General features: G+C 48.4%; 45 protein-coding genes and 2 riboswitches (2 of these 47 running past the window's edge). Of the genes, 7 read left to right on the plus strand and 38 right to left on the minus strand.

Annotation, left to right across the window (positions count from 1 at the left end):
- Positions 1-899: the 3' portion of an MFS transporter gene (locus tag E0496_RS33130; protein ID WP_141506184.1), read on the plus strand. 505 nt of this gene lie to the left of the window's left edge; 899 of the gene's 1,404 nt are visible here — the last part of the coding sequence; the start codon falls outside the window, past its left edge; the stop codon is at positions 897-899.
- Here E0496_RS33130 and E0496_RS33135 read toward each other — a convergent pair.
- From E0496_RS33135 to E0496_RS33175, 9 genes are all read right to left on the minus strand, one after another.
- The gene (locus E0496_RS33135) at positions 893-1,558 is read right to left on the minus strand and encodes a DNA alkylation repair protein (RefSeq protein ID WP_141506185.1); all 666 of its coding nucleotides are present in this window, start codon (positions 1,556-1,558) and stop codon (positions 893-895) included. The genes E0496_RS33130 and E0496_RS33135 overlap by 7 nt on opposite strands.
- Positions 1,559-1,658: 100 nt before the next feature.
- Positions 1,659-3,032, minus strand: coding sequence for a hypothetical protein (locus tag E0496_RS33140; RefSeq protein WP_141506186.1), 1,374 nt, complete (start codon positions 3,030-3,032; stop codon positions 1,659-1,661).
- 127 nt (positions 3,033-3,159) lie between these two features.
- The gene (locus E0496_RS33145; protein ID WP_141506187.1) at positions 3,160-3,765 is read right to left on the minus strand and encodes a DUF2087 domain-containing protein; all 606 of its coding nucleotides are present in this window, start codon (positions 3,763-3,765) and stop codon (positions 3,160-3,162) included.
- Positions 3,766-3,939: 174 nt separating this feature from the next.
- Positions 3,940-4,422 carry a DMT family transporter gene (locus E0496_RS33150; protein WP_141506188.1) on the minus strand — a complete coding sequence of 161 codons (483 nt, stop codon included), beginning with the start codon at positions 4,420-4,422 and terminating at the stop codon, positions 3,940-3,942.
- Between the two features lie 20 nt (positions 4,423-4,442).
- Entirely contained in the window at positions 4,443-5,141 is a 699-nt protein-coding gene (locus E0496_RS33155) for a Crp/Fnr family transcriptional regulator (RefSeq protein WP_141506189.1), read from the minus strand.
- 54 nt (positions 5,142-5,195) lie between these two features.
- Positions 5,196-5,621: a DMT family transporter gene (locus tag E0496_RS33160; protein ID WP_141506190.1), complete on the minus strand. Its 426-nt coding sequence runs from the start codon at positions 5,619-5,621 to the stop codon at positions 5,196-5,198.
- A gap of 155 nt (positions 5,622-5,776) precedes the next feature.
- Positions 5,777-6,178 (minus strand): NUDIX hydrolase, encoded by a 402-nt coding sequence (locus E0496_RS33165; RefSeq protein ID WP_141506191.1) that lies wholly within the window; start codon positions 6,176-6,178, stop codon positions 5,777-5,779.
- A 115-nt stretch (positions 6,179-6,293) separates the two neighbouring features.
- A complete protein-coding gene (locus E0496_RS33170; RefSeq protein ID WP_241675075.1) occupies positions 6,294-6,848 on the minus strand; it encodes a hypothetical protein in 555 nt (184 codons plus the stop codon).
- Positions 6,849-6,985: 137 nt separating this feature from the next.
- Positions 6,986-7,543, minus strand: a complete 558-nt coding sequence (locus tag E0496_RS33175; protein ID WP_139992462.1) for an SLOG family protein — start codon at positions 7,541-7,543, stop codon at positions 6,986-6,988.
- A gap of 79 nt (positions 7,544-7,622) precedes the next feature.
- Positions 7,623-7,725: riboswitch (TPP riboswitch) on the plus strand.
- Positions 7,726-7,846: 121 nt separating this feature from the next.
- Between E0496_RS33175 and thiD the strand changes: the two genes are divergently transcribed.
- Positions 7,847-8,695, plus strand: coding sequence for a bifunctional hydroxymethylpyrimidine kinase/phosphomethylpyrimidine kinase (gene thiD / locus E0496_RS33180; RefSeq protein WP_141506192.1), 849 nt, complete (start codon positions 7,847-7,849; stop codon positions 8,693-8,695).
- Between the two features lie 90 nt (positions 8,696-8,785).
- Here thiD and E0496_RS33185 read toward each other — a convergent pair whose 3' ends face one another.
- The 8 genes from E0496_RS33185 to E0496_RS33220 form a co-directional block, all read right to left on the minus strand.
- On the minus strand, positions 8,786-10,279 hold the full coding sequence (locus E0496_RS33185) for a serine hydrolase domain-containing protein (protein ID WP_141506193.1): 1,494 nt from the start codon (positions 10,277-10,279) through the stop codon (positions 8,786-8,788).
- Positions 10,280-10,496: 217 nt separating this feature from the next.
- Positions 10,497-10,994 carry a preQ(1) synthase gene (queF, locus tag E0496_RS33190; RefSeq protein ID WP_141506239.1) on the minus strand — a complete coding sequence of 166 codons (498 nt, stop codon included), beginning with the start codon at positions 10,992-10,994 and terminating at the stop codon, positions 10,497-10,499.
- 30 nt (positions 10,995-11,024) lie between these two features.
- Positions 11,025-11,747, minus strand: a complete 723-nt coding sequence (gene queE / locus E0496_RS33195; protein ID WP_175598158.1) for a 7-carboxy-7-deazaguanine synthase QueE — start codon at positions 11,745-11,747, stop codon at positions 11,025-11,027.
- A 10-nt stretch (positions 11,748-11,757) separates the two neighbouring features.
- On the minus strand, positions 11,758-12,195 hold the full coding sequence (queD, locus tag E0496_RS33200) for a 6-carboxytetrahydropterin synthase QueD (protein ID WP_141506240.1): 438 nt from the start codon (positions 12,193-12,195) through the stop codon (positions 11,758-11,760).
- Complete coding sequence (queC, locus tag E0496_RS33205) at positions 12,195-12,860, minus strand: 7-cyano-7-deazaguanine synthase QueC (protein WP_141506195.1); 666 nt, start codon at positions 12,858-12,860, stop codon at positions 12,195-12,197. Before queC ends, queD begins: the two co-directional genes overlap by 1 nt.
- Positions 12,861-13,008: 148 nt before the next feature.
- Positions 13,009-13,052: riboswitch (PreQ1 riboswitch) on the minus strand.
- A 143-nt stretch (positions 13,053-13,195) separates the two neighbouring features.
- Complete coding sequence (locus E0496_RS33210) at positions 13,196-13,717, minus strand: hypothetical protein (protein ID WP_141506196.1); 522 nt, start codon at positions 13,715-13,717, stop codon at positions 13,196-13,198.
- Positions 13,718-14,000: 283 nt separating this feature from the next.
- The gene (locus E0496_RS33215; protein ID WP_141506197.1) at positions 14,001-15,107 is read right to left on the minus strand and encodes a rhamnogalacturonan acetylesterase; all 1,107 of its coding nucleotides are present in this window, start codon (positions 15,105-15,107) and stop codon (positions 14,001-14,003) included.
- Between the two features lie 121 nt (positions 15,108-15,228).
- Positions 15,229-16,731 (minus strand): L-fucose/L-arabinose isomerase family protein, encoded by a 1,503-nt coding sequence (locus E0496_RS33220; protein WP_141506198.1) that lies wholly within the window; start codon positions 16,729-16,731, stop codon positions 15,229-15,231.
- Positions 16,732-16,854: 123 nt separating this feature from the next.
- Here E0496_RS33220 and E0496_RS33225 point away from each other — a divergent pair, with 123 nt between their 5' ends.
- Together E0496_RS33225 and E0496_RS33230 are read left to right on the plus strand one after the other, a co-directional pair.
- Positions 16,855-17,742 carry an AraC family transcriptional regulator gene (locus tag E0496_RS33225; protein ID WP_141506199.1) on the plus strand — a complete coding sequence of 296 codons (888 nt, stop codon included), beginning with the start codon at positions 16,855-16,857 and terminating at the stop codon, positions 17,740-17,742.
- Between the two features lie 96 nt (positions 17,743-17,838).
- Positions 17,839-18,741 (plus strand): J domain-containing protein, encoded by a 903-nt coding sequence (locus E0496_RS33230; RefSeq protein ID WP_141506200.1) that lies wholly within the window; start codon positions 17,839-17,841, stop codon positions 18,739-18,741.
- 61 nt (positions 18,742-18,802) lie between these two features.
- On the opposite strand, the gene E0496_RS33235 is transcribed toward E0496_RS33230, so the two are convergent.
- The 10 genes from E0496_RS33235 to E0496_RS33280 form a co-directional block, all read right to left on the minus strand.
- Positions 18,803-19,528: a FadR/GntR family transcriptional regulator gene (locus E0496_RS33235; protein WP_139992479.1), complete on the minus strand. Its 726-nt coding sequence runs from the start codon at positions 19,526-19,528 to the stop codon at positions 18,803-18,805.
- A gap of 97 nt (positions 19,529-19,625) precedes the next feature.
- Entirely contained in the window at positions 19,626-20,351 is a 726-nt protein-coding gene (locus E0496_RS33240) for a LutC/YkgG family protein (protein ID WP_141506201.1), read from the minus strand.
- A complete protein-coding gene (locus E0496_RS33245) occupies positions 20,344-21,873 on the minus strand; it encodes a LutB/LldF family L-lactate oxidation iron-sulfur protein (RefSeq protein ID WP_139992483.1) in 1,530 nt (509 codons plus the stop codon). The genes E0496_RS33240 and E0496_RS33245 overlap by 8 nt, the downstream gene beginning before the upstream one ends.
- A 2-nt stretch (positions 21,874-21,875) precedes the next feature.
- On the minus strand, positions 21,876-22,598 hold the full coding sequence (locus tag E0496_RS33250; RefSeq protein WP_139992485.1) for a (Fe-S)-binding protein: 723 nt from the start codon (positions 22,596-22,598) through the stop codon (positions 21,876-21,878).
- Between the two features lie 229 nt (positions 22,599-22,827).
- Positions 22,828-23,586, minus strand: a complete 759-nt coding sequence (locus E0496_RS33255; protein ID WP_141506202.1) for a DeoR/GlpR family DNA-binding transcription regulator — start codon at positions 23,584-23,586, stop codon at positions 22,828-22,830.
- A 36-nt stretch (positions 23,587-23,622) separates the two neighbouring features.
- Positions 23,623-25,092, minus strand: coding sequence for a rhamnulokinase (locus tag E0496_RS33260; protein WP_141506203.1), 1,470 nt, complete (start codon positions 25,090-25,092; stop codon positions 23,623-23,625).
- Positions 25,089-26,309 (minus strand): L-rhamnose isomerase, encoded by a 1,221-nt coding sequence (gene rhaI / locus E0496_RS33265; RefSeq protein WP_141506204.1) that lies wholly within the window; start codon positions 26,307-26,309, stop codon positions 25,089-25,091. The genes E0496_RS33260 and rhaI overlap by 4 nt, the downstream gene beginning before the upstream one ends.
- Before the next feature lie 25 nt (positions 26,310-26,334).
- Positions 26,335-26,709: a sensory rhodopsin transducer gene (locus tag E0496_RS33270; protein WP_141506205.1), complete on the minus strand. Its 375-nt coding sequence runs from the start codon at positions 26,707-26,709 to the stop codon at positions 26,335-26,337.
- 15 nt (positions 26,710-26,724) lie between these two features.
- Positions 26,725-28,794: a bifunctional aldolase/short-chain dehydrogenase gene (locus E0496_RS33275; RefSeq protein ID WP_141506206.1), complete on the minus strand. Its 2,070-nt coding sequence runs from the start codon at positions 28,792-28,794 to the stop codon at positions 26,725-26,727.
- Positions 28,795-29,841: 1,047 nt separating this feature from the next.
- Positions 29,842-30,780, minus strand: coding sequence for an ArsR/SmtB family transcription factor (locus E0496_RS33280; protein WP_241675076.1), 939 nt, complete (start codon positions 30,778-30,780; stop codon positions 29,842-29,844).
- Between the two features lie 152 nt (positions 30,781-30,932).
- On the opposite strand from E0496_RS33280, the gene E0496_RS33285 reads away from it, so the two are divergent.
- Positions 30,933-32,099 (plus strand): iron-containing alcohol dehydrogenase, encoded by a 1,167-nt coding sequence (locus E0496_RS33285; protein WP_141506208.1) that lies wholly within the window; start codon positions 30,933-30,935, stop codon positions 32,097-32,099.
- A 25-nt stretch (positions 32,100-32,124) separates the two neighbouring features.
- Complete coding sequence (locus tag E0496_RS33290; protein ID WP_141506209.1) at positions 32,125-32,952, plus strand: aldo/keto reductase; 828 nt, start codon at positions 32,125-32,127, stop codon at positions 32,950-32,952.
- Between the two features lie 614 nt (positions 32,953-33,566).
- Here the strand turns inward: E0496_RS33290 and E0496_RS33295 are convergent.
- The 9 genes from E0496_RS33295 to E0496_RS36060 form a co-directional block, all read right to left on the minus strand.
- Positions 33,567-34,727: a sn-glycerol-1-phosphate dehydrogenase gene (locus tag E0496_RS33295; RefSeq protein WP_141506210.1), complete on the minus strand. Its 1,161-nt coding sequence runs from the start codon at positions 34,725-34,727 to the stop codon at positions 33,567-33,569.
- A gap of 99 nt (positions 34,728-34,826) precedes the next feature.
- A complete protein-coding gene (locus E0496_RS33300) occupies positions 34,827-36,710 on the minus strand; it encodes a substrate-binding domain-containing protein (RefSeq protein WP_141506211.1) in 1,884 nt (627 codons plus the stop codon).
- A complete protein-coding gene (locus tag E0496_RS33305; protein WP_141506212.1) occupies positions 36,707-37,912 on the minus strand; it encodes a response regulator transcription factor in 1,206 nt (401 codons plus the stop codon). Before E0496_RS33305 ends, E0496_RS33300 begins: the two co-directional genes overlap by 4 nt.
- A gap of 40 nt (positions 37,913-37,952) precedes the next feature.
- Positions 37,953-39,668, minus strand: a complete 1,716-nt coding sequence (locus E0496_RS33310; RefSeq protein ID WP_206669929.1) for a cache domain-containing sensor histidine kinase — start codon at positions 39,666-39,668, stop codon at positions 37,953-37,955.
- Between the two features lie 187 nt (positions 39,669-39,855).
- Complete coding sequence (locus E0496_RS33315; RefSeq protein ID WP_139992511.1) at positions 39,856-40,902, minus strand: ABC transporter substrate-binding protein; 1,047 nt, start codon at positions 40,900-40,902, stop codon at positions 39,856-39,858.
- 142 nt (positions 40,903-41,044) lie between these two features.
- A complete protein-coding gene (gene yjfF / locus E0496_RS33320; RefSeq protein WP_139992513.1) occupies positions 41,045-42,085 on the minus strand; it encodes a galactofuranose ABC transporter, permease protein YjfF in 1,041 nt (346 codons plus the stop codon).
- A complete protein-coding gene (locus E0496_RS33325; RefSeq protein WP_139992515.1) occupies positions 42,082-43,092 on the minus strand; it encodes an ABC transporter permease in 1,011 nt (336 codons plus the stop codon). Before E0496_RS33325 ends, yjfF begins: the two co-directional genes overlap by 4 nt.
- A complete protein-coding gene (locus E0496_RS33330; protein ID WP_141506214.1) occupies positions 43,064-44,596 on the minus strand; it encodes a sugar ABC transporter ATP-binding protein in 1,533 nt (510 codons plus the stop codon). Before E0496_RS33330 ends, E0496_RS33325 begins: the two co-directional genes overlap by 29 nt.
- 198 nt (positions 44,597-44,794) lie before the next feature.
- Positions 44,795-53,956, minus strand: coding sequence for a family 43 glycosylhydrolase (locus E0496_RS36060; protein WP_141506215.1), 9,162 nt, complete (start codon positions 53,954-53,956; stop codon positions 44,795-44,797).
- Positions 53,957-54,260: 304 nt separating this feature from the next.
- On the opposite strand from E0496_RS36060, the gene E0496_RS33340 reads away from it, so the two are divergent.
- On the plus strand, positions 54,261-55,964 hold the full coding sequence (locus tag E0496_RS33340; protein ID WP_141506216.1) for a methyl-accepting chemotaxis protein: 1,704 nt from the start codon (positions 54,261-54,263) through the stop codon (positions 55,962-55,964).
- A 91-nt stretch (positions 55,965-56,055) separates the two neighbouring features.
- Here E0496_RS33340 and E0496_RS33345 read toward each other — a convergent pair whose 3' ends face one another.
- Positions 56,056-57,099 (minus strand): Gfo/Idh/MocA family protein, encoded by a 1,044-nt coding sequence (locus E0496_RS33345; protein WP_141506217.1) that lies wholly within the window; start codon positions 57,097-57,099, stop codon positions 56,056-56,058.
- Positions 57,100-57,130: 31 nt separating this feature from the next.
- A protein-coding gene (locus tag E0496_RS33350) for a sugar phosphate isomerase/epimerase family protein (RefSeq protein ID WP_141506218.1) crosses the window boundary here: on the minus strand, positions 57,131-57,671 show its 3' portion. Its footprint extends 347 nt past the window's final position; 541 of the gene's 888 nt are visible here — the last part of the coding sequence; the start codon falls outside the window, past its right edge — the gene reads right to left on this strand; the stop codon is at positions 57,131-57,133.

Here is a 57,671-nt window from a genome sequence, read left to right on the forward strand (position 1 = left end):
GCGGCGCCATTACCCAATATCTCGGCTGGAATGAACTGTTTATCGTTACCGGCATATCGCTGCTTCTTATTCCTGTGTTTTATCGCCTGCTGCCTGACGAAGCTTCGAATAAAGGGTCCTTCGACGTCTTGGGTGCCGCACTAGTCGGAATCGGCTCGACAGGTGTACTGCTCTATATTACCAATCATTTTTGGATCGCTTTACTTGGGGGGATTACCGCGCTGGTGCTCTTCTGGATTCGCATCAACCGCGCTTCTAATCCGTTTGTTCAGCCTTCCTTGTTCCGCAACAAACGATATATACGCCTCATTACGCTTGGCATCGTTTCATATATCAACAATTTTGCAACGCTGTTCCTGCTGCCTCAGGTGCTCATTCATTTATTCGAGCTAACCCCTGGCCAAGCTGGCCTAATCATTTTTCCTGGGGCACTCGTGGCCATGCTGGCTTCCAATCGTATCGGCAAAATCATAGACCGTCGCGGGAACAGCTTGCTGCTTCGCATAACGCCGTGGCCTTTACTCATCGCAGCCATTTCGTTCGCTTTATTCGCGGATCGCTCCATTTATATGATCATGGCGATCTACATTCTCATGAGCGTAGGATTCTCTGCTCTGAATTCGAGCGTTTCCAACGAGCTATCGAGGATTTTGCCCGGCGAGCATGTCGGTGCAGGCATGGGCTTGTTCCAATTGTCTCAGTTCATCAGCGGAGCTTTCAGCGTAGCCATTAGCGGCATCGTACTCACCGCCCAGAGCTCGCTTCCCCTCGGACGCGCATTCTCTAATATTTTCTGGGGCATGGCCGTTATTGCCGGATTTGCCATTATCGCGTCCTGGCTTTATTATGCGTCCTCCAGACAGCCCGTTCCAGATCAAAGCCAGCCAAACAATCATTGATGCTTAAGCGCCTCCTTCTTGCTTAGCGCTGAGAGAGGCGTTTCCATAACAAACCGATGCACGCTGGATGCATCGGTTTTTGCATATTCCCGCAGCGCCCACCCAATCGCCTTCCGTATAAAAAATTCATTCTCCTCTTTGGTGAGCTCTATGTAATGGAACAAACGCTCCTTGTCGGTCGCATGCTTATATTTGAGCTGAAACAACAGCGCAGTGCGCCGCAGCCATAAGTGTTCAGATACGATCCAGCGCTCCGTATACTCTGTTATTAGTTCCGGGTATTTGGACAGGTGGTAACCCATTAGATTCGCCGCTATAAAATCAACGGAATCCCACCATGAATGGGTCGTAATCCAGCGTTCCAGCCTGTCGATATGAGGCTCCGAGGCTTCTTTGCTGTATTTCTCCATTAGTCCCATCGCTACATAATGGAATTCACGCTCATGCAGCTGCCACAGCTGCTCTGCCGTACGAAGCAGCACGTCTCCCTTCGGCTTATCGTTTTCCTTCCAAAAATCACGAAGCAGCTGCGTACGTTCCGGCGTCTTAATCCCCAGAAATATAAAATGGCCGCGCATATAAGCTTCCATTGGCAAAGCGGTTTCGGGATTGGCATTCTTCCGAAAAAGAGCTTCGAGCTTATTTGCAGTTGTTGTCATATCAGCGACCTCCTTTCCTTGAACGATAACATAAAGAAGCTCCAGCCATCAATGACGGCCAGAGCTTCTTCTTATCCTGCATTCAGGTATTTTGTTCTAATTAAAGCGATTCACCGTGCAAATAACGGAAGAACGGTTTATCCACCCAGAATTGAGTCGGAGTTACAATAGCATTAGGATCGATCGCTTTCAGGCCTGCAACTACCTTTTCGGAATTTTCATTCAGCGAGAATGGATTTACGGTATAAGGGCTGTCTGGATCGGTAATGAAGTTGTTTGTAATGATTTCATAATCCGCAAGCTTGGTTTGTGAATAATAAAGCGGCTGCCACCACGAGGAAGCAATCAGGCCAGTTTGACCATCTTCATTTTTCTTTGCATATTTGTTAATGATATCGTTAAATGCTGCTTTATCAGCCGCATTGGCGAATTCAAATTCCAAATCGTATTCTTTATCGTAATTAATGTAGTTGCCATTTTCAATTTTAACTACATTTGGTCCTGGCGTGCCCCACTCTGCCAAAAAGATAAATGCAGACGTTTTTGGCTCGAACTGTACTTTAGCGTTAATGCCTTCACTGCGAAGCAAGCCAATAAGCTGGATCGCATGCTTGAAATTGGAATGTCCGTAAATCAGCGACAGCTCATCAATAAAGTTCGCGTTGAAGCGGGAATCCTTAATGTTGTAGCCCGTAATCAGATCTTGCTTCAAAGCCGTATTCACAAGCTCTTGAAGCTTCGGTGCATTGATAATATCCGAAGTGTCATATGCCGTGCTAAGCTTTGCAAAGATATCGGCATCGTTGATGTAACCAAGGTATTGCTTATACAAGCCCTTCGTGATCAACACTTTACCAAGCAACGTGTGGATCAATTGGTCGCTTGCAGCTGCCTTTGGTTTAAAGCTTGCATACAGGTCAGAGGTCAGCAAACCATTGTCAACCGCAACGGCCACCTCTTGTGCCCCTTTAGTACCAAGCACGCTGCTTGATACATTCAGCTTGGCAAGCGCCTTATTGACTTTAGCCGCAGGGTACGTGTAAGCCAGCTCCTTCAGATCCGCTGCTCTTACCGCAATTGCAACCGCTACGGATGTAGTCAGCACTTGCTCGCCTTGAATGGCTGGCCCGGACAAAATTCCTTTTTCATACAACGCTGCCGCCGAAGCAAACAGCTCATCGCCTGACTTCAAGTCGGAGAAGATAACTTCTTTGCCCGAAGCTTTATAACCAAGCACATCTGCTACTGCTTTAATGAAATCGCCTTTCGTTACCGTGCCAGAGAGGCTAACCTCAAATTTTTCTTTCAAAAATTGCTTGTACTGCGGAACGCCATCCTCCTGTGATGTCGTTGCCGTAACTGCTGCTGTTGTTACAGCCGTTGCAGCAAAAGCTGTCGATTGCGTGAAAAGAACTGAAAACGACAAGAGGAGTGCTGCTAGCAATTTGGTGTAAGATGCCTGTGTTTTTCTCATGAACATTACCTCCACTGTTTTTATAATTCCGACGTGTTTAATCGGGAATATGTAATGGTTCATAGTATACCAACAGAAAAACACAGGTGTCAACGAATATATTTTTTCGAAACCTATTACCTATCAATTAAGCTAAAGTCTCCCATTTCGCCCATAATTCCCGTGGATTTAGCTCATAAATATCAGCTTCCCTGAACATAAATTGATGCATAATAAACTCCCGTCTAATCGTGGCAAAGTCATCATGAAAGCCTTTAATGAACGTATTGATTTCTTTTTCCGAATATTTCTGTCCAAGCGCCAGCTTGGATACTATATGCTCTAGCACGATCAGTTTTTTCTTAAGCTGGGCAGGCATATGCTTCAGCCTACCATCTGCTGTGAAAAAATTTCTTACGACGGTTTCCTTTAAACGAATAACGCCCTCTTCCACCTTCTCCACCCTCTCTTCGGCACCTACATTGCGGTAAATTAGCTGTTCCGCAGCACTTGCATTGCTTTTTATAAAATAATGATTCAGCGAAAAATAAATCGTGTTTTTCTCCCTACGCTCGTTAATTAAGCTCGCTTCCCGAAGCTTAGTCGCATGATGAGTAATAGTAGCGGGCGTCACCCCGAGCTTCTCAGCAAGTACCTGACCATTCTGCTCGCCCTCTGCCAATAAAATCAGCAGCTTGATTCTCGTTGCGTCTGCCAGCGCTTTGTGATATGCCACAACTTTGTCTAATTGCATGAAAGTCCTCCTCTTATTAATTTAACATTTGTCTAATTAGATGATTGTTAAATAAGATGATAATGGATCACCTATCTTTTGTCAATTGGAACAACGCCTGCTCAGCACAAAAAAAAAACCGGCCTGATGGCCGATTTTCAAATGTTAGAGAAAATCACGATTATTCGAATTTCTTTAAGCGTTATAGTCTAACTTCATCTGCATTTTTTTCTGTTTCTTCGTTTCCCCACTTAATTTAAAGACGAAAATGCCGCCAACGATAACCAGCACACCAATCAGCTTGTTTAACGTAAACGGAATTTGTTCCAGACCAAGCCAGCCAAGCGAATCCCACAATAAAGCAAAGAAAAGTTCTGAAGTCAGAACGATGGAAACCGCATAAGTCGGGTCAAGCCTTCGGTAGCTCTGCACTAAGCAAACGACCACGCCAACGCCGAGGCAGCCACTGCCCCAATACCAAGGCTGCATATTTTGCAGAACGAACATTTGCTTTCCTTCAAAGATAAGTCCCATCGCCATTGATGCCGCAAATCCCATGCCTAGAACTAATGTCGTCGTAGTCCAAGAGCCTGCTCGTTCATTGACTTTGTTGTTAAAAATGTTTTGCATGCCGACCAAAGCGCCCGCGCTTAGAGCCAGTATTAACGATAAAATCATCGATTGTGGCCTCCAATCCTCTATTCGTACATATTTTCCCCAGCCAACGCGCTCAGCCTGCTCCTGTCCTTCACAACAATAAACTCCCGATTTCTCTCGATCAGACCTTCCGTGCCAAACTTTTGCAAAATGCGATTGACATGCCTATAGCTCGTTCCAATGAAGTTGGCAACGTCCTTTAAGCCCGAAACGCGGAGATGTCCACGGAATAAGGAATCTGTCTCATCGAAGGAAACCGACAATAAATAGCTCGCCAGACGCACTTCGACTGGATGCATCAAATTAAAGCTCATCGAGTGGGATTTTATAAAAAACTTTTGAGTAATGATTTCCAGCAAAAATTGCAAAAGCGGGGCATGATCACTACCGTGCTTCTTCAGCTCACGATAGGGAATGCCAATCATAGTGACAGCAGATACCGCTTCAACTGTATTTATAATGTCGATGCTGCGAATATATTCAATGTCACCGATCACTTCAAGCGGAGTCTTAAAGGAAATGACGAGCGTTCTTCCCTCAGCCGAGGTAGTGTAAATTTTAATTTTCCCTTTTACCAGCACGTACAAATATTGCGAAGGCTCCCCTTGGGTGCAAACAGGCTCGCCTTGTTCAAAGCTGTATAGCGACAGAGAAGGTTTAATCGCATCGCTAAATACCGATTTCAGCTGGAAGGCTTGAAGATAATGGGCGATTTTGTCGCTGTCCTGCTTTTCTTTCATATACTCGCCTCGTTTCTTTCCGATTGCTTATCCGATTTGTTCTGACCTCCAGCGTCAAAACTTCAGGATGATCACACCAGCCACCATCATGCCGATCCCGATAAATTGCGGAAGCTTCATTTTCTTCTTCACGACCCCAAACCAGCCGTTGCTGTCCACCAGGAAAGTGATGCAAAGCTGGGCAATCAGCACGGCAGAAATCGTAAAGGTAGCTCCCATTTGGTGAATCGCCGTCACATTGTTGAAGATGACGACCGCCGCAAGCGCGCCCCCCATAAGATAGATCGGCTTGACCTTCTTAAGCCCCTGCCAGCTGCCGTCACGAACGAAGAACAACACCACTAAGGCAATAAGAAATCCGGTCAATTGCGTAAGCGCCGCCGCTTGCCACGTACCGATATCTTGGCTAATCCGAGAATTGGCTACCCCTTGTAGAGTAATAAAAGCTCCGCCAAAAAGAGCAAACACGATCCCTCGCATACGTTTCTTCCCCTCCATGAAGTCTTATCCATTATTAAACAATAGATGCAGGCTGCAAGGAAAGGACCGATGTCCCAAGATCGAAATATTGTCGACGAGATAAAATAAAAAGCCTGTCGCAAGCGCCAATACCGGCTTGAAACAGGCTTTTTCCACTATAAAAGCAAATCCAACTTATGTAATCGATCCCATATGAGCTGGCTTACTTGCGAGACGCGTTCACGGTCACGATAGGATAGCCAAGCCAATTCCTCGATTTCCGAGGAAGCGTTTATCTCTCCTTCAAAATCCGCAAAGTAGCAAGCCATTTTGACCGTAACGCCTTCTGCTTTGCCATGGGCCTTCGCTTCAAAGTCTCCAAAATGAGTGATCGTATCCGGCTTGATCCGAACGGTTAGCTCCTCCTCAACCTCACGAATAAGGGTATCGTGGTCCGATTCCCCCGGGTCCCTTTTGCCGCCTGGAATATAATATAACTCCTTTCCTTTGGAGCGTGCGGCTAATACTCGTCCATCCACAATATGTATCCATGCGATTTTATCAATGATTGTTGTCATTTTACTCTCCTTCTTCTGCCTTGACCATAGCTTTGCCTGTGTAACGTAACAAATGGCTTTTTTCACTCTTTAATGCCCACAAATCCTGCTCCAAGCTTCAGAACATTACCCTGCTCTAACTAGATTGCAAAGTCCCAACCCAGACATTTCCCACTTCCACACAATAAATGATATCTGGAGTTCCATCGGTTTGAGTAATGGTTTCTGTTCGATATGCCCTTTTTCTAATCCGCTCCGCTTGAGTGGCTGTAGACCATCCATGTTGAATATGATCGATCAGATCACTTTCTAAGTGTACTTCCGTTTCCAGATGAAGCTTCCAATCGAATGCCAACAGCTTTTCTCTTAAATACGTGAATGGATGATAGGGAAAGGTTTTGTTGACTTCCTTCGGTGCATCGAACGTATTTTCATAAAAATGCAGATTTTCTCTATAGGCGACCACAATCTGCGATTGAATAAAATCCGGATCATACAGCCAAATTTTCAAATAAAACGGTTCATTGCTTTTCAGCATCGTTTCATGCCAGCTCCGATAAACATCAATCATCGCCTCTAATATGATTCGATTGTACCAAATCGGCGGAGTTCGCTTAAATAAATGATAAAAAGGGGAAATCCAAAGCTTGGCGTAATCCCGTTGATATTTTTCGAGAGCCTCTTTATCCAAGTTGATTTCTCTTTGCTTCCATTTTTCAATCTGATGAACTTTTCTTTTCCAACCTCTAATTTTGCTTCGGCTATGGTTATAAATTCGACATTCTCCTCTCAACTGAGATGACGCAGCATACTGCCAAGCATGACAACCTAATAATCCGAATACAAATGGTCATCATCCGCAATGCTCTGGATATCCTCCGAGCTTATGCTGATGTATTCATAGTCACCTGCCTGCTGCTTCTTTAAAGCCTTTTGCTTAAAAAACTTGGGGCTTCCCTCTCCCGCATCCTCGTCGTAGACGAGCAATATGCCATCCGTCTTGCGGAACAGCAGCTCGTCCCGTGCCGTAAGCTGCCAAATGCCGTCATATGGCTGGTTACTGACAGAGGCGTAATAATCGACCCCTTTTAATACCTGATGGTAAAAATCTTTTTTATCATCCTTCCATTTCTCTTCCTGATTGCTGTATGCCGTAATGATTGAAAGCTTCAGCTGCGGATATCGTTCCTTTAGTTCAATAACCACCTCGCATGCCCAAAGATCAACGCCGTATTGCCCCGGTGTGATCACCCATTCCAGTCCATTATCAATAAGGGGGATAAGCTTGGCAGTTAACGCTTTTTTTATGTAAACGATACCTTTGTGCTTCTGGCTGAAAATATTGAGCTCATGCGCACGGTAGCCGCTAACGAGTAAGTTTTTCATCGATTCCACGCCTTTTCCGATAATTATGGTTTACATCTCTCCAGTGTATGCTATAGTAGAAAAAATACAAACTGAATATTGATTTCACTAGGGGAGCTTAACGGCTGAGATGGGGCAATTGCTCCGGACCCTTGGAACCTGATCTGGATCATTCCAGCGGAGGGAAGTGGAGCAGGACCCTACACACGCGCAAGCTTGACTGGACATACGACCCGCTCATTTCCCACCGGAAATGAGCGGGTTTTTATTACTGCAAAGAGGTTACAGCCTTCGGGCGCATTCACATGATTGGGGGATACGAAATTGACGAAAACGTTCAAAGCATTAACGATAGCAGGGTCGGACAGCGGCGGCGGCGCAGGGATTCAAGCAGACTTAAAAACATTTCAGGAACTCGGCGCTTATGGCATGTCGGTAATAACGGCAGTGACCGCGCAAAATACGCATGGCGTACATGGCGTCTATTCGATGGAAGCCGCTGCGATTCAAGGACAGCTGGATGCGATTGGAGAAGATTTGGAACCGGATGCGCTGAAGACGGGGATGCTCTTTAGTGCGGAAATTATTGAAATTGTCGCTGCCAAAATCAAGCAATACCAATGGCGGAACCTGATCATTGACCCGGTCATGGTCGCCAAGGGCGGCTCCCCTCTCCTGCAGCAGGAAGCGATTCAATCGCTTGTGAAGCACTTGCTGCCGCTTGCACTTGTTACGACTCCAAATATCCCGGAGGCCGAGCTGCTTGCCCGCATGCCGATTCGCAACCTCCAAGACCGCGAAGAAGCGGCAAAGCGGTTGTTTCAAATGGGCTCGCGCTATATTGTAATCAAAGGCGGCCACACCAAGGAAAACGAGCAGCTTGTCGACCTAATTTATGATGGACAAACCTTTGAATACTTGGAGAGCAAACGAATCATCACTCCCCATACCCATGGCACAGGCTGCACCTTCTCCGCGGCAGCAACCGCTGAAATCGCGCAGGGAAAACCCGTTCGCGCAGCGATCCAGACAGCCAAAGCCTTCATACAAGCAGCGATTGAAGACCAGCTTGGCATCGGCGGAGGACATGGGCCCACGAATCATTTTGCCTATCAGCACCGACAACGGGAAGAGCTCAAAGCCAATCAGAGTGGATACTATTCTCGTAAATAACAGAAAGCTGTCTCAAAAGCAGTTATTTCACCTGCTTTGAGACAGCTTCATCGTATCTTCAGGTCCGTTTGAATGTACAGTAGAACTAGATCAATGCCTGCTCATGCTGATGCTCTTGAATAGCAGAATCAATCTCACCATTCCATACGCAAGAAGCACGATTGAGGCCATGTATAACAAATGAGTCATACCCGGCATAAACGCAAGCAGCAGCTTCCAAGGCGTATCCATCCACAGCGGCAAAGCGAACAAAACCGCAAGCGGAATAAGAAGGTGAAAGAGCATGATCGAGATGGCATGCCGTGCGATGAACGGCCGATTCGGGCGATAAATCTTATTCCATGCCGCCGAGACATAGATGGAACGGATGATAAACAACACGATGGCTACCGCTGCGGCTCGTATAACCCAATGTACGAGCCCCATCGAAGGCAAATCAGCCGGCGAAGGCTTCTCTCCCGCCAGGATCTGCCGGATCCCCTCAGTCATGATTTCTGCAGCAGACACAAAAGGATCATTCGCGTTCAGCAGAAGCACGATGCCCGTTTCACCCTGTATGAACAAATTCGATTGAAAATTTTCAACGCTGCCATGATGATACACGGCCCCGTCCTGCCTCATCCAGCCCATTCCGTACAGGCCACCCTCTTCCATTCGAGCGCCTTGCTCGCCATGCATAAGCGCCACACTTTCCCCAGATACCAGTTGTTTGCCCTCATACACCCCATCATTCAACTGGGCTACTAAATAATGGCTCATATCCTCTATGCTTGATTGAATATACCCTGATGGAATATTAGCCGGTCTCTCCTTCGGGCTTGTCGCAAATAACCAGCCGAATATAGGTTGGTGCCCTTCTGATAATCCCAGCTTTACCGATTCAGAATAGGAAGTCGTCGTCTGCCCCATGCTAAGCGGTTCGAAAATCCGTCTTTTCACATATTCCCCATACGGTTGACCGGATACCTTCTGAACTAAGGCACCAAGAATGTCATAGTTCATGTTGGAGTATTCAAATTGGCTTCCTGCCGGCCCGCTCAGCTTCGCCTCCTGCTTCGCAGCCGGATACTGCGCAAGCGTCAGCTCATGCGAAGGCAGATCCTTTCCCGCAAAAGCCGATATGCCGCTGGTTTGGTTCAACAATTGTCGCACCGTGATCTCCGAAGACGCCTGCTCATCTGCTACTCTGAAACTCGGCAAATACTGCTGAACGGGCGCGTCCAGCTTAATCTTTCCCGCTTCTACCAGCTGCATGACTGCCATCGCCGTAAATGACTTGCTCGTTGATCCGAGTATGAATGGCGTTTGCGGCGTGATGGCCGTTTTCTTGGAATCGGATGTTCCATATCCTTTTATGTATAATGGCGCATCCTTCTGAACGATGCCTAGCGCAGCACCCGGAATATCAAGCGCCTCCATAGCGGTCTCCATATAGCTATCCAGTTCGGCATATGCCGGTTCTCCGACTTCTTGCGCAGCATAAGCTCTCTCCGGCGTTACCCCGTAGCTTGTTAGCGCCGCCGCTATGGTGTAGAGCAATACCGACATACACAACGCATTTCGAAAAATAGATTGTCCACTCATCTGTACACCTACTCTTTATCTTTGATAAAAATAAGTATAGGTGATTTGTTTGCCGTTGAAATGGACTCCGGGCATGACGGCTTACTGGACTTTAGGCTGGCTTGAACGTAGTCCTCCTAAAGCAGAGTCAGCACATTCGCCTGCAAGCTAACGCGTTGACCCCCTAGATTTCTATAATAAAAGGAACATCCGCGAGAGATGTTCCTTTTGCATAAACCTATCGATTATCTACTTTTTCCGGATACAGATCATGATTCATCAAGCGATGCTCCGCCATTTGCTCGTATTTTGTTCCCGGTTGTCCCCAGTTGCAGTAAGGGTCGATCGAAATTCCGCCACGCGGAGTGAACTTGCCCCATACCTCGATATATCGAGGGTTCATCAAGGCAATTAAATCATTCATGATTATGTTCATGCAGTCCTCATGAAAATCGCCGTGATTGCGAAAGCTGAACAAATACAGCTTGAGCGACTTGCTTTCTACCATTTTTTGATCCGGTATATACGAAATATAGATCGTTGCAAAATCAGGCTGTCCCGTCATCGGGCATAGGCTCGTAAATTCGGGGCAATTGAATTTGACAAAATAGTCCCGCTTCGGATGCTTGTTATCGAAGGCCTCCAAAATTTCCGGTGAATAGTTGAATAAATATTGTGTCCCCTGATTGCCGAGCAGCGTTACGCCGCTTAGCTCCTCCTTGCTTCTTCCTTCCATGTCCAGCGCCATCCCTTCCATTTCCTTCTTTTAAACGCCTTTTTTGTTGCCCCATACCCATGTATGCAGCTGCGGGAGCACATGCACCCGATTCAGCTCAGGGTTAGGCATCACTCTATCGATCAGCCATTCATAGCGCTCTACCAAATAAGGCAGCATGCGCTGCGGCTCCGTTTCCTGCAGCTGTCCGTTGCCTGCCTGCACGTAGAAAGGAACCTTCGGATACCGCAAATGGACATAAGTTGCATATTCAAGATCCTCGTCGTCAAAAACGACCGTCTTTAGGCAAAAGCTCACAGCCCGTTTTTCCAACTTGGCTACAATATCATCGAGTACCGCCCAATCCGTCTTCATGCCAGAGCTCGGCGGCTTGGGCGAGAGGGTCAGGTCGTCAATGAGCCAAAACCAATCCTGCCAGCGGCTGCCTTGCGTCTCCAGAGCAACGCTGATATCCCGCTCATGAAGCTCCTCGATCAAGGTTCCAAGCTGAGGCAGCAATGCCGGATTCCCGCCGGAAATCGTAACATGGTCAAAGGTATTTCCGCCGATCTGCATGAGCTGCTCCATAACCTCATAAGCCGTCAGCATGCGAATGTCGCCTTTGGCGCTGCCGTCCCACGTAAATGCCGAGTCGCACCAGGAGCAGCTGTAATCACAGCCCGCCGTACGGACAAACATCGTTTTCCGGCCAATGACCATGCCTTCCCCTTGAACGGTTGGCCCGAACACTTCCAATACCGGAATCCGTTTAATGGCCTGCATCTTACCCCGCCTTTCTGCGCGGACGATAGATACAATAGCTCGTAGGCGTCTCCCGCAAATACACTTGTATGCACTGCGGGCGGTTTGGCATGCCGTTCAAATGGGCTTGAACGAGCTCATGAATCGTACGCGCCACAACCTCCGTCGTCGGAAAACGTTCCGGATCATCATCACGGAAGCTCCCTTTGTCGTCATTTAGAAGCGTATGGTCAAAGCGATCATGAATTAACTTTTTTATAATCGCAAAATTAACAAGAAACCCCGCCGTATCCAGCTCATCTCCAGCCACCGTTACGTTCGCATAATAGGTGTGCCCATGAAGCTGGCGGCATTTGCCGGCTTCCTCTGCAGGTATAAAGTGCGCCGCCGCAAAGTGAAAATCCTTGTTCAGCTCATAACAATAATTATGGATGGGCGCAGGATATACCTGCTGAAGCATCATCGCTTCAACTCCAATATACGTTTGGCCAAATAATCATCCAGCCCCTTCTTTCGAAGCTGGCATGCCGGGCAATGCCCGCAGCCATCCGAGATGATGCCGTTATAACAGGTTAACGTTTTCTCACGCACGAATTCGAATGCGTCCAGCGTTTCTGCGAGTTCCCATGTCTCTGCTTTGTTCAGCCACATGAGCGGAGTTTCGATGACAAACGGGTAATCCATTGATAAATTCAAGGTTACGTTAAGTGATTTAACAAAAATATCTCGGCAATCTGGATAACCGCTAAAATCCGTCTCGCACACGCCCGTCACGATATGCATCGCGCCAAGCTGCTTGGCGAGTATAGCCGCAAAGGTGAGAAATAATAGATTGCGTCCGTCCACAAAGGTCGTCGGAAGCTCGCCTTCTTTTTGCTCAATGGCGATATCATCCCTCGTAAGCGCGTTAGGCGCCAGTTGGTTGAGAAGCGACATATCGAGCACATGATGCTTGATGCCAAGCTCCTTGGCAATATCGGCCGCGCAATCCAGCTCCAGCTTATGCCGTTGTCCATAGTTGAACGTGATGGCCTCTACCTCCGAGAAACGCTCCATTGCCCAAAATAGGCAAGTAGTGCTGTCCTGGCCGCCGCTGAACACGACAACCGCCTTTTCTTTTTTCATGCTGCATCTCCCTCTCTGGTTTGAGAAGACAGAGATCGCCTGACATCCTTCTGTATGTAGCTAAAAAACCAAAGAAACGGCGCGAAGCAGTAAAACGCCCGCTTCGCGCCGAACGCAAAAACGACGCTGTCACCTGACGGGACAATCGTTTTGCATAGTTTTTTATAGAGGGAGTTCGCGAACCTCTCCCGGCTGCCCGTTCCGCCTTACGGCAGGGCTCCGGAATTTCTTCTTTAGTTGTTTATTCTCCTGTACTATAGCATAGCTCCGGCTGAATGGGAACAGACAGAATTTGACGGCTAGAGTGCCTATCGAACGTATTCTTCAGCGAGAACTTAGGTTGTAAGCTCTCCCAGTTTCTTCAGCGTCTGGAGCATATGCTTGACCAAATCTGGAATGTCATCCATTTGCTCCTCGCTTATTTTGCGGTTGAAGTTCAGCTCTATGACATTAGAGAAGATCAGCTCGTCTGCGCCAAACAGATAACTGATCGTTTGCGTCGGTGCGAGCTCCGGCTCCCATATCCGCTTCATTATTTGCTCCACCTCTCGGCACTGCTCGTCAATATTCCGAACCTGCATATGGAACCGGAGCCGGAGAGCGCAAGCAGGCGTTTCTCCCTTTAGCTCCAATATTTCTGCTGCCAGCTCCTTAAGGGATGCCGTCAACTGAATCTCAGCGGAAACCTCAGGGCGTTCCGTCAGCTTGAACTGCAGCGCAAACTCGCGTGACATGACGGCCATATCCAAGCGGTCAATCCGGTTCGTTATATCAATCTTTCGATCCAGCGTGTCCAGATCGTAAAGACGATTTTCAAAAGCTACCTTTAAATTTTCAAAAACGGTGGGATCAAACATGATTGGTTCCTCTCTTTTACTGCCTGGTTATGTTAGCTATTGTAGTCCATATGGACGATAGAATCGAGAGTTCTTTTGCAAAAGGGGTGGACGCCCCTACAAATGCAGCTGCTTATCGTCACCCTTGGCTACATATGCACGCATTTGGCAGGCATCCTATCACATAGCGGTAAAAAATATTTACAAAGGAAAAAAAGGCTGAAAAGGCCAGCCCTGCTTTCAGGCTGGCCTTCCTCTCTCGAGCGCGTCATATTCTTCCATATCCAACTGATGCTAGCATTTATTATGCTTTCAAGTAAAGAGATAGCGGAGATAACCCTAGCTCGCGCACACCATCCGCTACTAAACCTGCGATAACGATGCCGCCATGCTCTTGAAAATGGGTATCGTCCTTAGCACCTTCAGGAAAATGAATAAACTCGCCGGGATACGCCCACATAAACAAAGCCTTCGAGGGCTCGTCGCCCAGCTCCTCATAAAGCGTCTTGCTCTTCGCAGCCAAGTCAATGAGGGGCACATCCAGCTCTGATGCCAGTTCCTTCATTCCTAGCAGGTAATCGCCATGCGTATCGATGATCCGGCCATGCTCGTCAAATTTGCGCCGATGCATTGGCGTAATAAGCACCGGCCTTGCCCCGCGTGCGCGGGCTTCCTCTACATAGACAGCCAGCATTTCCTTGTAGCTGCCGAAGGGCTCCGTCGCTCGTTCCGCGTCCGGCTTCTCATCATTGTGTCCGAACTGGATCCACAAATAATCGCCTGACTTGATTTGCTCCAGAATGGCAGCTAGCCTGCCCTCGTCGATGAAGCTCTTCGAGCTTCTGCCCGACATGGCGTGGTTGTCGATCGCCACATCGGTTTTAAAATAGAGCGGCAGCATTTGTCCCCATCCGGCATAGGGGAACGTGTCCTGATCCGTTACGGTGGAATCGCCCGCCAGATAAATCGTCGTCGCCTGCTTCGCCTCATCGATGCAAAGTGCGTTTATGCGTGGCGCAATGCCCGAGAAGGCAAGCCGCAGTCGTCCGTCTGTCACCTTGACCGTGAAGCTGTGCACTGCATATTGTCCTGCGGAAGTCATTGCCTTATGAAGTACGATCCGACCTACACCATACTTTAATGAAGTGCAGGTCGGTGCAATTGCATCTCCAATCGTTGCGGTTATTGTGTATAAGCCATTCGGCAGATCAACCGCAAACACCGCTTCTAGAGGAATGCAGAATGCGCTGCGCAGGCGATCCGACTCGTCTCGGTTGCGGGAGCTGGCGCGCTCAGCAGACTCGAATCCGTATCCCAGCACCTCGCTGTACAGCGTCGTGGGGAGCACTTGGATATATGAGGAAGCCGGCGCGCTGCCGATTCCAAAATCGAATTTAAATGAAGTAGCCATACCAGCACCATCCTACACCATGATTGTCATAGGAATAGCATATCAAATCACGTCGCGTTAAGAAATCAATAATTCGATTACTTTGTTTAAAAATCAGACCAGTTGCAGCTTTCTTCACCCGTTAGAGCGTGACGTGCTTCACCTGCAGCAGTTCGCCAACCTTTTCGAACAGCGCGGCGTTATGGCCGATTGACATCGCGCAATGATGGGTAGGCGCCTCTGCGAACCATGCGGTCATATAATCATCAGGGTGACTGCGGAATTTTACAGGCGTTTGCGTATTGCCAATTCGCATGATCGGTCCGTTTGTAGATTCCCCTTCGCTGGAAATCAGCTTCAGCCGGCCATCTCCGGTTTGTGTTATATTAAGCGTCGTGACTGCTCCTGTGCGAACCTTGGCTTCAACGGATACGCCTGTTCCTTGCTTGCCGTGGTAGAGCCCCATTCCGCGCAAAATCGGCTGTCCTTCCGATATCGCTATGTGGAAAGGCCCGTCATGTCCGAGCAATATCGTCTCGTCTACATAATCGACCACGACAATTTCGGAGAAGCTGCCGCCCGTACCGAGAATATCGCATATTTTCATCGCAATTGCTGTTTTCAAATCACCTTCGCCCGAGCAAGGGATGCCGCGTGAGGTGAGCAGCGAATGCCCTACAATAAAGCCTGCCTGCAGCTTCTCGTATTGTCCCCCCGGCGCCCCGTGATAATAATACGTCAGCGCGTCCAGATCATACTCCCTTACGAGCTTTTCTTGCGCCGCTGCCACCTTGCAGGACCATTCTAGCTGCTCATCTGTTGGCCTACGGGCAATTGGATCGGAAGGCGAATCCCCACTGATCTGGAACATCCGATTCACTTCCTCCAGCTTGGCCTTCACCTCCTGCTCAGTCACATCCCGCAGCAAACGGTCCAGATCGCACATCTCCAGCACCTCAATATGAACGCCCGTTTGTGCCTGAATCATCGTAAAGTCGCTGTACATGTCGAGCATGCCGCTGTAAGTGTTGCCAAGAAAGCCGAAGCGGCTGTGCTGGAGCGTACGTGGAACACCTGCCGCTCTTACCCACTGTTCAATCTCACGCCAGGCGCGAAGCGCTTCCTTGCGCTCATTGGTCTTCTCATTCGTCAGTGAAATCTCAGGCGTATAATCAAGACCAAGCAGGCCATTCACAACTCGGAACGAGATCCCCGCCCGGTTGAACGAGTTAGCAAATTCTGGAACCGGACAAGCCCCGCAATGTGCCAGCCATTCCCCTGTTGTCGTTTGCTCATAGTTGATCCGTTCGGTCGGCTGCAGGTTGAGGAACACCACTGGCGCCTTGTTGATTTGATGAACGGGCAGTACCGTAGAGCTTGTGGAATAGGTTGCCGTGTGGCAAAATACGAGATCGACATTTTGCTCATTCAGCCATTCTCCTGCCTTGCGCCCTTCACCCTCCGTATCGACTAGCCCGTAGTTAAATACGTCTCCCCACTGCGACATGCGGTTTTCAATGAATTGCCCGTATGCCATCAGACGTTCACGAAGTCCAGGAAATTGATCCCAGTATGCGCGTAGACCTACCGAATAAAGACCGATTCGTGGTCGCTTGCTTGGTTTAATCGCTTGTAATCCAGCCATCTTTACCACCTCATCAAAGTATGAAATAATATATTTATGATTTCATTGTAATGGCTTTCATTCCAAAGAACATCCAATAATCTTGGTCAAAAATAACACAATCTTGCGAGGTGTTTGCCTTCTATGAGCGCATACCATGAACGCGCCTCCCATGCCTGGACGGAAAACTCGATTCGGCTCGTCGCTACTCCGTCCGCCTTTGCGAAGACCTCCCTGTTCTATGTTCAGGAAATCGGTCATTTCGAGACGCTGAATCATTATTTTACGGAGCGGGAGCAGCTCGATTCCTTCCTTGCTGTCTACACCGTCGCTGGGACTGGCAAGCTGATCTACGGAAACGAGACCTATGCGCTTCAGCCGCAGCAGCTGTTTTTCATCGACTGCATGAACTATCAATATTACCAACCTGAGCCGAGCAAGCCGTGGGAAATGTTATGGGTGCACTTCAACGGCGCTGCTGTACGCGCCTATTACGAGCTATTCGCAGGCCAAGTGGATGTTGTGCTCACCCTGCAGCAAGATACACCCATCCCTGGCACGCTGCGCCAGCTGCTGGAGCTTCACAAGCGCAAGAGCTACCGCACGGAGCTAGTCGGCTCCAAGCTGCTTGTGGAGCTGCTTACGGAGCTATCGCTGGCCGCGCATGAGCTGGAGCTGCCCGCTTCCGAGATTCCGAGCTATATTGGCGAGATCGCACTGCTTATGGATGAGCAGTACCCGCAGAAGCTGACGCTTGAGCAGCTCGCACGGCAGCATGCCGTCAGCAAGTACCATTTGGCGAAGCAGTTTAAGCGATATACGGGTTTCTCCCCGAACGAGTATCTCATTAATACCCGAATCACCCAGGCGAAGGAGTTGCTCAAATATTCCGACATGCCCGTTGCTGAAATTGCCTTATCCGTCGGAATCGAAAATGTAAGCCATTTTATTTCCTTATTCAAGGATCGCGTCGAGCATACCCCGCTTGTCTACCGGAAGAAGTGGCAGCGTGTTCCAGGATATGACAAATAGGTGTAGATTGGCGGCAAAGTTTGCGTTACCTGCGGAATTCCGTATACTTATAGATAGGAATCATTCAGGAGCTATTTACTAATTGAGGTGACACAGGTGGAAGAATTGAAACAAGCCTATCAAACGATGGGTCTGCCGGAGCTTGCGGCCAAAGAGGAAGTAGAGAAACGCTATACAACACTGATGCGCCAAGCCCGCTCAAGAACGCAGCAGCAAAAGGAAGGCACAGCGGATGCGGAGGATTCTTTCGCGAAAATTACGCAAGCGTACCGGCTGATTCTCGAGTATGAGGATCGCAAGCTGACGGACGCCTTCAATGAACAGGAATATGGAAAATACAAGAAAATGGCTGGACAAGCCCAGAAGATGGATCATTTCTGGCGTTATTACAAATTTCATACGCTTGGCGCTATTGCAGCAGTCGCACTTATCATCTACGGGGTCATCAGCTTCATGAATTACCGCGAAGAGCAGGAAAGGCTGGCTAACCTGCCGCCTGTCGATTTGAACGTCTCCTTTATGGGCAATTACATGCTAAAGGATGATGCTCCAAAAGAAGAACCTCTTGAAAATGCGCTTTTGACAGCGTTTCCGGAATGGCAGAGATTCGTTACTACGCTGACCTTCGTTCCTGCTGATCAGCAGTCTCAGTACGCTTACATGCAGAAGGCGGTTCTGATTCTTGCTACCGAGCATCCCGATGTTTACGTCATGGATAAAAATATTTTCGAGTGGGTCGGCGCACAGGGCGTTTTGATCAACCTCGATGACGATGTAAACGGAGACTTGAAGCCACTGTTGAAAAGCGGACTTGCCAAAACGCTTAAAACCGACGAGGATACGGCAGAGCATGTTTACGGCATTGACTTGACAAACAGTGCGCTTGCCGACCAATTGCCGCTTTACAAAGAGAGCATGATTGTCGGCATTCGGCCGGACAGCAAAAACCCGGAAAAAGCGAAGGCATTCATTAAAAAATACCTTGCTACAATTGACTAATGAATAAACAATAAACCAAACGGCCGCCTGCATCATGATGATGCAGGCGGCCGTTTGGTTTTTAGCTCTCACCCAAATGCTTGCGCACAATGCTCTCAATATGCTGCAAATGCTGCTTCATCCGCTCGGCTGCGAGCTCCGCATTCTGCTGCAAAATCGCTTCGAAGATGGCCGAGTGCTCAGTATACAGCTGTTCTGCCACCGCTGTGCTTGCATATAGCTCGACCCGCCTAATATCGTGAATCGCCGTTTCAATATGATTCATAATCGATTCAAATAAATGAACCATAATTGAGTTATGGGTCGCTTTAGCAAGCGTCAGATGAAATTGGAGGTCTAATCTCTCACCCTCCGACTCATCTCCAACCGTTCGCTTCATCTCCGCAATCAGATTGGCCAGCTGCCTGATATCCTGCTCCGTCCGCTTGGCGGCTGCAATCGCTGCATTAGACACCTCTAACGACTCGCGTGCTTCCAGCAGCTCGAGAACCGTATTCCGGTTCATCCTTAGGGAGGCCAGCTCTGGAATCTCCACGTCGACAGGAGCGCTGCGGATGACGCGACAGCCGCCTCCCTGCCGAATATCGATGAGTCCCATCGCTTTCAGCGCGCTGAGCGCCTCTCGCGTCGTAGAGCGGCCTACGCCAAACTGCTCGGACATCTCCTTTGTCGAAGGCAGCTTGTCGCCTACCTTGAGCTTGCCATCGACGATAAGCCGTTTGACCTGCTCCGTAATTTCTTCATAATGATTGCGTTTCGATAGCTTTTCTACTTCTAATGACGGCATAGCAGCCTGTCACCTCCCAAGCGTAATGACTGACGCATCCCTGCGGCGGCAGCAACTTTTAACATCACGCTTCACATCTCCATCTGATATATGGATTTTACCCCACAAGCAGAGCATACACAATGCCGGGACCATGCACCCCGATCGTCAAGTCATTTTCAATATCGGACGAGCGGCTCGGGCCAGATATAAAATGAATGCCCGCAGGCAGCTTCTCGCGACCCGCCTCGTCAAACGTCACGAGCACCTCGCCGAGCCTCGTTTTCAAACGCTCCAGCGGAATAATGATAATGAGCACCGTAGGCAGCAAGCTCACGGAACGCCCTTTTTCAGGGGAAGACAAAACCGTTACAGAACCCGTATATGCAACCGCATGATCGGCCATGACGATCCCAAAATCCGCTTCGGCCGCGCGCGCGCGCCAATACTGATCTGCATCCGTATTCCAAACGGATACTTGTGATTCCGCCAGCGAGCCTTCGAGATCAAGCGCAGCCAGCTCGGGCTCATTTTGCCGAACCACATATTTGGCGCTCATTTCCTCTGCTTTATTCACGATATAGGCTTTCACATCCTCCATCGTTTGAAGCCTTGCCACATGACCGCCAACGGATAGGAAGTTTTCCGTAAATCCTTTAATCCGCTCCTCCTCCGTCCACTCGAACGTATTCCAGAAATCCGGCGCGCCGCGGAACGGGTGCTGCGGCTTCTCGTACATCCGGGGATGCCTGAGCTTGGCTGCTATATCATTCATGAACTGCTCCTGCTTCGTCCGAGAATTCGCTTCTAGCTTCTCTAGCCACTGCTTATGCGTATCAGCCATGTCCATGTCCTCCTTTGCCCTGCTTTTCATCCTGCTCGCGTTTGCGCACAAGCTCTTCCATGCGATTTTGCATGGACGGCTCCATCTGCTTCAGCCCTTGCTTCAGCTCTTGGTCGAGCGTATCCCAACGATCGCGGAACGATTCCTTAGGCAAGCTAGGCGTCACGCGGTACGTGTTCCAACCTTTGAGCGGCCCAAGCTTTGTCTTTATGACGCCGCTGCGCACGACCAGCTTCTGACCCAGCTTACCGAGCCGCAGCACGCCTCCAAGACGGGAAGAATTGCCCATAACGGTGGCAAAGCCCTGCATGCCGATCGCTTCGATTTTGCTGCCGTTGCCGCTCTCCACCTTGCGCCTGCGCAAATATACGAGCATGTCATGGAGCGGTATTTTGACAGGACAAGCCTCATAACATGCTCCGCATAAGCTGGAGGCGTTAGCGATATCATCCCACTCGGCGATGTTTTTGTTCAGGGACGGCGTAAGTACCGCTCCGATCGGACCGCTGTACGTACTGCCGTAAGCATGGCCGCCAATATGGCGATAAACCGGGCAGGCGTTCAAGCAAGCCCCGCAGCGGATGCAGTTCAGCAGCTCTTGGAATTCAGGATCGCCAAGCTGCAGTGAGCGCCCATTGTCGATGATGATGATATGCATTTCATCGGGACCATCCGCATCCTTGTCACGCCTTGGACCGGTAATGCCGGACATATACATCGTCAGCTTCTGGCCGGTTGCCGAGCGCGGCAGCAGCGTCGCCATGACCTCCAGATCGGACCAAGACGGAATAATCCGTTCCATCCCCATTAGCGTAATTTGCGTCTTCGGCACCGTGCTGACCATACGAGCATTGCCTTCATTTTCGAAAAGCACCATTGAACCCGTCTCTGCGATCGCAAAGTTACAGCCGGTCATGCCGATCTCGGCCTCCAGGAACTTCTCGCGGAGCTTCTTGCGGACGAAACCTGCAAGCGCTGTCGTATCGGGTGGCAGCGTGTAGCCCGCTTCCTTGGAGAGCAGGTCAGCGATTTGATAACGGTTTTTGTGAATGGCAGGAATGACGATATGGGAAGGCATCTCGCCAGCGAGCTGAATGATATATTCCCCCAGATCCGTTTCAACCGCTTCTACGTTAATGGATTCGAGCGCATGGTTAAGATGCAGCTCCTCTGACACCATCGATTTGGATTTGACGACGGACTTTGCATTGGCATGCTCAGCGATATCAAGCGTCAGTCCTACAGCTTCTTCTGCATTATTTGCAAAATGTACATGGACGCCGTTTGCCCGGGCATTATTGACGAACAGGTTCAAATAGTAGTCCAAATGCGCGATGGTATGAAGTCGAATTTGCTTGCCGCGCTCCCGCCATTCTTCCCAATTGCCGTGCTCATCCGTCGCTTTTTTCTTGCCGTTGCGCAGCCGCTCCGTCGTAAAGCGAACCGCTTTGCGCAAAAATTCATCGTTGAGGGCAAGGTCTGCCCTTGCTTTTACGGTAGCTTCCGTCTTTGATCCAGCCATGCTTATTTCACCCCTTCATATAGAAGCTCTGCCAAGTGCATGACGCGAACAGGCTCATTGCGGTAGCGCAGATTGCCGGCGATGTTAAGCAGGCAAGCCATATCGAGACCGACCAGTACCTCGGCTTCCGTCTCAAGCACATGATCTACCTTCTCCGTTACCATCGCACCCGAGATATCCGCCATTTTCACTGCAAATGTCCCGCCAAATCCGCAACAATCCTCCGCAAACGGCAGCGGTACAAGCTCAAGTCCCTTTACGTTCTGAATAAGCGCAAGCGGCTCTGCCTTCACACCAAGAATCCGGCTGCCATGGCAGGATGGATGGTAAGTTACCTTATGGGGGAACGAAGCGCCGACATCCGTTACGCCAAGTACCTGCACCATAAACTGGGTAAACTCGAATGATTTGCTTTGCAATCGGTTCGCGCGTTTCAGCATAACCGGATCATCCTCGAACAGCTTCGGATAATGATGAATCATGCCTGTGCAGGAGCCCGATGGGGAAATCACGAAATCGCTATCCTCAAAAGCATCCAAAATCGTTTTCGCTGAATCTCTCGCTTCCTTCCAATAACCGCTGTTGAAAGCAGGCTGTCCGCAGCAGGTTTGCACCGTCGGAAATTCCAATGTGACGCCATACTTTGCCAGCAAGCGTACCATCGCCTCGCCGACTCTCGGATACAGCGCATCGCTCAAGCAAGTAATAAATAATGAGACCTTCATACCCGCACCCCTTCCGTCTTGTATAACTCTATTTTATCAGGTTGTCAGACAACTTTGGTGAAAAAGATAAATTAAATTTGTAAGCACGCATAAGTGCTTACAGCTTCAAAACAACGTTACTTTTCACGCGGTAAGAACACATATACGCTTAACGCACGCTTTCGAGATTGACCCGCCAATGAACATAAAGAACGGCGCTGCGCTTCTGCTGAAGCCAGCGCCATGCTTTCTAAACCGTTGTAACCCCGATTTGCCGCTCCTGCAGCTGCGTCCGCAGCTCTGCCGATAATTGGCCGTCGGTAATAATCGTATCGACTGCGCTCAAATCCGCAACATGCGTAAACGCCTGAACGCCGAATTTACTCGAATCGGCGAGCAGGATAACCTGATCGGCCATGCCTACCATTTTATGCTTAATGCGTGCCTGCAGCTCATTCGACTCGCTGATGCCGCGTTCCAAATGAACGCCCTTGCAGGAGAAAAATGCTTTGTCTACATGGTATGCATCAAGCGATCGCTCTGCCAGCGGTCCAACATAGGACAAGGAACGTGAGGCTAAAATGCCGCCGGTCGAGATAACCTCGATCTTCTCCTTACTGCTCAGCTCCATAGCCACTTTAATGGAGTTCGTCAGCACCGTCAACGGAATATCTGGCATGCTTGCCGCCATATACCATGCCGTCGAGCTTGCATCGAGCAAAATGCGATCCTTCGGCTGAATAAGCTTGACCGCTGCTTCCGCAATCCTCCGCTTCTCCTCCGCATGCGTAATCTCCCGCTCGAAATAAGGAATTTCCGGCTGCTGATCCTTTACGCTAACTGCACCGCCATGGGAGCGGCGCAAACGTCCGGCTTGCTCCAAGCGGTCAAGGTCGCGGCGAATGGTTTCCTCAGTCACCAGACACAGATCGCTCAGCTCCGTTACCCTTATGCTGCCTCTCTCATTGACTAGCTGTACAATTTTATCGTATCGTTCGTGGACCAGCATGGCGTACCTCTTTCTTACTTATATTTGAATCCGCGCTTACGCGATTCCTGTCTTTTGTTTAAACGAACCGTATGCATTCTCCCACTGTTCAGGCTGCTGGGGCTCATAGACGTCCACTGGAAAAGAATCCCGAATGACCTTGCGCGCCTCCCAAATGTCCGCAAGCTGGCCGCTTGCAATCCATTGAACGATCATATTGCCAATCGCGCTGCCTTCCACAGGACCCGCCCATACCGGTTTACCAATTGCGTTCGCCGTCCATTGGCACAGCAGCGTATTTTGAATGCCGCCGCCAACCATATGAAGACCGCCAAATGCTTGCCCGGACAATTGCTCGGTAAGCTCTAGTACGAAACGGTATTTCAATGCCAGGCTTTCCAAAATGCAGCGGACAATCGCGCCAGTTTCCGTTGGAGCCGTTTGGCCTGTTCGTAAACAATATTCCGTTATACGCGCAGGCATATCGCCTGGATGCAAAAACAACGGATCATCCGGATCAATAAATGCTGCGAACGGCTTTGCTTCACTAGCCAGCTTAACTAATTCGGGAAAGGTGTACGTAATTCCTGCACGCTCCCAAGAACGTCTGCATTCCTGCAAAACCCACAGGCCCATAATGTTTTTCAGCAACCGGTAGGTACCGTAAGCTCCGCCTTCGTTCGTAAAGTTCAACTGCTGCGCAAGTTCGTTAATCACCGGTTCCTGCACTTCAGTACCCATTAACGACCAAGTGCCACAGCTTAAATACGCAAAGGAACGATCAAGCGCCGGGACTGCCGCTACGGCAGAGCCTGTATCATGCTCGGCCACTGCATAAACAGGCACCGATTCAATATTCAGCTCTTCGCAAACCGAAGCACGCAGGCTGCCTACCTTTGTACCTGGCTGAACTACCTTGCCGAACAGCTCAGGCGAAATACCGATGGCGCGAATAAGCTCATCATCCCAGCTTCCGGTCACCGGATTGTACAGCTGCGTCGTCGTTGCGTTGGAAAATTCATTAAACATTTCGCCAGTTAGGTAATAGCGCAGCAAATCCGGAATCATCAGAAAATGCTTGGCTTCGCGCAGCAAAGGTGAATCCGCTTTTTTCATGGCAGCTAGCTGGTAAATCGTATTAAAAGACAAAAATTGAATGCCCGTCTTCGCAAAGATTTCCGTTGCAGACAATGCTTCAACAACCTGCTCCATTACGCCATTCGTATGATGATCGCGATAATGATAGGGATTGCCAAGCAGTTCGCCATTGCTGCCGATCAAGCCAAAGTCAACCGCCCAAGAGTCAATTGCAATGCTTTCGAGCTCGATGCCGCGGTGCTTCACCTGGAGCAGCGCTTGCTTAAGCTCATGGAGCAGCCGCAAAATATCCCAATGCAGCCGATCGCCGACCTGCACCGGATCGTTCGGGAACCGGTGCAGCTCTTCAACCTCGATCTTGCCGTTATTCAGTCGGCCGAGCAGCGCTCTTCCGCTGCTCGCCCCAAGATCATAAGCGAGGATGGTCACCAGCTGGCACCGCCCTTGCCTCTCACCAATATGTCTTTGCCGTAGCTGCTGCTCAGGTATGCTTTCATCGGATCATGCGGCAAGCCTTGCTCTTCGCGAATCGCATGCAGCAAAGGAGTAACGTCGAATTCAAAAGCACGGCGAACCGCGTCTTCCGCTCCTAGTACATCATGGCGCTCAGCAGCCTCGTTTACTTCGTCATGGTTGATCAACAGCGCTTTCGCCAGTTGGGTCTGTACGTTCAAGACGGAACGCAGCATAGCCGGAATTTTTTGCTCAATATTATGCGATTGGTCAATCATATACGTGATGCTTTCAGCATTTTTACGGACGCCTGCATCCGAATCTCCAGCCGCACTCAAAATTTGATAGAAAATCAAGAACAGCTCGTAAGGGTTTACCGTGCCGACAATAAGATCATCATCTGCGTATTTACGGCTGTTAAAATGGAATCCGCCAAGACGCTTCTCGTCTAGCAAGTAAGCAACGATATGCTCAATGTTCGCGCCAGGAAGATGGTGACCCGTATCGACAAGCACTTCCGCTTGCGGTCCGAGCTTTTGCGCGAGGTTGTAGGCCATTCCCCAATCAGCAAGATCGGTATGATAGAATGCCGGCTCAAAACATTTGTATTCAATTAGCAAGCGCATATCAGGCGTCAAAGCGCTGTACATTTCGGCTAGTGCTTCCTGCATCCAAGCTTTACGCTTGCGGATATGGCCTTGGCCCGGATAGTTCGTACCGTCTGCAAACCACAAGCTGAATTCGTTCGAGCCCGTTTCCTTCGCAATATCAACGCACTCGAGCAAATGGTTCGTCGCTTTACGGCGGATCGCCGCATCGGAATTGGTTACGCTGCCCAGCATGTAATCTTCGTCCTGGAACAGGTTCGGGTTCACTGCGCCGATGGTAAGTCCAAGACTTTCCGCATGGCTTCTCAGCTTGCCGTAATCTTCAACCTTATCCCATGGGATATGAATAGCTACCGAAGGAGCAATCCCCGTCAGCTTATGCACTTGCGCCGCATCTTCAACCTTCTCGAACGGGTTGCGAGGCACGCCTTCCTTCTGGAACACTTTAAAGCGCGTACCTGAATCCCCGTAGCCCCATGATGGCGTCTCAATTTTGAGCGCTTTCAATCTAGCTTTCACTTCATCTATATTAATGCCTCTTGCTTTCTGTTGTTCTTCAAAAAACGCGTATGCGCGGTCGGACATATTGAACACCCTTTCACATTTGTGATTATTTTTTCATTGGAAAAGCCATCGTAGACATCAGCGTGTTCTCTGCCTGTGTCGAATCGAGGCGGCTATATTGGACGATAATCGGGATATCGCTATGCACTTCGATGGCGTAAGGAACGCCAATTGGAATTGGCGTCCCCTCCTTCATCAAAGAGCTGGTGCGAATATGCTTCGTGCGTCTGCCTTTGACGACCACCAAAATATCTTCTAGCGGTTCGCGATCCTCAAAATAAATCGTAAAACGGATAAGTGCATCTTCCGAGGAACAGTTCAGAACGCATACCGATTCATGGCTGGTGAGAGCTCCCGTGCTATCCGGCGGAATAAAGCCATCCGGAATGAACCAATGCTTTTCTCCTCGCGCTTGAAACATATCGCTATCAGCCTCCTAACGCGTGAACGCAGCAGGTACGCCGCCGTCAATAGTCAGCATGCAGCCTGTTGTTTTGTCCGCTTTCGAAGATGCGAAGAATGCAATGCCTTCTGCGATGTCACGTGGATAAATGTTAACGAGCAGCGTTGTACGTTTGCGGTAGTATTCTTCCAGTTGATCCGGCTCAATGCCGTAAGCCGCCGCACGTTCATTGCGCCAGCTGCCGTTCCAGATCGCCGAGCCCTGCAAGATCGCATCCGGCAAAATCGTATTCACACGAATACCGAATTCGCCGCCTTCTGCTGCAATACAACGTGCCAAGTGTGCTTCAAGCGCTTTTGCCGCGCTGTATGCGGAAGCATTTTTGCCTGCATATACCGAGTTTTTCGAACCGATGAATACCATGTTGCCGCCAATGCTTTGCTGTTTCATCAATTTGAACGCTTCACGCGCAACTAGGAAGTAGCCTGTGCCAAGCACGTTCATGTTCAGGTTCCACTCTTTAAGGGAAGTTTCGTCAAACGGGCTCGAAGTCGCAAGACCCGCGTTGTTGACGATAATGTCCACGCCGCCGTAAGCAAGCGCCGTTTCGGCGTAAGCCGCCGTAACTTGCTCTTCGCTAGTTACATCCATTTTCACTGCTGTCGCGCGGTGATCGCCGTATTTCTCGTTGATTTCGGCAGCAACCTTTTGCGCGCCTTCGAGATTCAGGTCAGCAAGCACGACATGCGCGCCTTCGGATACGAGGCGGCGAGCCGTTTCGCTTCCGATTCCGCCTGCGCCGCCCGTAATAAAGGCAACCTTGCGGGAGAATTCCGTTTCAGCCGGAGCAAGCGACAATTTGTAAAGCTCAAGAGGCCAGTATTCAACGTTATACGATTCGTTCTCGCTCAGCGATACGAAATCACCTAGCGCCGTTGCGCCGCGCATAACCGCGATCGCACGGTGGTAAAGCGCACCGCTAACCTGCGCCATTGCCCAGCTTTTTCCTGTATTGATCATGCCAATACCCGGGATCAAAATCACGCGCGGCGCTGCTTCAAACATGACGTCGCCTTCGTTTTTGTTCCGCTCAAAATAGGCTTTATATTGCTCTTTATAAGCTGCGATGCCCTCAGACAATTTCGCTTTCAAGCCATCGATATCCTCTGCATTCGGCGTCCAGTCGATAAATAATGGAACAACCTTCGTGTGAACCAGGTGATCCGGGCAAGCTGCGCCAACCTGTGACAATTGCGGGGAATCTTGGCCGCTAACGAATGCAAGAACATCAGCCTCGTCATCAAACGTCAAAATCATTTTCTTCGCATCGCTAACTGAGCCGCGAATCGTTGGCATGACTTGTGCCGCAACGCTTCTGCGAGCATCGGCATCAAGCACTTCGTATTTTACGCCGCCAAATAGCGACGCCTCGTCAAAGCGGGATTCGATGAAGGCTTCCGCTTCGGAAATGATTTTGATCGTTTGAGCGTAGCACTCTTCGCTTGTTTCGCCCCAAGTGACAAGGCCATGCTTTTCCATAAGCACAAGCTCGGCATTCGGGTTTGCAAGAACGCCTTCCGCGATCATTTTGGATAGGTTAAAGCCAGGACGAACATAAGGAACCCATACGAAGCGGTCGCCGAAAATTTCTTTCGCAAGCGCTTTGCCGTTATCTGCGCAACATAGGCTGATGATGGAATCCGGGTGAGTATGATCCACGTGTTTAAATGGAAGGAAAGCATGCAGCAGCGTTTCAATGGACGCGCGCGGGTGCTTCGAATCGATCATGCAATTGACGAGGTAAGCAACCATTTCCTCATCTGGCATTTCAGAGCGTTCGAACAACGGACGGATATCATCCATACGAAGACCTGTGAAGTTGCCTGCTTTCATCGATGCAAGATCGGAGCCGCTGCCTTTCACATACATAACTTCAACGTCACGGCCGCGGAAGTCCTTTACCGTTGTTTTGCTGGATGTATTGCCGCCGCCGTAATTGCAAACCCGGCGATCTGCGCCGATGATGTTGGAACGGTAGACAAGCTCGGCTAGTCCGCTTTCAAGCTGTGATGCTTTTTCGTTTTCCCATAAACTCTGTACCATGGATATACCTCCGAATGATGTTTTGGATTTGTTTGAATTGATCATATCATATTTGTTTTTGTTTGAATATAAAAATTTCAAAGAAAAACGGAAATGAACATTAAGGTCTACGGGCTATTCCAATCCATTCAAACAGACCAAAACTTAAATCCGACAATAACCACATTTATCTACATATAATGAATAAGCCTTTCAGCTTTATCTCAACATCCTACTGAATCTACCTTTCAACTGCATTTAAGTGATCCAATGAATAAACCTAACCGTTTTACCCCTGCATTCATTGAATTTACCTTCAGCTTTATCCCTGCAAATACTGAAACTACTTATCAGTTTTATCTCAGAATTCAGTGAACCAGACTATCAGTTTTAACACTGCATTCATTAAATCTGCCTATTAGCATTAACACTGCATTCATTAAATCTGTCTATCCTGCACAAACGCAGCAGCTTTGCTTTCCCCGCCTCTTTTTTTTCACCTATCCTGTACGTATGCAGGAGAATCCCCGATTCTTATGGCCAATGAGTCAAAACATCGGTTCTATGTTGTATGACCTACAGGATAGGCACTTCTCCTCATCATAATAGGGGCTGCATAGTGCAAAACTACATTTTAGTGAAGCCGCCTACGTTAGTCTTAGCTTAACGTACCATTTAGGCACCAAAATCAAAACAAACAAAAACAAAGAAAGAAAGAAAGAAGACGCTCAACATTTAAAATGTGTTAACAAGATTGAAAAACACGCACGCCAGAACGCCAAATAGTCCTCCAATCTCTGCTAAAAGCAGAAACAAGAGGACGATAGAGGTTCGTTCATTTTTTAAAATATAAGATGTATATGTTTGTTAGCTTATAAAGGGCTTATATTTCACCGTCAAAGCTACTTCAGCATCTAAAGGACGCCGTAGGCGTTTTTGCTTGAAATATAAGAATTTATATGTTTCACACATAGAACTCGCTTCTATTTCTCCGGAATGAAACGCGCTGCGCCACCAGAGGACGGTAACAGCTGTTTCACCTTGTATCGCTGAATTACTCTTTCCTAATTATAAGCAACGCAGCGTCACTTCAATATCCTGATTATAGTTGCCGAAGCCTTTGCCAAACAAGGTAACGCCGCCGCAATTTTTGGCCGTAGCGCTGCTCGAAATGCGAAACAAAATCTCCTTGTCATAGGCCAGCATGAGCTGATCAATCGTTACACCCGACACTTGAATGCCATCAATAAATGACCCTTGCCGATTGACTCTGATGGTCTTAATGAGGCCGTGCTGAATATTTTTGTGCCACCATTCGGGTGTGTACAATCCACGCGTGCTGCCAAAGTCGCCTGGATACGTCCAAGTCCCGATCCCGACGCCATTTAGCGTAAAAGTAATATCCGATGGCAAATGGTTGACAGTGCAAGGCGTTTCCGAGCAAATCTCCATCGAAATTTCCAAAGATTCCGGGCGCTCGTTATTTACCATATAGTTTGGAATACGGTATTCTACGAAACCCGAGCCAAACCATAATACTTTGGCATTCACATGCTCGGGATCGGCAAAATAGCGCGGATCATCGCACATGCCAATCATCTGCGAATCGGAGGCCAGGCCGCAGGTCGGTTTGATCTGATAGGAAGAATAATGCCCGACTGGCAGCGATACGCCATAACGTTTCGTTTCATCCGCGACTGCTGCAGTTTTAAATAGAAGCATCGCCTGCGTAATTTGCAGATGGCATAACTTTTGCATGCCGCGTTTGCCTGGCACGCTTTCGCAGCGCACAATGCCTGCGCCCTCCATCATATGAATATGCCTTGTGACAATAGGAGACTTTATAGCTAGCGCCTCGGACAAGCTTTTTATATTCATCGGCTGCACGCTGAGCAGCTCGATCATTTTCACTCTTGTTTCAGATGAAAAGCACTCCAAAAACTTCATATTGCGACTGCTTACTTCGACTTCCATTACCGTTTCCCCTTTGCTCAAGCTGACTGCCATTCATTATATAACTAAAAAGTTATCCTTTCAATCCTCATTTGAGGTAAACTTGACTTTTCCAACCGTTTTAACTAAAATAAACCGCGTATACATAACTAAATATGTATTTAGTTTCTTTAAAAGTTATCTAAACATCAAACAGGAGGTTCACTATGAACTCATTTCAATTCGTAAACCCGACTCATATCGTTTTTGGTGAAGGAACGGCCAGCCAAGTAGGCAATTTAACTTCAAAATATGGAAAAACCGTATTGCTGGTTTATGGCTCAGGCAGCGTAAAGAAAACAGGTTTGTACGATAAAACCGTTAGCCTTCTTCAAGAATCTGGAGTTACGGTACATGAGCTTCCCAATATTGAACCAAACCCGCGTCTATCGACGGTAAATAAAGGCATTGCCATTTGCCGGGAACAAGGAGTAGATTTCATACTTGCCGTTGGCGGAGGCAGCGTCATTGATGCTTCCAAAGCGATTGCAGCTGGCGTTCCCTATGAAGGCGATGTTTGGGATTTCTTTACTGGCAAAGCGGCCATTCAAGAGGCGCTTCCGATTGGAACGATTTTGACGCTTGCGGCTACAGGCTCCGAAATGAACGGCTCCTCCGTTGTGACGAATTGGGAAGAGAATCTCAAGCGTGCTTTCGGCAGCTCGCACACGTATCCCAAGTTTTCTATACTCGATCCAACGCTCACATACACGGTGCCCCGCAATCATACCGTCAATGGTGCCGTAGACATTATGTCTCATGTGTTTGAACAGTATTTCAGCTTAACAGAAAACACGCCGCTCCAGGAGCGTTTCTGTGAATCGATTTTGCAAACGGTTATTGAAAATGTTGAAATCGCGCTTGAAAATCCTGAGGACGCAGCCGCTCGCGCCAACCTTATGTGGTCCGGAACGATGGCTTTGAATGGCGGCATGATCAGCGTAGGCATGGCTAACGATTGGGCATCGCATGGCATTGAGCATGAAGTGAGCGCCATCTATGATATCCCGCATGGCGCAGGCCTTGCTGTTATTTTTCCAAACTGGATGAAATACGTACATGAGGAACGGATCGACCGTTTCGTACAATACGCTACCCGTGTTTGGGGCGTAAATCCGGAGGGTAAATCCGACAAAGAAGTAGCTCTTGAAGGCATTCAAGCAACACGCGATTTCTTCACGCGGATTGGCGCCGAGTCCCGTCTCGCTGACTTTGAGATTGGCAACGACAAGTTGGACCGTATGGCTGAGGAAGCGGTACGTTACGGAGCGATCGGCTCGTTTAAGCGTTTAGAGAAAGAGGATGTCAAAGCGATTTTGGAATTGTCCCTTTAATTATTTTAAATGGAGGTATAAATCAATGACAATTGCTCGTACAGAATCTACGACGTTAAGCAATGGGGTAAAGATGCCATGGCTCGGCCTTGGCGTATGGAAAGTCAAGGATGACGGCGAAGCGGAAAGAACAGTAACATCTGCAATTGAGGCTGGCTACAGAAGCATCGATACGGCAGCCGCATACAATAATGAAACGGGCGTAGGTGCCGGCATTCGCAACAGCGGCATCGCCCGTGAAGAGATTTTTGTCACAACGAAAATTTGGAACGCGCATCAAGGATATGAATCGACACTGACTGCCTTCGAGGACAGCCGCCGCAAGCTTGGTATTGATGTTGTTGATCTTTTACTTATTCACTGGCCAGTGAAAGACAAATATACCGAAACATGGCGTGCGTTGGAGAAACTATACCGTGACGGCTACGTCCGTGCCATCGGGGTAAGCAACTTCCAAATTCATCATCTTCGGGATGTGATAGAAACTGGGGAGTTCGTTCCAATGGTCAACCAAGTAGAATACCATCCCCTACTCACGCAAAACGAGCTTCATTCCTTCGCCAAAAGCAGAAATATTCAGCTTATGGCCTGGAGCCCGCTTATGCAGGGCAATCTCGATCATGCTATTTTAGCCGACATTGGCGCCAAATATGGCAAAACGCCTGCACAGGTCGTACTGCGCTGGGATCTTCAAAACGAAGTCATTACGATTCCAAAATCAGTTACTCCTGCACGCCAGCAGGAAAATGCTGATATTTTCGACTTCGCGCTCACGCCAGAAGAAGTGGCTCAAATCAATGCGCTTAATCGCGATCAACGCTTTGGCCCGGACCCAGACAACTTTAATTTCTAGTTAAAAAAATAGATTAGCATCAATAGCGGCAGGCTAACGCATAAAATTCATGTTTTAGTCAGCCGCTTTTTTTGAAGGATGACAAATTTCCACGTTGGATCGCTGCGTTTCTTCAGAACCATGGACTCGTTTCGCCTCCCATGATTAGGTTTCGATAATCAATAGATCTACTTTATAGATCTATCTTCCACTTTCCCCCTGATTTCAGCGTAATAAGTCTATTTTTTAGATCTATTCCTCTTCAAAACCGTATTTCGAGGTCCATTTCCATTAAAAAAGCTTAAATAGATCTACTTTTTAGACCTATATATACCATTTGTTTGTTTTTTAATAATTTAAGTCTATTTTTCAGATCTATTTTTCTCCAATAAACGATGCAGCATGAAATCAAAGGACAACGTCCCCCATCATCCTTCGCGTCAAATCAAAAAACTGTCTCCGAGGCATATCGCCTTGAAGCCAGTTTTTTTGTCTCTCACTTGAATCGCTGTTGTTACCCAGCATTGTTACTGTTACGCAACATCGTTGTTGTTAAGCAGCAGCTCTACTGTTACCCAGCGCAGTATATCGCTCTAGAGTGTATACAAAGGCTGCGCAACCTTACGCTGATTCCTTTATAGCGAATTATATGCTCGCAGCAGCGTGTATCGGTTCGGGCGCACTTGATGTGCTTCTTGCAAGCTGCGCATCAGCAGCTCTGCATCAACACCAAGCTCCTCGGTGGTCGAAGGTCCGCCGACTTCCCTGAGCCAGTTCCTGATTGTTGTCTCATCCGGGAGCGCGGCAATCGCCATGCGGAGCTGCTCCGGTTTTTCCGTAAAAGCAAGACCCGCCTCCTCTGCGGCGAGGCGATGATACAGCTTCGATATTTCCGCACAGGCTACGCCAACCTTGGCGCCGTGCAGCAGCTGCCTCTTGCCAAGACGGATATATTCCATTTCCCAGAAATGGGAGAGGTGATGCTCCGCACCCGATGCGGAATGCGACTGTCCGAACAGCAGCATCGCTAGCCCCGATTCAATCAGCGCCTCTATTAAAATGCGAATGCCTTCCTGGTCGCGTCTAGCAATCCGTTCAATATTGTCGACACATTTATTCAATGCTACTTGTGTAATCTCAGCAACCTCAGCCGAATATGGCTCTCCGCCCTCTGTCGCTCCAAAGCTCCAGTCCAATAGAGACGTGAATTTGCCAAGCATATCGCCAAAGCCTGCGGCTACCATCGCAGGAGGGGCTTGAGCCAAAATTTCCAAATCGGCGAATATGGCATCAGGACCAATCGCCGCAATCGTTTTCTTCTCGCCCCGAAGGATGATGGGTGCGCCTTTCGAGTTAAATCCGTCAACGGAAGGCGCGGTCGGTACCGATACGAACGGAATACCTGCGGTATACGCGGCATAACGGGAAATATCATGGATCGTTCCCGAGCCTGCCGCAACGACCACCTGTGCCTGCTTCAGCTGAATATCGAGCAATAGCTGTACGATCGACGCTTCGTCGGCAATGACATCTCCTTGTGGGTTCGGCTTGATGAGCGTTACCTGAACCGCAATGCCTAGCGCAGTAATCGCTTCCTCCAGTGTTCTCCCTACAATTTCATACGTGATGGAATCTGCGGCAATGACAACCTGGGCATATTGTTTTTCCTTTAAATAGGGAGCAACCTCGTTAATCGCGCCTGCTTCAATCCGTAATGGATCTATTTCAATGGATCGCAGTGTTTCTGCATCGAATCCTGCAGCAATTTGTTTGACTCTCTGGATCAAGGATGACATCTGCTTCGCCTCTTCTCATTGGGATATTCTTTATTGTCCCTCTGCGAAGAGCGGCTTGTCAACTCGGCCATGCCACATTTCCCCAAATAATACCGTTTATTAATATTCCCTTCTTGCCAACGCTCGCTTCGCTGTATCCTGCGTAAATACCCCTTCCGATGTAATGATTTTCATAGGAAGCTCCTTTCCCGCCATATAATCCTTCACGGCTTTCATGAGCTGCGGCCCGAGCAGCGGATTGCACTCGACGACAAAGTTTAATTTACCGGTTCCTAGCGCCTTTAGTGCAGCCCTAGTCGCATCGATCGAAATGATTTTGATATCCTTGCCCGGCTTCAGTCCATATTGCTCAATGGCCTGAATGGCTCCAAGAGCCATGTCATCATTATGCGAATATACGACATCGATGTCTTCACCGTGTTGATCAAGCGCTTCCAACATAAGTTGCTTACCGTTTTCCAGTGTAAAATCACCTTGCAAAGATTGCACGATCTGATAGCCGCGCTCATCCTTAATAATTTCTTCAAAGCCTACCTTTCGTCCCACTGCGGGATCGGAATCCTTCGTCCCTTGAAGCTCCACAATGTTCACCTGCCCTGCGCCGGCTGCCATTTCTTGCGTGAGCCAGCGAGCCGCCCGCCTGCCTTCCTCTACGAAATCCGAGCCGATGTAGGCGGTCCATAAAGAGTCGTCGCTTACTTTCACTTCACGGTCCGAGAGAATAACGGGGATTCCGGCCTGCTTCGCTTCTTGCAGCACAACGTCCCAGCCCGTCTTCACCAATGGTGAAAACACAATAAAATCCACTTTCAAAGCGATGAATTTTCGAATCAATTCGATTTGCTTATCCTGCTGCTGAAGCGCATTCTCGTATAGCAGCTCGATTCCCTCTTCTTTAGCCGCGTGGATAACGGAATTGGTATGCGCCAGCCGCCACCCGCTTTCCAAGCCGACCTGTGCGAAACCGATTTTTATAGGCGCTGCTTCGGTTATCTGTCTTATCGGCTTCACCTTAGAGACCGACTCCAGCTCACCAAATTCATTTATGTTGTCCTTTGTAATCGGATGGCTTCTCAAAATAATTTTTTTAGGAATCCCCTTCTCTTTATTTAAAATATCGACCGCATAACGAATAGCCTCACCGCCACCTGTCGGGCTGGTAAAAGTGCCCGTAAGCGTGCCTTCCTTTACAAGGTTCAATCCGCCATTGTCACCTTTAACGCCGTCAACGCCGATAATCTTTACATCCGTTATCCCTTTTTTCTTCAAAGCAATCGAAGCGCCTAATGCCATGGCGTCATTATGGGCAAAGATGAGATCGATATCCGTATCTTTCTCCAACGATTCCAAAAGTAAATCTTCCGACTTATCGCGCTGCCAATCCGCATATAATGACTCCGCAATCACAATATCTTTACGGTCTGTCAGCGCTTCGCGGAAGCCCTCGCTGCGTTCATCTACTGTCGGCGAGCCTTTGAGCCCTAGAATCTCGACGATCCGATTATCCCCTGCTTCAAGCAGCTGCTTGGCGTATCCCGCCGCCTTGCTCCCGATGAGTCGATTATCCGTCCCGATATACAACGTATAATCATAACCCGTTACGCCGCGACCGAGTACGATAACCGGAATCTTCTCATAGATTTCAGTTATCGTAGGCGTGAGCAGAATTGGATCATCCAAAGAAATAATAAGCAAGTCAATGCCGTATCCTACCAGCTTGTGAAGATCCTCCTCCTGCTGCTTGCTGTCATTTCCTCCGTCGGTAAATATAACGCGCAGGTCTGGGTAAGCGCCCGCGTCGCGTTTAATCTCATCATTCAGCACGACGCGCCATGGCTCGTTCAGATTAGGCTGCGACACCCCGATCAAATACTTTACGCCCTCTTCGGGTATCGTTGATGTGTGGTTGCTGCAGGAATATAGACTTAAAAGCGCCATGAAGGCAACGAAAAAAAATACTATTTTGTACCTTGCTTCCTTCATGTCCAGCTTCCTTTGCGGTAGGAGTTTGGAGAAACGCCTGTTTTTTTCTTGAACGCGTTGCTGAAGTAATGCTGGCTGTTATAGCCGACCTTTTCTGCGATTTCATATACCTTATAGCTGGTATCATTCATAAGCAGCACTGCATGCTTAATCCGCACGTCCGTCAAATAATCAATGAACGAAGCGCCAATCTCTTTCTTCAGAAGCTTGCTTAGATAGGTCGGGCTTACTCTCACTTGGTCAGCCACCTCCTGCAAAGAAAGGTTCGGCATCGCATAAGCCTGCTCAACGAACTTCTTCGCTAATAGCACAACAGGCGACAAGCTGCCCTTCGCATTGATTCCCTTCACAAGCTCGTTATAAATACGGTCGGCGTGCAAGAAGCCGTCCTGCATAACTCTATCCATGTGAATGACCATTCGCGCTAATATTTCTTCAAACTTCGTCTGAATGGCCATACACTGCTTCATCCATTCACTTTCATCTGCAATTGGCGAGAAAATGACAATATACCCCTTCTCATCCTCGAACACGATATGTGTTCCGCTATCCGCTAACAGATCCTCTATGATGTTTCTGGAAGCAAATTCGAGCAAATCCTTGCCCCATTCCTTTTTCACCGTACCAACGTTAGTGCCTTGCACGACCTTGAATACGGCCATCCGGGTTGATGCATGAATCGGGAGCTGCAAATATTCAATATTTTTCACAACCTCTTCAGACTCCAACAATCCATTCATCCATCTCCGCAAAAAATGGTCACGAATCAGCAGCGAATTGCTTTGCAGCTGCTTGCTCGTAAATGCATGGAACTCTTCTTTTATTTTATTTTTCTCGAGCTCAATGACAGCGCGTTCAATTAATTCCTTAAGCTGGGACTTGACCACCGGTTTTAAAACATAATCAAATACGTTCAGCTTTACGGCTTTCTGTGCATATGTAAATTCATCATAACCGGTGATTACGACGACCAGGCATTTATGCTCAAGCTGCAGCTGCTCGACGAATGCCAATCCGTCCAGAAACGGCATGTTAATATCAACAAATATAAGATCCGGCTTCGTTGCCTTGGCAACCTCTAGCGCCTCGATCCCATCCTCTGCTTCGCCAACGACCTCAATGCCCAGCTCTTCCCATGGCAGCACCTGCAGCAGGCCTCTTCTTATTCTTGGCTCATCATCAGCGATGACTAATTTCCACATGCTGTTCTCCTCCTTCTGTGAGTAACAAGCTCTTTCAGCCTCAATCGTTGTTTACCGGCAGATAAACATTTATTCTTGTGCCTACGCCATATTCGCTCTTCACTTCAATCCCGTAGGACGGACCGTATGTAAGGCGGATTCGCTCATTGACATTGAATAAACCAAACCCGTTTTTATGTTCTGGATTGCTTGAATCCTTCAAGCCCTGCTCAAGAAGCTCCAGCTGCTCCGGCTTCATGCCCTGCCCGTTGTCGATAACCGACAAGACAAGGTGATTGTCGATATGTACCGTTTCAATCCGAATATGGCCTTTTCCCTTTTTCATTTTGATGCCATGATAGATCGCATTCTCGACGAGCGGTTGAAGAATAAGCTTCAATAAGCGGTTATATTTCAAGCTCTCGGGTATTTCTTGAATCTCGTAGCTAATCTTGCTCTCATACCGCATCATTTGAATAATAAGATAGCTATCCACATGCTTGATCTCATCTTCGAGAAAGATCATTTCGTTTCCTTTGCTTAAACCAATTCGGAACAGATTGGTCAGCGCGATTATAATCTCAACAATATCGTCGGCCCCTCTGTCCTGTGCCATCCACTGAATCGTATCAAGCGTGTTATACAGAAAATGCGGCTTTATCTGTTCTTGCAGCACCTTGAGCTCTGCTTCCCTCTTCTCTTTCTGCTCGGTATAGACCATATGGATCAGCTGCTCGATCTCCTGTACCATTTTGTTGAAGCTGTCGCCCAATTGGCCGATTTCATCCTTCGAGCCGCCTTTGAACCGCAGATGGAGCTCACCCTCCTCCACACGGTGCATAATGCGCCGCAGCTTGCGTACCGGATTAATGATCGAATTCGTAAAGAACCAAGAGACGATAATTGCTAAAATGATCGTGAGCAGCACGACGATAACGGTATACAGTTGCCATTTGATGACCACCGATTTGGATTCATCCAATGGAAAGACGCTGACGATCTTCCAATTCGTGCGCTCGAACCGATCCTGCATGATTTGAAAGGCTCGATTGTTGATCTTTTTCTCCATGCTCGTGTAACCGCTTTCCAACCACTCGTTGTCAATCCTGTAAACAATCAAGTTAACCGGTGAATATACAATGCCCCCGTGCGAATCGGTAATATAGACGAACCCACTTTTTCCTAATGACACGGACTCAATCGTTTTTTGAAAAATGCTTAGCTCCATATCCAGCAATATAACGCCTAGCACCTCATTCGTGTGCGGATCCTTAATCGCCTTTACAAAAGACAGCACTTGATCGGCACTGTAATTGTATTCCGATTTAATGTTCCTTCCAATAGGCTTGCTGATCAGCAGCAGCTCATCGGGCTTAGCAACCGCTTCCTTGTACCAGCTCTCCGAGGTTAACGGGTCCCGAATGATTCTCTCCAGTCTATTGCTGACATACTGATCCTTTTTATTCACGATTAGCAGGCCTGCGATTTCGCGATGCCTTCGTTCGTACATGGCGATAACCTTTTCAATGTCGGCTTCTCGAGCGCCTGTGACATCCGCCCCCGTTACAAGCCCTTCACTGAAAAAAGACATCACGTTGTTGTCGTCCGCGACATAAGCCAGAATATTTTCCATTTCATCGAAATAATACACAATGTTATTTTTAACTTGCTTCATCATCTGAATCGTATGTTCATTCGTCGTATCTTCAATGGAACGTTTATAAACCCCCGTGCCAACTGCGCTTAACGTAACGATCGACAATAATATAATAATCACAAAATAAATGAGAAGCTTGAACCTAATACTGCGATTTTGAAATCGTTGGATAATCTCCAAGCGTTTGATTCCTGCAAACACGTTCTCACCTATTTCTTTTTAATCTCAGTATATATCGACTTTTTTTGATGGGAAACAACAAATTGCAAAGGGGCATGGGCCCCTTTGCAATTTGTTGCATTCGAGATTAATAGAGGCGGTTCGGCAATGCATCGATCGCTTTTTGGCCGAAGTAAACATCCTCGTCTGATTTGATCCATTTTTCCAACGTTTTGCCTTCTTTGAAGTCAAGAATGGCTTGTTTCAATTGAGGCCCTAGCAACGGATTGCACTCAACGGTAACATTCAACTTCCCGTCGCGGATGGCTTCAAACGCCGGTTTGATTCCGTCCACCGATACAACGAAAATGTCTGTTCCCGGCTTCAAGCCGTACTCTTCAATCGCTTGAATCGCCCCAAGCGCCATGTCATCGTTATGTGCGTAAACCGCTTGAATATTTTTGCCATCGGATTTCAAGAAGGCTTCCATAACTTCTTTGCCCTTCGCACGGGTAAAGTCACCGGATTGGGATTTAATGATTTTGTAGTTAGGGTTGCCGTCAACAATTTCTTTGAATCCCTTTTGGCGGTCATTCGCAGCGCTCGCGCCAACCGTTCCTTGAAGCTCAACGATGTTTACTTGCTTGTCAGCGCCAAGCAGCTCCATCATCGTTTTTGCTGCATTTTGTCCTTCAAGCACGAAATCGGAACCGATAAATGAAGTGTAAAGCGACTCATCGCTTACTTTTACTGTACGGTCAAGCAGAAATACGGGAATGTTTGCAGCTTTTGCTTCTTCCAGCACCGTTTCCCAGCCTGATTCAACGACTGGCGCAAGCGCGATGGCGTCTACTTTCTGGGAGATGAAGGTGCGGATCGCTTTAATTTGATTCTCTTGTTTTTGCTGGGCATCGGAGAACTTCAGCTCGAACTGCGCGTCGCTGCCGAAGGTGTCCTTGATCGATTGCGTTTCAGCATCCCGCCAACCGCTCTCCGCACCGATCTGCGAGAAGCCCAGGACGATCTTTTTGTCCGATCCTTTGTCTTCTGGCGCAGGAGCCGTCGTCTCCGTCCCTGCATTCGTTGCCGCAGTCCCTCCATTATTGTTAGCTGCATTGCCGCTGCATGCCGATAGCAGAAGCCCCACCGCTAACACCGTTGTCATGACAAAAGAACTCTTTTTAAACTTAAACATTTTTTGTTCCTCCCTTTATATGCTGTGTGTTGATTACATTATTAATATAATTCGTTTCAATTTTATTGTATTTAGATAATAACGTTATATTTTGCTAAATTCGGCACTATCTGTAATTCGTGATTATGATTTATTCATAACTTTAAACCGAAGCCGGCGCTCGACGATCCCCGCCGTTTGGGGCTGGTTTCCCCGCAGCATGGCTGATGATGCGCCGTCTTTGCCTGCGGATAACGATTACCCTTTGCAGAAGAATAAACAGGAATAATAGGAAGCCCACTGCAATTTTGGTCCACCATGAGCTCAGCGTGCCCTGATACATGACAATGGTTTGAATAATGCCGGAGCAGATAACGCCTAATAAAGGACCAACCAAGTAGCCAAAACCACCCGTGAGCAGAATGCCCCCGATGACGCAAGCGGCAATCGCATCCATCTCCATTCCCATTAAATGAAGATTGTAGCCGGACAACATGTAGAAGGTAAATACAATGCCGCCAAGCGCAGAACAGAAACCGCTAATGGTGTATACCAATACGGTTATGCGAGGAACCGGCAGGCCCATGAGCACTGCTGAGCGCTCGCTGCCTCCGATAGCAAATACCGCCCTGCCGAATTCCGTGTATTTGGCGACATAGATAGCGATAGCGACGACCGCGAGTGCGATTACGACGCTCACCGAGATGAAGTTGGACCCGACCAGATTGATTTTGAATTTGGAAATGGCGGTATACGTTGCATTCTCGATGACGATGCTTTGCGTGGTTATGAAATAGCTCGCCCCTCTCGCAAGAAACATGCCTGCGAGGGTAACAATCCAAGGGTGGAGGTCGAAGCGTTGAATCAAGTAACCTTGCGCAGCTCCGAACAAAATGCCGATGAGCAAGCAAATGGCCATAACCGCGTATGCATTCATGCCCTCCTGCAGCAGCGCAGCCGATACGACGCTTACGAATGCAACGACTGAAGCAACGGACAAATCGATTCCGCCTGTAATAATAACGAAAGCAAGCCCCGTCGCAACGATAATCAGATAAGCGTTATCAATAAATAGATTGAAGAAAACCTGCCATGTGAAAAATCCGGTGTAGAGGACTGAGCCGGCACCGTATAATAAAATAATAAGCAGCAATGTCGAGAGAATAATAATATTGTTCTGATTGATTCGAAGATTCAGCTTCATCCTGCCACCGCCTGTTTATTCTTCTGCTGGAACACTCGTCTGAAACGGTCGGATTGCATCAAGCTTACAACGATAACAACAATAGCTTTCACAACCATAATGCGTTCAGGCGGTACCCCCATGGAGTAGATCGTTGTCGTTAGTGACTGAATGAACAAAGCCCCGATTACCGTACCGGCAAGGAAGAATCGTCCTCCCCGCATGGAGGTTCCGCCAATAACGACCGCCAAGATCGCATCCAGCTCAATCCATAAGCCTGCATTATTCGCATCCGCACTGCTAATATTCGAGCTGACAAGCAGTCCTGCAATCGCAGCGCAGAGGCCGCAAACGATGTAAACGAATAAGTATATTTTCCGGGGCTCAACGCCCGCATACTCACTGGATATTTTATTTGTGCCCGTTGCCTCAAGGAAAAGCCCAAGAGCGGTACGCTTTTTCAAATACAGAACAAAGAGAAACACGAATGCTGCGATAAAGATGGAGAAAGGCAAGCCTAAGAAAAACCCTTTACCGATGAAACCAAAAGCTTTATCGTCGGTAGTAAGCACCTTGCCTTCCGTTATTAATTGTGCGATTCCTCGGCCCACGGTCATGAGAATTAAAGTCCCAACCATGGGCTGTATGCCCAGGTAAGCGATCAACAAGCCATTCCATAAGCCGCATAATACCCCGACGATCAAAGCGGCGACTATGGCAAGCCAAAGCGGTACGACGCCAAGCAGGGAGATGGCAACCGCACCCGCTATCGCCAGAACGGAGCCGACCGAGATATCGATGCCTTCCTTCGCAATAACAAGCGTCATGCCAATGGCAATAACCATAATGGGTGCAGCGCGATTCAAAATATCGATCAAGCTTCCGAAGAGATGGCCGTTTTTGATTTCGATATTAAAAAAACCTGGAACAAAAAATAAGTTGAACAACAAGATGGCGGCTAAAGCCGTAATTGGCCAAATGATTTTGGTATGCATGATACTAGCTGCCCGTTTGCGAATACTGCTCATGTGAACCGCCTCCTTCTGCAATCATCTTCATAATATTGGTTTCCGTCATGTGATCGCCGCTAATTTCGCCTACCTGCATCCGGTCGCGCAGCACGACGATCCGATCCGCGCATTCAATCATTTCTTGAAGCTCAGAGGAGATAATTAAGATCGAAAGCCCCGACTTCGCCAGATCCAAGATCAGCTTGCGAATCTCGCCTTTGGAGCCAACGTCAATCCCCCTTGTCGGTTCATCGAGAATGAGCAGGCTTGGTTCCGTAGCGAGCCACCGCGCCAAAATAACCTTCTGTTGATTGCCGCCGCTTAAATTATCGATACGCTGCTCCATGCTAGGCGTCTTGATTCGAAGCAGCTCGATAAATTTGCGCGCAATTTCCTGCTGTTTTTTTAAAGGGATATAGTTGAAAATGCCCTTTTTCGCCTGAAGCGCGAGCACAATATTTTCGCGTATCGTCAGCTCGCCCACAATGCCTGCTACTTTCCGATCCTCCGGGCAGAAGCCTACTCCCTTCCGGATGGCCTTCTTCGGATTCATCGACTGGAACGTCTCCGACCCCAGCGTCAGAATGCCGCTGTCGGACTGGTCAATGCCAAAGATGAGATTGGCGAACTCCGAACGGCCCGATCCGAGCAAGCCAGCAAGTCCGACAACCTCTCCCTTCTTGACAGATAAGCTGACCGGTTTCACGGAACCCGCTCTCGTTAAAGCTTGGGTAGACATCGTGACTTCAGAGGTATAGCTCTGCTCCTTTTTACGATGCTCGTCCTCTTCTCTCCATTCACGGCCGATCATATTCGATACGAGACTGCTCTTGGACAGCTTGCTCGTCTCATATTCACCGACTAAAGCGCCATTGCGCAAAATCGTGATCCGATCGGTGATATCGTAAACCTGGTCCAGGAAGTGGGTGACAAACACGATTCCCATCCCCTCGTCGCGAAGCTTGCGCATGACATCGAACAATTGCTGCACCTCTTGATTGTCCAAGCTGGAGGTGGGCTCATCGAGAATAAGAACGCCGCTGGACATGTCAACCGCTCTCGCAATCGCAACCATTTGCTGTATGGCGACCGAGAAATCCGACAGCGGCTGCTTCACATCCAGATTTAAATTCAACCGTTTCAGCAAGCGCTCGCTGTCCTCGTTCATCCGTTTCCAATCGATCGAGCCTCTACGCTTCGGCACGCGGCCGATATACAAATTTTCTGCCACAGACAAATTAGGGCATAAATTAATTTCCTGATACACCGTACTGATTCCAAGCATTTGCGCCTCTTGCGGCGACTTTGCCGAAATCAGTCTCCCATTCAATTTCACTTCACCTATATCCATCGCGTGCACGCCAGTCAGCACTTTTATCAAGGTAGATTTCCCCGCGCCATTCTCGCCCATCAATGCGTGAACCTCTCCTTTTCGCAAGGTGAAGTTTACGCCGCTAAGCGCTTTAACGCCGGGAAAGGTTTTGCTTACGTCATCCATCTTCAGTAGAACGTTTCCGCTCATTAGGCCACTCCTTCCTCTATGAACACTCTATTTTTATGATCAATTATCATTTTACGGATTCAAGCAGCCATTGTATTTACACGCAAAAGCTATTTTATACATTATTCGGTCCTTTTCCTTGATCCGAAATAAGCAAATAAGCGCCGCCTCCCGCATAGATCTGCGAGGGGCGACGCTTAAAGATAACGAAAGCTTAGATTAAGGAATCAGCTTAAATAGGCCATAAACAATCTTGGCTGCTTCTGCTCTCGAAGCATGATCCTTTGGTGCAAAGCGGCTAGCGCCTTTTCCATTAATAATGCCTGCGGCCTGCATTGCGCTAACACTCTCTGCAGCGAATGCGGCAATGGTCGATTGATCGGCAAATGGATTCGTTTCTTCTGAAGAAGAAAGGTTTACGGCAGCAAGCTTCGATGTGCGATAGGCCATAGCCGCCATCTCTTCTCGCGTAATTTCATCATTTACGCCAAAGCTGCCATCCGTTTTGCCATTCACAATGCCAAGCGTTTGGGCTAGCGCCACGGCTTGGTAATACCATGCTTCTTGCGACACGTCGCTAAACGTGCTTGCCGCGCTGCTGTCAGTGAAGGCAAACGCGTTCATCAGCATCGTAATGAATTGAGCTCTCGTTACTTTGCTGCTCGGAGCAAACAATTGGTTGCCGACGCCATTCACAATTTCACGAGCTGCCAATGCATGAATGCTTTCTTGCGCCCAAGCGACTTGGGAAAGATCCGTGAAAGCAACAGGCTTGTATACGGCAGCGTATTTACCTGAATGCCCGGCTTCAAATACTACTTTCCCTGTTTCAGCATCGTATTTGGCATGCTTAATTAGAGACAGCTTTCCTTGGTCATCGATGTAATAAATGACGACTTGATTAGGATTTTCATTCGGCAGCAGCTTATAATCAAGCGATACTTTAAGCCATTTATCGCCCAAGTCAGATTGCTTGCCTCCATTAACGCTTAGCGTAATCGCATAGACAGGCTTATCGCCGATTACGGCAGCCGCTTCGGAAGATAAACTTTGTTTGTTAACCCCGGACAAAGAGAGAGCAATGACTGCAGCTTTATCCAGTCCTGGAGCTATTGGTCCAGTCTTTAGGTTAAACGTTGTGGAACCAAACACAATCTCTACGTTCTCAATTCCCTTCTGCTTGGCTGCTTCAAGCTGGCCCGCAGTCAGTGATAGAATGACTTCTTTAGCAGTATCTGCATTTTGTAGCATAATCGTCACGGACTTATTCACCGCTTGGGCAAGTACCGCTTCGAAATCCGCTTGTGCTACTTTCAGAAGCAGCTGTCCGTTTTCATTCGGCTTAATCGCAGGCAAGGTCAGTACATGACCTTCAACCTTTGCAACCGGCTCCGGTGCAGAACCTCCTCCGCTAGGCTGCTCTCCGCCATTGCCTGGGTTTTCTGAATCCTTTTGTCCGGAAATGGTAACGGCAATCGTACCGAAGACGGACGGACGGCCAGCGGAGACCGCTTTTACCGTAACGACCCCATCGTTTAAAGCCGTCAATAGACCCGTTTGCGAAATCGATGCTGCTTGCTCCCCGCTTTCGATCAACCATTGTACTTGTTTGTTCGTAGCGTCAATCGGAAGTACCGATGCATTCAGCTGGAGTGTACCGCCTTTTGTTGTAATCGCAGCAGCACCGCCTTGGCCGTTGATGACAATAGATTCAACCTCAATCTCCTTGTAATTAGAAGGCATGCGCTGCGGCGTCATCGTTGGACCCCACACTTCCATTAAGTCAGGGCCGTTCGCCTGCGGAACGAATTGTACGCGGTCAATCGCAAGCTTTCTTGGCTCTGTTTGGCCAATTCCATAATGCACATGATAAACCATAAACAATTCTTTCCCGTCAGGGGATTTCACGAGCGAGTGATGCCCTGCTCCCGGCACGAGCTCATTAGCTTTCATAATCGGATTGAACTCGTATTTGGTCCACGGCCCAGTAGGCGTAGGAGCAGTCGCATAGCCTACTCCGTAATCAGGGCTTTGGAAATGGTTTCCTGAATACGTCATGTAATAAGTTCCCTTGTGTTTAATGACAAATGGGCCTTCATTAATGCTAGCGACCGGCTGCTTCTGGCTTTTCTCCCAAGCCTGCGTCGGCGCAAATACAAATTGAACCGTATCTTCTTTGATTGTTTTCATATCATCGTTCATTTCAGCAACCATAATATGGTTATCATTATTGAAACGAACAAAGTACATATAGGTTTTCCCGTCTTCATCCGTAAAGATATGCGCGTCAATCTCAGGCGTATTCAGATGGATAGGCGCTTGTACCTCTTGAACAAAAGGTCCGAGCGGCGAATCGCTTGTGGCAACGGCGAGACGTTCCTCAACGGCATAGTACATATAGAATGTACCGTTTTTCTCAATGACCTCCGGCGCCCAGAAGCGGTTGTTACCCCATGAATTTTTGTTTTCCAGCGCATAACCATGCTCCTGCCAGTTAGCAAGATCCGATGACGAATACACCTTAATGCCATTTGGCATATTCGGATAATCGGCGGTATTCGTACCGTACAGGTAATAGACGCCTTCATAGAACAACACATGCGGATCAGCAATATCAGGAAGCTGTTCCGTATTCGTATAGGTTGGGCCTGTGAGCGTTTCCGCGTAAGCGCTAACCTTCACATTGTCAAACTGTGCTTTGGCATTAAACGTTCTAAAGCCAATGGAGCTTGTTGCAAGGTGGGTCGATTCCGCTACGTCAAACTTAGGATACGGATTGACATTCAGCGGGTTGTCATTGATGTAAACCTGGATGTGGTCTTCACTCGCAATAATTTTAATGGTATACCATTCGTTTGCTTGAATCGGAAGATTTCTTGTTGCGAGCTCTCTCCACTTCCCGTTTGTGAAACTGCCTAAGACAGCAGACTTGTTCGCCGCATTAATGCCCACATAATAACCGTCCAATGCATCAGGGCCCACGGCTGGGTTAGAAGCTCTAAATACCAGTCCGGCTTCCGTTCCGCTAACAATCTTCACGTCCGTTTCCAACACGTAATCGGTAAAGTTCATGCTATTCAGGATGGCTTTGTAGCCCGCTCCGCTCGATACCGTATAGGCACCCTCGCTTTCTGACCATACGCCGCCGTAAGTGCTCCATTCGGTAGGATCTAAACTGGAGAAATCTTCACTGTACAGCACTTCACCCGGCTTAATCGACCCTACTACCGTGACGGTAGCTCGCGAAGTGAAATCCCCATTTTTAGAAGTTGCCTTAATGACTGCTCTGCCTGGCGATACGCCAACAACTAATCCTGTTTCACTTACAGTCGCAATGCTTTCATTAGAAGATGACCATGTTACATCGGACCCGCTCTTGCCTTCATTCACGAGCTGAATCTTCTCGCCAGCCTGCAAATGGGCTGATTTCGGTGCGAGATCAACGCCTCCCTCGATCGTTCTAACCGCGATATAATCAAAAGTCGCATCGATAGGATCGTTAGGCGCAACGACATTACTCGCGAAAAACCCGACTTTTATTGAGCTTAAGTCAACGGTCATTGCATCAGCAGCTTGAATCCATTCATAGCCGTTCCAGTAATAAGTCGTATACACATTGCCTAATTTTTTAATTTTCAGCGTGAGTGTATCGCCTCCAGGATGATTAACGAAATTAGTTGCCTTTTGGTATTTCCGGTCTATTTCGTACGCGGTTTCGATAATTTGGCCGCTAGCCCACACATGGGACAGCTTCACAAAATGGTCGGCATCCTGCCATACGATCAAGCCTGCTTGCTGATGGTTTTTGGTAACTGGGGCCGTCAGCTTCGTTACCAATTCGAAATCGCTGCCTGCCGCAACATTTTTCAAGAACACATTATTTAATGAGTTGTTATCTTGATAAATATCCGTAGCCGTTGTTCGCAGCGTCATAAAGCCAGGGTTTTTCGTCAAGCTCCAGTTAGAAGCAAGCTCTTGGTACACCGACCAATCCTTATTCAGCTCGGGAGCATCAAAATGATCCACTATAAATGCAGAAAGATTAGGCTCCTGCGACTCAGGCAGTACGTTAACCGTGCTTTCTGCTAAAATGCTTTCATTCGCTGCGCTTACCACGCGGATTTGCGCCGTTCCCGGCTGTTTCGCAGCGATCTCAAACATTGTGCGTCCTGTCAATGAATCCTTGCCCACAATAGCCGCTGTCGCTACATTCGGATTGGAAGAGGTAATCGTTACATTCTTATCCGAAATCATCATTGGCTTGATGGTTGAAGTAAGCGCCGTTACAGTTCCAATGGCTACATTAAGAACGGACTTATCCAAGCTAAGCGATTCAATTGGAAGCTTATTGGCTGGTTCCGCCACAAGACGTTCAAGTACGATATAGTCAATCTGAGCAAAATTCGTTTTCTTCGAAAGCCGGATTGTGTTCGATCCCGCTTCCAACGTCACATCGACGGAGGACGGATTCGTATGGCCCCAGCCAAAGTTTCTGTAAGCGATGGCTTGCCCCTTCGTCCCGTTCACGGATACGTCATGCTCGGCAATGGCACCGCCTGAGCTTCCATTCTCAGCCATGACGATCAAGCTGTATTCTCCGGCACTAGCCGCTTCGACGTTAAATTCTACAAAGTCGTTGCCTGCTGCATCGAGCTGTCCTACAACTTTCCCGCCAGAGCTGTTCTCCGATTGGACGACAGCTGCGCTGCCATGAAGCACGGCATCCTCTGCTTCATACCTATGGCGATCAACCAATGGCGTGCCGCTTGGCTGTTCCACCAGCGCATTGTAAGCAACTGGCGTTCCAAAATTCGGCGTGCCATCCGCATTCCAAGTAAATTTCTGTGCTCTTACGCTCCGATTCCCCCAGCTTCCGCCCGACTTCATGGTCGCGTGGTAAACGATCCAATCCTCTTTCCCATCAGGCGAGGTTGTAAACGTGTTATGCCCCGGTCCGAAACTCATTGGCGCTTTGGTGAATACGGGTCCTCTTTTTGCCCACGATGCGGCATTAAGCAGGTTACCGTCTGTGTTGGTAAGCATGCCTAGCGTGTACTCATCGGTCCAGCTTCCGCTAGCGGAGTATACAATGAACACCTTGCCATCCTTTTTCAATATTTCCGGTCCTTCGTTAATGTATGGCGAGCCATTCAACTCCCATGGTTTTTCAGGGGTAGAAAGTAATACTCTTGGTCCGTTTATCGTCCATGGATTGCTCATTGGCGCAATATAAAGGTTCTGCCTTACATTCGTATTGCCTTCCCATCCTGACCATACAAAATACAAGGATTGGTTGTCAGCTTGCAAGACCGCGCCGTCAATTGCCCATTTGTCAGTTGAATCAGCGACTTTTCCTTTGAAAGTGTAGGTTCCTTGCGGATCCTGCGAGTTGCCTTCCAAGGCATACATACGATGGTTGTTGTTGTTTCCGTCATCCGCAGCAAAATAGATATACCATTTTCCATTAATATACTGCAGCTCCGGTGCCCAAATTTCTTTCGAATACATCGTTCCTGCAGGCGGCGTATAAACGGTTACCCGTGGAGATGATCCGATATCTTCCAAGCGTTTGGCTTTGGCAACGACAAGTGACGTGTCATTATCTGATTTTGCATAATAATAATAGCCATCCTTGAATACGATCGTCGGGTCTGCGGAGCCCGCGGGTCCCGATACCGGTACGATCGGATTAGTAAAGGTCGTTGCGGCTTGCACCGTTACCGCTGCAGCAGCAGAGAATCCGCCATCGGCTGAAGTCACCGTAATCGTGGCCGTACCCTCGGCTATTCCCTTTACAATGCCATCTGTTCCGACATGGGCAATGCCTGGTTTGCTGGAGCTCCAGGTCAACTGCTGGTTCGAGGCATTTACCGGCTTAAGCGTCGCTAGCAGCGTCTCTTTTTGCCCAACCTTTACCGTAATTGCAGAAGGCGTCAAGCTCACTGATTCAACCGGTATCTCCGAATAAACCGGCAGCAACACTTGTTTCGCCAGGTTTGGCCCCGCCCATTTCACGTGCATGCTCGCATCTCCGGCAGCATGGACATACTCGATCGTCACGGCCAGTTTTTCTCCGCGTGTCAGCGCGATCGTCCCGCTCACTTCTTCTCTGGCATGTGATTGCTTGTCGATGACTTGAATATCGTCAATCCATACTCTTGCGATGTTGTCGCTGTCTGCAAAAATCGTATAATTGCCTGTTGCTCCGGGCTGGATCGTCCCTGTCCACCGGATCGAGAAGTTATCCTCGCCAATGCCTACGGATGAATCAGGCGATCCCGTTCCTCTCTCATTGCCAAGGTCGAAATCAACACGCGGGGTGATCGATTTCTTGACGGGCTGTTCGAAGTTGCTGTCTTTAAAATACTGTACGCCGAAGATCGGCAGCGTATCGTAGGCATCGCCTACCAAAGCTTTAATATCATTGACATCCCAAGGATGGCCGTCTGGATAAACAACACCATGGAATGGCACGGCCGGCTCTTCCGTTAGCGGATTCACATCGCTTCCCCAAGGGAATCTTGTGTTATCACGGCCAATCCCGAGTGACCACATGACAAAGCCCAATCCTTTCTTGCCGAAATTGTTGACTACTCCCGGAACCGATTGCGTTAGACGATTCATGACCTCATCGGCAAGCACGCCTTGATTTGGCCCGTATCTGTCCGGATAGGTAGGGTAATCGGATTCATAGGGATGGTACGTAATGAAGTCAGAGAACGGTCCGCCCGAGAATTGGCCTCCTGTGGAGGTAACCGGGATCGTGGAGCCCGTTTCCTTAATCCAAATTCGAGAATCGTTCATTATTTGTTTCGTAACGGTGTCCATCAAGCCGCTTTCGCCATTGCTTGGCTCGTTGTAGACGTTCCACACCGCAATTCGATCATCGTTCTTAAATGCGCCTACTACACCTTGCACGTAAGCTTTGAGCTTCTCCTTGTTGGCCGCATAATCTGCTTTCACCGTATCGCCTGGAGCTTCGACCCATTGGCTGTTATGCGCGCCGTATCTAGGTTTTGGCTGATCGCCCCAAACCGGGAAATCGCCCCAGCAATCGTCAAAAAATACGAGCTCGACTTTAATGCCATATTGATCTGCTAAGGAAAGGAAATCTTCTAGGTTAGCTAAGAAATTCACCTGGTCATTTTCCCACAATAAGTTATGCATAAATACCCTTACGAAATTAATGCCATACGTTTTGGCATAGGAGAGCTCGCGATCATTAATTTCATGGTCATAGCTGCGCCATTGCTCAATTTGATTGACTGCGCTAGTCGGAACGAAGACGGCGCCTTGTACCCATGACCAGTCAAATACAGGCAGCGTTACCGCCCCGGTGTCCGTGACTTTAATATTGTCATAGGCTGCGTCTACGAGAAACGTTCTAAGGCCGATTGCGCCTTGCGTATACGTACGGTCTACTACGCTGACTACAACCTCGTCATTGATATATACCTCGATGTTACTTCCTTCAGCAACTACCTTTAACCGGTAGACCGTATTTTGGCTGATCGGATAAGGAATGGAGGCCAGCTCTGTCCAATTGTTGTTGAACTTCCCAACCTGAACACGCCCATTCACGGCTATACCCGCAAAGTAGCCTTTAAGGTTGTCCGTACCAACCGTAGGATCGCTGACTCTGAAAAGCACACCCGCGTTTTCGTCTCTTTCGCCCTTGCTTACAGAGATATCCGTTTCGTAGGTGAAATTGCTGTAATTGGTGTTATTTGCAATAGATTTGAAACCTGAGCCTTCGCCTACTTTATATTTCCCGTCGGTCACGCTCCAAGAACCGCCATAGGTTGTCCAACCCGTTGCGTTCCCGCTGTCAAAGCCTTCATTAAAAGTTGCTGCTTTGCTCGTTAAGCTCGTCAATTTAAAGTTATCGTAAGTAACAAGATTGTTATCGTTCCAAGCTCTAAGCCCGATCTTGCCTGCTTGATACTCCGTATCCGCGAATTGATACTCCAATTTGCCATTCACATAAATGTAATAGGTTGAACCGTAGCCCACCACTTTCAAATGGTTGTTCTGGTTTGGATAAACGGCCGCGAATGATTTTGCAATTCCCGTCCAGCTTCCGCTGCCATTATTACCGGCTGCATTCATTTTCCCGACTTCTAGCGTTCCGTCTGCAGCAATTCCCGCGTAATAGCCGCTCATCTTATCCGCACCGTTGCCAGCATCGGTAACCCTGAATATGAAGCCGCTGTTTTGCCAGCTTGCATAAGGATTAATATCGGCCTCTACGATGAAATGCTCCGGCGATGCATCAAGCAGCGCCTTGTCGCCCCTGCTGTTCGTTACTTGGTATTTGCCGCCAACCGCTTGCCAATTCGCTGTTTGTGTACCGGTAAAGGTTGACCACTGCTGGGTAAGCCCATTGTCGAAATCATCCTTTAATTCCCCGTCGCTTCTAGCGATGACATAAGCTGCTTCCACCGTATCCGACACCGTTTCTCCTGCTTTCTCCGCATAGGCACGAATATTCGTGACCGTCCCTACTGTAATTGGAGAAGTATAAAGGGGAGAATTCCCGTTTGGATGACTACCGTCAGTCGTATAACGAATCGTTGCCCCAACCGATGCCGAAGTGATTGAAACCGTTTGCAACGAATCGTACTGCCCTGGCGCAATGCTGAACTCCGGTGCGGCTGTTGTCTGCTCGAAGCGCTCTCTAACGACGATATTATCTACCGTAGAGGTTCCCCACCAGGTCCGAAGCCCGATTTGGCCGCCTTCCGTAATTTGTCTGCCGTCATTATCGATCAAGTCAATCACTGGCGTGACCATGTCATTCAGGAAGACTTGAAAATGGTTACCGATTGCGACCACTTTGACATGGCCTTGGTTCCACTTGACCGGAACGATCTTCAGCTCCTTCCACTCATCGCCATTACCTGTTACTCTTCCGAGCGTCATTTTCTTGTCAACCGTTAATGCCGCGTAATAGCCCGTATAGCCGTCAGCCACATTATCCGATACGTTATTTACTCTGAAGAGCAGCCCTGTGCCATCTGAATTGATGCCTCCGATTTTCAGATCAGCTTCATATTGTAAGTTTTGAAAATAAGTGCTGGATGCTACCGTTTTGGCACCGGGAGAACCGTTAATCCGATACTGCTTTGCCGAATTCACCTCCCAAACGCCGCGATTTTGCGGATCCATGGATCCATATGAGGTCCATCCCTCTGCATCCCCGTCATTAAAGTCCTCAATAAAAATGCTCTGTACTGCTGCAGCTGCTGTTAATGCTTCTGTCGCTGATTCCGCTGCTGCCATTTTTGCCGGCGGCAGGAATGAAACGAACAAACTCACACATAGCATTAACGCCATAGCTTTGCGAAGCGATTGTTTCGCACCGATTACTGAAATTTTCACCGTATTCTTTCCTCCTGTTTCGTCAATTGTCGTTCAACCATGGTTAAACCTTGACGCTTACCAAGTCTTAAGCCTTACTCTCCTCGCCATAGGTAAGCCATGGTTCATTCATTATAGAGGATTCTTTTCCGTATAGTATTTATAATAAACAGTCTTTATTTATATATTTCCGCTCTAAAAAACGAGAATGATATGTTTTGCGACATAAAACGCATAAATATATGAAATAGCCGAAAAAACTAAAGATTTCAGGACTTTTGTCCCTTAACATTTATAGTAATTATTTCCCAGGGAGGTTTTACACATGACCGTATTCAGCTGGTATCGGAACCAATCTATCCGCAGAAAGCTCATTGTCGCTTTTCTTCTCCTTCTCTTTATGATGGGCGGGGTGAGCGGTACGCAGATGTACGTATTCAACAATGATAGGCATACGTATGATTTCATGCTTGTTTCTACGTTGAAAGCAAACGAGCTGACCGGCTCGCTTTCATCCGATTTCAACTCTGAGGTTGAGCGAATCGTTAATGGCAGGCAATCCTTCAAAGAGAGTCGGCATCCCGCTATCCTTAATCAGTTGGAACTGCGATTGCGCAGCTTGGAGCACGCGGAGATCGCGCCTCTTACGCTAGAGAGATTTGAATCCCTTCATAAAACGGTAAGTTCGCTGCATACGCAATTAAACAAACTAAATATGCAAATTCAATCCAAAGCGACTGTCGATGAGCAGAAATCCACTTATGAATCCATCGTTCAGATTACAAGCCTAGTCGAGCAAGATTTACAACAGCTTGTTCACACAAAGCTAATCGTCAATGCAGCTGAGAAAGATCGGATTGCTGCTCGTTTCAAGCAAAATATGCTTATATTTACAGCTGTTTTTGCAGCCGTTATTGGCGCCTCGCTCGCTATTGCCTGGCTAATCTCGAATGAAATCGCAATCCCGATTCGCAGATTAAGTTTGAATGTAGCTCAATTGGCAGCAGGAAACTTATCGGTAAATGCCGTGCATAGCAGCAGCCGTGATGAAATCGGAAAGCTTTGCGATTCCTTTAACCTCATGTTTGCCACTCTGAGAACCATCATTGACAGAGTCCGTGAAACCAATCGGCAGGTAGTCACTTCCTCCCATCACATGGACGTTGGGCTAGGCGATAATAAGCAATCTGGAAAAGCAATAGCCGCAGCAACACAAAAGGTTTCTCAAGCATTAAATGAGCATGATGAATATGTACAAATGTCGGTGAGGGAATTTGATGAGCTCGTGCGTCTTTTCCAGACGATTACAACCAATTCGTATCATATCAACACGCAGGCTGTTCATTCCGTTCACATTGCCAAAGAAGGAAACGAACAGCTTGAGCAGTTTATGGCACAATTCACCCTGCTCACCACAACCGTTTCTCATGTCGACCAAGACGCCAAACAGCTGCACCTTCTTGCCAAAGAAATGGAAGCGATGCTGCATCAGATTCGGCAAATTTCTAACGAGACCCATATTCTCGCACTCAATGCATCCATTGAAGCACGAAGGGCAGCCGAGCATGGTAGCGGCTTTGCTGTCATTGCTGGCAGAGTCAAACAGCTCGCCGAACAAACCGCCGCCATCTCGACTCAAATCCACGAAAAGATGGGCAGCGTACGCGTTACCGTCAATCTCATTCAAGATCGTATGCAGGAAAGCGTCAAACAGCTGTTTGTAGGCGAGCAGGTAGCCGTTCAAGCACAGCAAGGATACCAATCCATACACGCAGCCAGCTCTTTGGTGCAAGCTGAAATTCAAACGATTACGGAAGAAATGAACCACGGCGGCGAACGCATGGAGCGCATCCATATGCTCGTTAAACAAGTAGAGCTGCGCGCTGATCGCATCAAGCAGGATATGGACGACATCTCCGCTATGGAACAGGAGCAGGTAGCTGCTCTTGAACAGGTGGCAGCCTCCTCCAATCTCTTAACGAAGCAAGTGAAAGAGCTAAACCACACCGTTTCCCTTTTTAGTGAGTAAGTGAGTCCGTATTCAGTAATATTTAATATATGTAAAAAGAGGACGTCCCGGCAGCAAGCTGCACCTGGACGTCCTCTTTGGGTTGCTATTTCTACTCTGCCTTCATAAAGTCAGCAATCTGTACTTTTTGTCCCGACTTTGCGCTTTCCAGCGCAGCCAGCACCATCGCCATGCTGTAAATGTTATCGCTGCAAGCTGTTTCCGGCTCGCGGCCTTCCTCAAGCGCTGCGAACATATCATCCAGGCAGCCTTTGTGGAACGTATTCGCCATTTCTGGAAGCTCTGTTTCTACACGCTCGTAGTCACGAATGAATTTGCCAGTTTGGTCACCAGCAGCAACAACCTCGGCATAGGGATTGCCATGACCGTCCCATATCGCCGTCCCGCGCTCGCCAGTTACCCGCCAAGCAGCTTCCCATGAGGTTGTTGCCCCCTCCGCGCACCAGGAACCGCGGTAATTAAAGACGGAGCCGTCCGACATCTCATAAATACAGATGGCCATCGCATTACCGGCGTACCATGAGCCGGGAGGATTGTATTCGTGGCAATACACGGATACGGGATTAGCCCCGGAAATAAATCTTGCCTGATCAAAAGTATGAATCGCCATATCCAGCAGAAGCGGGCTCTCCATCGCGTCACGGAACCCCCCGAAATGAGCGCCTAAGAAAAAGTCCGCTCCGACAAATCCCGGCTTTCCGATCGTATCATTCGCAATCAGCTCGCGGAAAGCTCGGATACGCGGATCGAATCTGCGATTTTGCATGACAGCATGCGTCCGGCCCGTTTCCTCCGCCATTCGTACAATCGCATTACAATCGCTCATCGTTTCTGCAAGCGGCTTCTCGCCAAACACGTGACAGCCAAGCTCCAAGGCAGAGGTGCTGATTGCATAGTGACTCGCCGGAATCGTTACGTCAAACACCATCGTTGCCCCAGTTTCCTTAATGGCCTGTCTAAGGTCTGTAAAGGTAGGACAGGTTAATTCCTTGCGTTCCGCCATGGCCTGCGCAAATTCTTCTTTAATATCAACAAGCCCGACAATTTCTGTATCCGGTCTTTCCTTGGCATAATCGACCCATGTATTGGCCATGCCGCCGCAGCCGGCGACGACTACTCGATGCTTGATCGTCATCCTTCTCACTCCTCGTTTTCACATTTAGTCTTTAGACAGGGTTAGGAACAAAATCTCCGCCTCGGCAGCGCTTCAAATAATTCAAAGCATGAACCTGTCCGGTCATTTCCAGCTCGTCCTTGTAGACCGGATCATGCCAGCCTTCGATATCAATGGTGCCTTTATAGTTGTTTTGTCTTAAAATCGTGATAATATCCGACCAGTTGGTATCGCCAAACCCCGGTGTGCGGTGCCAGACAAACGGCTGCTTGCCGTGAACACCATGCTCCTTGATAATATCCCATGCAATCGTCGCATCTTTACCGTGCACATGAAATACTTTGCTCGCCCATTTGCGAAGCTGCGGAATCGGATCAATCAAGCTGACCATCTGATGGCAAGGTTCCCACTCCAGGCCGATATTGTCCTCCGGCACCGCGTTGAACATAAGCTCCCAAGCTGTAGGATTATGCGCAATGTTCCAATCTCCTGTCTGCCAAGTGCCGCCCATATCACAATTTTCAAAAGCGATCCGCACCCCTTTATCGGTAGCTCTGCGCGTAAGCTCCCCGAACACTTCCTTGAATTTAGGA

The sequence above is a fragment of the Paenibacillus luteus genome (assembly GCF_006542765.1).
Lineage (GTDB): Bacteria > Bacillota > Bacilli > Paenibacillales > Paenibacillaceae > Pristimantibacillus > Pristimantibacillus luteus.

Bases quoted from the DNA above. Each gene is read 5' to 3' on its own strand.
- E0496_RS33325 (WP_139992515.1), bottom strand. From the start codon at position 43,092: ATGAGCAGTATTCGCAAACGGGCAGCTAGTATCATGCATACCAAAATC.
- E0496_RS33340 (WP_141506216.1), top strand. From the start codon at position 54,261: ATGACCGTATTCAGCTGGTATCGGAACCAATCTATCCGCAGAAAGCTC.
- E0496_RS33315 (WP_139992511.1), bottom strand. From the start codon at position 40,902: ATGTTTAAGTTTAAAAAGAGTTCTTTTGTCATGACAACGGTGTTAGCG.
- E0496_RS33305 (WP_141506212.1), bottom strand. From the start codon at position 37,912: ATGTGGAAATTAGTCATCGCTGATGATGAGCCAAGAATAAGAAGAGGC.
- E0496_RS33150 (WP_141506188.1), bottom strand. From the start codon at position 4,422: ATGATTTTATCGTTAATACTGGCTCTAAGCGCGGGCGCTTTGGTCGGC.
- E0496_RS33345 (WP_141506217.1), bottom strand. From the start codon at position 57,099: ATGACGATCAAGCATCGAGTAGTCGTCGCCGGCTGCGGCGGCATGGCC.
- queC (WP_141506195.1), bottom strand. From the start codon at position 12,860: ATGAAAAAAGAAAAGGCGGTTGTCGTGTTCAGCGGCGGCCAGGACAGC.
- rhaI (WP_141506204.1), bottom strand. From the start codon at position 26,309: ATGTCCGACCGCGCATACGCGTTTTTTGAAGAACAACAGAAAGCAAGA.
- queD (WP_141506240.1), bottom strand. From the start codon at position 12,195: ATGCTTCAGCAGGTATATCCTGCGCCCATCCATAATTATTGTTATGAG.
- E0496_RS33240 (WP_141506201.1), bottom strand. From the start codon at position 20,351: ATGGCTGATACGCATAAGCAGTGGCTAGAGAAGCTAGAAGCGAATTCT.
- E0496_RS33270 (WP_141506205.1), bottom strand. From the start codon at position 26,709: ATGTTTCAAGCGCGAGGAGAAAAGCATTGGTTCATTCCGGATGGCTTT.
- E0496_RS33300 (WP_141506211.1), bottom strand. From the start codon at position 36,710: ATGAAGGAAGCAAGGTACAAAATAGTATTTTTTTTCGTTGCCTTCATG.
- E0496_RS33275 (WP_141506206.1), bottom strand. From the start codon at position 28,794: ATGGTACAGAGTTTATGGGAAAACGAAAAAGCATCACAGCTTGAAAGC.
- E0496_RS33330 (WP_141506214.1), bottom strand. From the start codon at position 44,596: ATGAGCGGAAACGTTCTACTGAAGATGGATGACGTAAGCAAAACCTTT.
- E0496_RS33295 (WP_141506210.1), bottom strand. From the start codon at position 34,727: ATGTCATCCTTGATCCAGAGAGTCAAACAAATTGCTGCAGGATTCGAT.
- E0496_RS33160 (WP_141506190.1), bottom strand. From the start codon at position 5,621: ATGCGAGGGATCGTGTTTGCTCTTTTTGGCGGAGCTTTTATTACTCTA.
- E0496_RS33220 (WP_141506198.1), bottom strand. From the start codon at position 16,731: ATGGCTGGATTACAAGCGATTAAACCAAGCAAGCGACCACGAATCGGT.
- E0496_RS33280 (WP_241675076.1), bottom strand. From the start codon at position 30,780: ATGGCAGTCAGCTTGAGCAAAGGGGAAACGGTAATGGAAGTCGAAGTA.
- E0496_RS33225 (WP_141506199.1), top strand. From the start codon at position 16,855: ATGAGCGCATACCATGAACGCGCCTCCCATGCCTGGACGGAAAACTCG.
- E0496_RS33250 (WP_139992485.1), bottom strand. From the start codon at position 22,598: ATGAAGGTCTCATTATTTATTACTTGCTTGAGCGATGCGCTGTATCCG.
- E0496_RS33175 (WP_139992462.1), bottom strand. From the start codon at position 7,543: ATGAAAAACTTACTCGTTAGCGGCTACCGTGCGCATGAGCTCAATATT.
- E0496_RS33215 (WP_141506197.1), bottom strand. From the start codon at position 15,107: ATGGCTACTTCATTTAAATTCGATTTTGGAATCGGCAGCGCGCCGGCT.
- E0496_RS33140 (WP_141506186.1), bottom strand. From the start codon at position 3,032: ATGAGAAAAACACAGGCATCTTACACCAAATTGCTAGCAGCACTCCTC.
- E0496_RS33135 (WP_141506185.1), bottom strand. From the start codon at position 1,558: ATGACAACAACTGCAAATAAGCTCGAAGCTCTTTTTCGGAAGAATGCC.
- E0496_RS33155 (WP_141506189.1), bottom strand. From the start codon at position 5,141: ATGAAAGAAAAGCAGGACAGCGACAAAATCGCCCATTATCTTCAAGCC.
- E0496_RS33290 (WP_141506209.1), top strand. From the start codon at position 32,125: ATGACAATTGCTCGTACAGAATCTACGACGTTAAGCAATGGGGTAAAG.
- E0496_RS33165 (WP_141506191.1), bottom strand. From the start codon at position 6,178: ATGACAACAATCATTGATAAAATCGCATGGATACATATTGTGGATGGA.
- E0496_RS33255 (WP_141506202.1), bottom strand. From the start codon at position 23,586: ATGCTGGTCCACGAACGATACGATAAAATTGTACAGCTAGTCAATGAG.
- E0496_RS33245 (WP_139992483.1), bottom strand. From the start codon at position 21,873: ATGGCTGGATCAAAGACGGAAGCTACCGTAAAAGCAAGGGCAGACCTT.
- yjfF (WP_139992513.1), bottom strand. From the start codon at position 42,085: ATGAAGCTGAATCTTCGAATCAATCAGAACAATATTATTATTCTCTCG.
- E0496_RS33145 (WP_141506187.1), bottom strand. From the start codon at position 3,765: ATGCAATTAGACAAAGTTGTGGCATATCACAAAGCGCTGGCAGACGCA.
- E0496_RS33235 (WP_139992479.1), bottom strand. From the start codon at position 19,528: ATGCCGTCATTAGAAGTAGAAAAGCTATCGAAACGCAATCATTATGAA.
- E0496_RS33185 (WP_141506193.1), bottom strand. From the start codon at position 10,279: ATGAGTGGACAATCTATTTTTCGAAATGCGTTGTGTATGTCGGTATTG.
- E0496_RS33210 (WP_141506196.1), bottom strand. From the start codon at position 13,717: ATGTTTGATCCCACCGTTTTTGAAAATTTAAAGGTAGCTTTTGAAAAT.
- queF (WP_141506239.1), bottom strand. From the start codon at position 10,994: ATGGAAGGAAGAAGCAAGGAGGAGCTAAGCGGCGTAACGCTGCTCGGC.
- E0496_RS33285 (WP_141506208.1), top strand. From the start codon at position 30,933: ATGAACTCATTTCAATTCGTAAACCCGACTCATATCGTTTTTGGTGAA.